The organism is Aeromonas sp. 604443 (assembly GCF_049170315.1).
GTDB lineage: Bacteria > Pseudomonadota > Gammaproteobacteria > Enterobacterales > Aeromonadaceae > Aeromonas > Aeromonas veronii_A.
The window spans coordinates 111,808-167,677 of record NZ_JAAKMI010000008.1 but is presented as its reverse complement, the minus strand read 5'-3'; the positions used below and the strand labels follow the sequence as shown (position 1 = coordinate 167,677).

52 protein-coding genes, 5 tRNA genes and 1 riboswitch (2 of these 58 running past the window's edge) are annotated in these 55,870 nt (G+C 60.4%); of the genes, 32 read left to right on the top strand and 25 right to left on the bottom strand.

The window, feature by feature from the left end:
* The 3 genes from clcA to erpA all read left to right on the top strand — a co-directional run.
* Positions 1–728, top strand: partial view of a H(+)/Cl(-) exchange transporter ClcA gene (gene clcA / locus G5380_RS13110; RefSeq protein ID WP_033136489.1) — the 3' portion only. 661 nt of this gene lie to the left of the window's left edge; 728 of the gene's 1,389 nt are visible here — the last part of the coding sequence; its start codon lies beyond the left edge, outside the window; the stop codon is at positions 726–728.
* Positions 729–819: 91 nt separating this feature from the next.
* On the top strand, positions 820–1,515 hold the full coding sequence (locus tag G5380_RS13105) for a DUF6776 family protein (RefSeq protein WP_213390412.1): 696 nt from the start codon (positions 820–822) through the stop codon (positions 1,513–1,515).
* A gap of 87 nt (positions 1,516–1,602) precedes the next feature.
* Positions 1,603–1,953: an iron-sulfur cluster insertion protein ErpA gene (gene erpA / locus G5380_RS13100; RefSeq protein WP_005340225.1), complete on the top strand. Its 351-nt coding sequence runs from the start codon at positions 1,603–1,605 to the stop codon at positions 1,951–1,953.
* 138 nt (positions 1,954–2,091) lie between these two features.
* Here erpA and nhaC read toward each other — a convergent pair whose 3' ends face one another.
* A complete protein-coding gene (nhaC, locus tag G5380_RS13095) occupies positions 2,092–3,501 on the bottom strand; it encodes a Na+/H+ antiporter NhaC (RefSeq protein ID WP_005357819.1) in 1,410 nt (469 codons plus the stop codon).
* A 301-nt stretch (positions 3,502–3,802) separates the two neighbouring features.
* Between nhaC and G5380_RS13090 the strand changes: the two genes are divergently transcribed.
* Positions 3,803–4,012, top strand: a complete 210-nt coding sequence (locus G5380_RS13090; protein WP_005357820.1) for a hypothetical protein — start codon at positions 3,803–3,805, stop codon at positions 4,010–4,012.
* Here the strand turns inward: G5380_RS13090 and G5380_RS13085 are convergent.
* From G5380_RS13085 to rsmC, 9 genes are all read right to left on the bottom strand, one after another.
* Positions 4,007–4,279: a late competence development ComFB family protein gene (locus tag G5380_RS13085; protein ID WP_421352796.1), complete on the bottom strand. Its 273-nt coding sequence runs from the start codon at positions 4,277–4,279 to the stop codon at positions 4,007–4,009. The two genes, G5380_RS13090 and G5380_RS13085, sit on opposite strands and share 6 nt — an antisense overlap.
* 109 nt (positions 4,280–4,388) lie before the next feature.
* Positions 4,389–4,474: transfer RNA gene (locus tag G5380_RS13080), tRNA-Leu, on the bottom strand.
* 71 nt (positions 4,475–4,545) lie between these two features.
* Positions 4,546–4,631, bottom strand: a tRNA-Leu gene (locus G5380_RS13075).
* A gap of 46 nt (positions 4,632–4,677) precedes the next feature.
* Positions 4,678–4,763, bottom strand: a tRNA-Leu gene (locus G5380_RS13070).
* Between the two features lie 44 nt (positions 4,764–4,807).
* Positions 4,808–4,893 (bottom strand) — tRNA-Leu (locus G5380_RS13065).
* A 53-nt stretch (positions 4,894–4,946) separates the two neighbouring features.
* Positions 4,947–5,032: transfer RNA gene (locus G5380_RS13060), tRNA-Leu, on the bottom strand.
* A gap of 128 nt (positions 5,033–5,160) precedes the next feature.
* On the bottom strand, positions 5,161–6,621 hold the full coding sequence (gene glgA / locus G5380_RS13055; protein ID WP_421255273.1) for a glycogen synthase GlgA: 1,461 nt from the start codon (positions 6,619–6,621) through the stop codon (positions 5,161–5,163).
* Positions 6,611–7,828, bottom strand: coding sequence for a glucose-1-phosphate adenylyltransferase (gene glgC / locus G5380_RS13050; RefSeq protein ID WP_005340236.1), 1,218 nt, complete (start codon positions 7,826–7,828; stop codon positions 6,611–6,613). Before glgC ends, glgA begins: the two co-directional genes overlap by 11 nt.
* Positions 7,829–7,979: 151 nt before the next feature.
* Complete coding sequence (gene rsmC, locus G5380_RS13045; RefSeq protein WP_421209293.1) at positions 7,980–9,008, bottom strand: 16S rRNA (guanine(1207)-N(2))-methyltransferase RsmC; 1,029 nt, start codon at positions 9,006–9,008, stop codon at positions 7,980–7,982.
* Positions 9,009–9,288: 280 nt separating this feature from the next.
* Between rsmC and dapA the strand changes: the two genes are divergently transcribed.
* Positions 9,289–10,161 (top strand): 4-hydroxy-tetrahydrodipicolinate synthase, encoded by an 873-nt coding sequence (gene dapA, locus G5380_RS13040; RefSeq protein WP_005357833.1) that lies wholly within the window; start codon positions 9,289–9,291, stop codon positions 10,159–10,161.
* A 78-nt stretch (positions 10,162–10,239) separates the two neighbouring features.
* On the opposite strand, the gene G5380_RS13035 is transcribed toward dapA, so the two are convergent.
* Entirely contained in the window at positions 10,240–11,208 is a 969-nt protein-coding gene (locus G5380_RS13035; protein ID WP_421346798.1) for an inorganic triphosphatase, read from the bottom strand.
* A gap of 169 nt (positions 11,209–11,377) precedes the next feature.
* Here G5380_RS13035 and G5380_RS13030 point away from each other — a divergent pair, with 169 nt between their 5' ends.
* Both G5380_RS13030 and G5380_RS13025 read left to right on the top strand, forming a co-directional pair.
* Positions 11,378–12,058, top strand: a complete 681-nt coding sequence (locus G5380_RS13030) for a TIGR00153 family protein (protein ID WP_100654622.1) — start codon at positions 11,378–11,380, stop codon at positions 12,056–12,058.
* Between the two features lie 25 nt (positions 12,059–12,083).
* Positions 12,084–13,349 carry an inorganic phosphate transporter gene (locus G5380_RS13025; protein WP_042053268.1) on the top strand — a complete coding sequence of 422 codons (1,266 nt, stop codon included), beginning with the start codon at positions 12,084–12,086 and terminating at the stop codon, positions 13,347–13,349.
* A 91-nt stretch (positions 13,350–13,440) separates the two neighbouring features.
* Here G5380_RS13025 and G5380_RS13020 read toward each other — a convergent pair whose 3' ends face one another.
* Positions 13,441–15,897 (bottom strand): bifunctional aspartate kinase/homoserine dehydrogenase II, encoded by a 2,457-nt coding sequence (locus tag G5380_RS13020; protein WP_421206144.1) that lies wholly within the window; start codon positions 15,895–15,897, stop codon positions 13,441–13,443.
* Positions 15,897–17,069 carry a cystathionine gamma-synthase gene (gene metB, locus G5380_RS13015; protein WP_216959569.1) on the bottom strand — a complete coding sequence of 391 codons (1,173 nt, stop codon included), beginning with the start codon at positions 17,067–17,069 and terminating at the stop codon, positions 15,897–15,899. Before metB ends, G5380_RS13020 begins: the two co-directional genes overlap by 1 nt.
* Positions 17,070–17,289: 220 nt before the next feature.
* On the opposite strand from metB, the gene metJ reads away from it, so the two are divergent.
* From metJ to G5380_RS13000, 3 genes are all read left to right on the top strand, one after another.
* Positions 17,290–17,613, top strand: a complete 324-nt coding sequence (metJ, locus tag G5380_RS13010) for a met regulon transcriptional regulator MetJ (protein ID WP_005343046.1) — start codon at positions 17,290–17,292, stop codon at positions 17,611–17,613.
* A 41-nt stretch (positions 17,614–17,654) separates the two neighbouring features.
* A complete protein-coding gene (locus G5380_RS13005; RefSeq protein ID WP_421352795.1) occupies positions 17,655–18,377 on the top strand; it encodes a helix-turn-helix domain-containing protein in 723 nt (240 codons plus the stop codon).
* A gap of 84 nt (positions 18,378–18,461) precedes the next feature.
* Positions 18,462–18,800 (top strand): tRNA-binding protein, encoded by a 339-nt coding sequence (locus G5380_RS13000; protein WP_216952140.1) that lies wholly within the window; start codon positions 18,462–18,464, stop codon positions 18,798–18,800.
* 69 nt (positions 18,801–18,869) lie between these two features.
* Here G5380_RS13000 and G5380_RS12995 read toward each other — a convergent pair whose 3' ends face one another.
* Positions 18,870–20,141, bottom strand: coding sequence for an aromatic amino acid transport family protein (locus tag G5380_RS12995; protein WP_216959562.1), 1,272 nt, complete (start codon positions 20,139–20,141; stop codon positions 18,870–18,872).
* Positions 20,142–20,264: 123 nt separating this feature from the next.
* Here G5380_RS12995 and G5380_RS12990 point away from each other — a divergent pair, with 123 nt between their 5' ends.
* Entirely contained in the window at positions 20,265–20,582 is a 318-nt protein-coding gene (locus tag G5380_RS12990; RefSeq protein ID WP_227341469.1) for a hypothetical protein, read from the top strand.
* Here the strand turns inward: G5380_RS12990 and cysQ are convergent.
* Together cysQ and nudE are read right to left on the bottom strand one after the other, a co-directional pair.
* Positions 20,579–21,391, bottom strand: a complete 813-nt coding sequence (gene cysQ, locus G5380_RS12985; protein WP_005357849.1) for a 3'(2'),5'-bisphosphate nucleotidase CysQ — start codon at positions 21,389–21,391, stop codon at positions 20,579–20,581. The genes G5380_RS12990 and cysQ overlap by 4 nt on opposite strands.
* A gap of 37 nt (positions 21,392–21,428) precedes the next feature.
* Positions 21,429–22,037 (bottom strand): ADP compounds hydrolase NudE, encoded by a 609-nt coding sequence (nudE, locus tag G5380_RS12980; RefSeq protein ID WP_216959555.1) that lies wholly within the window; start codon positions 22,035–22,037, stop codon positions 21,429–21,431.
* A 143-nt stretch (positions 22,038–22,180) separates the two neighbouring features.
* On the opposite strand from nudE, the gene yrfG reads away from it, so the two are divergent.
* A complete protein-coding gene (gene yrfG, locus G5380_RS12975; protein ID WP_203977625.1) occupies positions 22,181–22,861 on the top strand; it encodes a GMP/IMP nucleotidase in 681 nt (226 codons plus the stop codon).
* 85 nt (positions 22,862–22,946) lie between these two features.
* On the opposite strand, the gene G5380_RS12970 is transcribed toward yrfG, so the two are convergent.
* The 4 genes from G5380_RS12970 to G5380_RS12955 form a co-directional block, all read right to left on the bottom strand.
* Positions 22,947–23,159: a hypothetical protein gene (locus G5380_RS12970; protein ID WP_040067337.1), complete on the bottom strand. Its 213-nt coding sequence runs from the start codon at positions 23,157–23,159 to the stop codon at positions 22,947–22,949.
* Positions 23,160–23,273: 114 nt separating this feature from the next.
* On the bottom strand, positions 23,274–23,612 hold the full coding sequence (locus G5380_RS12965) for a DUF1294 domain-containing protein (protein ID WP_216959552.1): 339 nt from the start codon (positions 23,610–23,612) through the stop codon (positions 23,274–23,276).
* Positions 23,609–24,199 carry a sugar O-acetyltransferase gene (locus tag G5380_RS12960; protein WP_216952135.1) on the bottom strand — a complete coding sequence of 197 codons (591 nt, stop codon included), beginning with the start codon at positions 24,197–24,199 and terminating at the stop codon, positions 23,609–23,611. The genes G5380_RS12965 and G5380_RS12960 overlap by 4 nt, the downstream gene beginning before the upstream one ends.
* A gap of 86 nt (positions 24,200–24,285) precedes the next feature.
* Positions 24,286–25,548 (bottom strand): MgtC/SapB family protein, encoded by a 1,263-nt coding sequence (locus tag G5380_RS12955; RefSeq protein WP_216952134.1) that lies wholly within the window; start codon positions 25,546–25,548, stop codon positions 24,286–24,288.
* A gap of 217 nt (positions 25,549–25,765) precedes the next feature.
* Here G5380_RS12955 and G5380_RS12950 point away from each other — a divergent pair, with 217 nt between their 5' ends.
* From G5380_RS12950 to G5380_RS12900, 11 genes are all read left to right on the top strand, one after another.
* Positions 25,766–26,767 carry a sulfate ABC transporter substrate-binding protein gene (locus G5380_RS12950; protein WP_128814869.1) on the top strand — a complete coding sequence of 334 codons (1,002 nt, stop codon included), beginning with the start codon at positions 25,766–25,768 and terminating at the stop codon, positions 26,765–26,767.
* Positions 26,768–26,823: 56 nt separating this feature from the next.
* Positions 26,824–27,399: an RBBP9/YdeN family alpha/beta hydrolase gene (locus tag G5380_RS12945; protein WP_040067346.1), complete on the top strand. Its 576-nt coding sequence runs from the start codon at positions 26,824–26,826 to the stop codon at positions 27,397–27,399.
* 270 nt (positions 27,400–27,669) lie between these two features.
* Positions 27,670–28,509, top strand: coding sequence for a sulfate ABC transporter permease subunit CysT (gene cysT / locus G5380_RS12940; protein WP_040067348.1), 840 nt, complete (start codon positions 27,670–27,672; stop codon positions 28,507–28,509).
* The gene (gene cysW / locus G5380_RS12935) at positions 28,506–29,396 is read left to right on the top strand and encodes a sulfate ABC transporter permease subunit CysW (RefSeq protein ID WP_421352794.1); all 891 of its coding nucleotides are present in this window, start codon (positions 28,506–28,508) and stop codon (positions 29,394–29,396) included. Before cysT ends, cysW begins: the two co-directional genes overlap by 4 nt.
* A gap of 22 nt (positions 29,397–29,418) precedes the next feature.
* Complete coding sequence (locus tag G5380_RS12930; protein ID WP_113740060.1) at positions 29,419–30,486, top strand: sulfate/molybdate ABC transporter ATP-binding protein; 1,068 nt, start codon at positions 29,419–29,421, stop codon at positions 30,484–30,486.
* 122 nt (positions 30,487–30,608) lie between these two features.
* Positions 30,609–31,556 carry an HTH-type transcriptional regulator Cbl gene (cbl, locus tag G5380_RS12925; protein WP_216959546.1) on the top strand — a complete coding sequence of 316 codons (948 nt, stop codon included), beginning with the start codon at positions 30,609–30,611 and terminating at the stop codon, positions 31,554–31,556.
* A gap of 194 nt (positions 31,557–31,750) precedes the next feature.
* Positions 31,751–32,962, top strand: coding sequence for a threonine synthase (locus G5380_RS12920; RefSeq protein ID WP_216952130.1), 1,212 nt, complete (start codon positions 31,751–31,753; stop codon positions 32,960–32,962).
* Positions 32,959–33,624 carry an amino acid ABC transporter permease gene (locus G5380_RS12915; protein ID WP_216952129.1) on the top strand — a complete coding sequence of 222 codons (666 nt, stop codon included), beginning with the start codon at positions 32,959–32,961 and terminating at the stop codon, positions 33,622–33,624. Before G5380_RS12920 ends, G5380_RS12915 begins: the two co-directional genes overlap by 4 nt.
* A 90-nt stretch (positions 33,625–33,714) precedes the next feature.
* Positions 33,715–34,377 (top strand): amino acid ABC transporter permease, encoded by a 663-nt coding sequence (locus G5380_RS12910; protein ID WP_216952128.1) that lies wholly within the window; start codon positions 33,715–33,717, stop codon positions 34,375–34,377.
* The gene (locus tag G5380_RS12905; RefSeq protein ID WP_421352793.1) at positions 34,374–35,135 is read left to right on the top strand and encodes an amino acid ABC transporter ATP-binding protein; all 762 of its coding nucleotides are present in this window, start codon (positions 34,374–34,376) and stop codon (positions 35,133–35,135) included. Before G5380_RS12910 ends, G5380_RS12905 begins: the two co-directional genes overlap by 4 nt.
* A complete protein-coding gene (locus tag G5380_RS12900) occupies positions 35,132–35,986 on the top strand; it encodes a transporter substrate-binding domain-containing protein (protein ID WP_421352792.1) in 855 nt (284 codons plus the stop codon). Before G5380_RS12905 ends, G5380_RS12900 begins: the two co-directional genes overlap by 4 nt.
* A gap of 131 nt (positions 35,987–36,117) precedes the next feature.
* Here G5380_RS12900 and gbpA read toward each other — a convergent pair whose 3' ends face one another.
* Both gbpA and G5380_RS12890 read right to left on the bottom strand, forming a co-directional pair.
* Complete coding sequence (gene gbpA, locus G5380_RS12895) at positions 36,118–37,539, bottom strand: N-acetylglucosamine-binding protein GbpA (protein ID WP_216959534.1); 1,422 nt, start codon at positions 37,537–37,539, stop codon at positions 36,118–36,120.
* A gap of 65 nt (positions 37,540–37,604) precedes the next feature.
* Positions 37,605–37,690: riboswitch (cyclic di-GMP riboswitch) on the bottom strand.
* 264 nt (positions 37,691–37,954) lie between these two features.
* On the bottom strand, positions 37,955–39,637 hold the full coding sequence (locus G5380_RS12890; protein ID WP_323912491.1) for a methyl-accepting chemotaxis protein: 1,683 nt from the start codon (positions 39,635–39,637) through the stop codon (positions 37,955–37,957).
* Between the two features lie 272 nt (positions 39,638–39,909).
* Here G5380_RS12890 and G5380_RS12885 point away from each other — a divergent pair, with 272 nt between their 5' ends.
* From G5380_RS12885 to G5380_RS12870, 4 genes are all read left to right on the top strand, one after another.
* Entirely contained in the window at positions 39,910–41,754 is a 1,845-nt protein-coding gene (locus tag G5380_RS12885) for a M3 family metallopeptidase (RefSeq protein WP_323912493.1), read from the top strand.
* Between the two features lie 621 nt (positions 41,755–42,375).
* Entirely contained in the window at positions 42,376–43,719 is a 1,344-nt protein-coding gene (locus tag G5380_RS12880; RefSeq protein ID WP_227341458.1) for a diguanylate cyclase domain-containing protein, read from the top strand.
* Positions 43,712–45,052, top strand: coding sequence for a glycosyltransferase family 2 protein (locus G5380_RS12875; RefSeq protein ID WP_323912496.1), 1,341 nt, complete (start codon positions 43,712–43,714; stop codon positions 45,050–45,052). Before G5380_RS12880 ends, G5380_RS12875 begins: the two co-directional genes overlap by 8 nt.
* Positions 45,052–46,101, top strand: a complete 1,050-nt coding sequence (locus G5380_RS12870) for an HlyD family secretion protein (RefSeq protein ID WP_216952122.1) — start codon at positions 45,052–45,054, stop codon at positions 46,099–46,101. Before G5380_RS12875 ends, G5380_RS12870 begins: the two co-directional genes overlap by 1 nt.
* A gap of 99 nt (positions 46,102–46,200) precedes the next feature.
* Here G5380_RS12870 and G5380_RS12865 read toward each other — a convergent pair whose 3' ends face one another.
* Complete coding sequence (locus G5380_RS12865; RefSeq protein WP_319919530.1) at positions 46,201–46,434, bottom strand: hypothetical protein; 234 nt, start codon at positions 46,432–46,434, stop codon at positions 46,201–46,203.
* Positions 46,435–46,739: 305 nt separating this feature from the next.
* On the opposite strand from G5380_RS12865, the gene G5380_RS12860 reads away from it, so the two are divergent.
* Entirely contained in the window at positions 46,740–48,032 is a 1,293-nt protein-coding gene (locus G5380_RS12860; protein ID WP_257725042.1) for a ferredoxin reductase family protein, read from the top strand.
* A 15-nt stretch (positions 48,033–48,047) separates the two neighbouring features.
* On the opposite strand, the gene G5380_RS12855 is transcribed toward G5380_RS12860, so the two are convergent.
* Positions 48,048–51,227 (bottom strand): S41 family peptidase, encoded by a 3,180-nt coding sequence (locus G5380_RS12855; RefSeq protein ID WP_421352791.1) that lies wholly within the window; start codon positions 51,225–51,227, stop codon positions 48,048–48,050.
* Positions 51,228–51,508: 281 nt separating this feature from the next.
* Here G5380_RS12855 and G5380_RS12850 point away from each other — a divergent pair, with 281 nt between their 5' ends.
* The 4 genes from G5380_RS12850 (at position 51,509) to G5380_RS12835 (ending at position 55,022) form a co-directional block, all read left to right on the top strand.
* Positions 51,509–51,988: a L,D-transpeptidase family protein gene (locus G5380_RS12850; protein ID WP_227341454.1), complete on the top strand. Its 480-nt coding sequence runs from the start codon at positions 51,509–51,511 to the stop codon at positions 51,986–51,988.
* A 164-nt stretch (positions 51,989–52,152) separates the two neighbouring features.
* On the top strand, positions 52,153–53,679 hold the full coding sequence (locus tag G5380_RS12845; protein WP_323936353.1) for a YjjI family glycine radical enzyme: 1,527 nt from the start codon (positions 52,153–52,155) through the stop codon (positions 53,677–53,679).
* Between the two features lie 10 nt (positions 53,680–53,689).
* Positions 53,690–54,574, top strand: coding sequence for a YjjW family glycine radical enzyme activase (locus G5380_RS12840; protein ID WP_421209306.1), 885 nt, complete (start codon positions 53,690–53,692; stop codon positions 54,572–54,574).
* A 124-nt stretch (positions 54,575–54,698) separates the two neighbouring features.
* On the top strand, positions 54,699–55,022 hold the full coding sequence (locus G5380_RS12835; protein WP_216952118.1) for a DUF1820 family protein: 324 nt from the start codon (positions 54,699–54,701) through the stop codon (positions 55,020–55,022).
* A 63-nt stretch (positions 55,023–55,085) separates the two neighbouring features.
* Here G5380_RS12835 and G5380_RS12830 read toward each other — a convergent pair whose 3' ends face one another.
* A protein-coding gene (locus tag G5380_RS12830; protein WP_216952117.1) for a LysR family transcriptional regulator crosses the window boundary here: on the bottom strand, positions 55,086–55,870 show its 3' portion. The gene runs 148 nt beyond the window's last position; the window shows 785 of its 933 coding nt (coding positions 149–933); its start codon lies off the right edge, out of view; its stop codon occupies positions 55,086–55,088.

Genomic DNA, 55,870 nt, shown 5'->3' with positions numbered 1-55,870 from the left:
TGCTGCAGAACATGAAAGGTCAGGGGGCGGTGATCACTCTGCCGCACTACGATGCGCCAGCCCTCAAGGCGCTCTGGCTATTCCTCTTTATGGGGGCCACCTTCGGAGTGCTCGGTTTTGTCTTCAACAAGCTGGTGCTGGCCTGTCAGGATGGTTATCTGGCGTTGCATCAGAACAAGCGCCACCGTTTTGTAGCCATCGGCATGCTGGTCGCCGGAACGTTTGGCGTGCTGTCGCTGTTTGCTCCCGCGGTGACGGGGGGCGGCACCGAGCTTATTCCCCATCTGATGGGGGATGAGTATGCGATGGCGACCCTGTTCCTTATCTTCTCGGTGCGGCTGGTTGCGACCCTCATCTGCTTCTGCTCCGGTGCCCCGGGCGGGGTGTTTGCGCCAACCCTGGCGTTGGGCACCCTGTTTGGCGTGGTGTTCGGCCATCTGTTTCATGCGGCGTTTCCGGAGCTTGGCATCGAGCCCGGCGCCTTTGCCATCGCCGGAATGGGGGCGCTGTTTGCTGCCACCGTGCGCGCCCCCATCACCGGTATCGTGCTGGTCACCGAGATGACCGACAACTATCAGCTGATCCTGCCGATGATGATCACCACGGTCGGGGCGACTCTGGTTGCCCAGTGGCTGGGTGGCCGACCCATCTATTCCCAGATCCTGGAGCGAACTTTACGGCTCGCCGCGCGTCAAAAGCGGGGTGATGGCAGCGCCACGGCCAGTTAATTTTTCCCTTTATCGCCTGTGACCCCGGTCCGGGCGGTATAGTGAAGGGAGAGGCGCTGCCGTAAATGGCGTGATAACGGGATGAGGGGCTATGTCCAATCTATTGAAGTTATTGGTCGTGTTAGCCGTTGGCGGGCTCATTGGTTACTTTGTCGGTAACCGTCAGGAGCTGGCCCAGAGCAGTCTGTTGGTGGTACAGCAGGAGACGCTGGATCGTCAGGGCAAGGCCATCGGCCAGCTCAAGACCGAATTGGGGGTGAAAGATACCCAGCTGGCGACCCAGAAAGCGGCCTTCGAGCAGTTGCAGACCACCCTGAAGAGTCAGGAGGCGCAGGTGCAGGAGCTCAAGCGCCAGCTGGCTTTTTTCGAGCGGATCATGCGCCCTACCGGCGAACAGGTGGGGGTGGTGATCGATAACCTGACCTTGCAGGAGACCAGCATTCCCGGTCGCTACCACTATCGTCTCGCCCTGACCCAGCCCGCCAAAAAGCGGGAGCTGTTTCGTGGTCAGGTGCAGATCCGGGTTGAGGGGAGCCTGGCTGATAAGCCGAAGACGCTGACCGGTCGCGATCTCGGAATGAAGGTGAGCGAGTGGCGTTATGCCCTGCGTTATTTCCAGCTGCTGGAAGGGAATTGGCAGTTGCCGGAAGGCTTTGTGCCGGATCGGATCCGTGTCACCATCAACAAGGATGGCAGGCAACCAGCGCAAGAGCTGCTGGTTGAGTGGGGCGAGGTGATCAAGCCGCTGGTCGCCACACCGCCTGCTCCGGTTCCCGCGGCCGGTTAAACGTGGTGAATACTTGAACTGAATGGTCGGGTATTGGATAATTTCGCGGTTTCCATGTTTGTGGATCTAATGGTTGTGAGGTCAGTAATGAGTGCAGTTGCAGAAGCCCCGCTGCCCATCCAGATGACGGATGCGGCGGCCAACAAGGTGAAGAACCTGATCACCGAGGAAGAGAATCCCGAGCTGAAGCTGCGGGTATACATCACGGGTGGGGGCTGCTCCGGTTTCCAGTATGGCTTTACCTTTGATGAGAAGATCAACGACGGGGACACCGTAGTCGAGAAGAATGGCGTCACCATGGTGATCGATCCCATGAGCCTGCAATATCTGGTAGGCGGCAGTGTGGATTACACCGAGGGTCTGGAAGGTTCACGCTTTACCGTGACCAACCCCAATGCCACCACGACCTGTGGCTGTGGCTCCAGCTTCTCCATCTGATCGGCGTATCGGTCTGATGAAACGGCTCTCGGCAACGAGGGCTGTTTTTGTTTGTGGTGATCAGTGTGCTCCATCAAACAGCATTTCTCTGAAACAACAAAGGCGCCTTGATGGCGCCTTTGTTGTTTGCAGGATGGCTTAGCGGGAGCTTGCCGCCGCGACCAGCGGGATCCGGTTCACCGCCTTGCCCATGTAGGCGAGGGTGATGGTCACAATGATGCAGGTGAAGCTCAGCCACATGTAGGGGAGGTAGTCGAGGGTGGCCACTCCCAGTACCCCGGCCATGAAGATGCCATTGTCGCTCCAGGGCACCATGCCGCAGGTGAGGGTGCCGCCAAACTCGGCGTTGCGAGAGAGGTTCTTGCGCGCCAGTCCCAGTCGGTCGTAGTTCTTGGCCATGATCTTGGGGGTCAGGATCAGCGACACATACATGGCTGAGCCGAACACGTTGGCCAGAAACGCGGTGCCGATGGTGTGGCTGGTCAGGCTGCCGACGCTATTGATGCGCTTCTCGAAGGCGCTGGCGATCACTTCCAGAATGCCAACCTTCTCCAGCAGGCCGCCAAACCCGAGACCGAAGATGATGACCGCGACCGAGCCCAGCATGGACTCCATGCCGCCGCGACCGAGAATGTTGTCGATAAAATCGATGCCGGAGGTGATGGCAAACGGACTATAAGCTGAGTGCATCGCTTTGACCGGATCCATGCCCTGGAAGGCGATGGCCCAGATCAGGCCCAGCAGGGCGCCGAAGCTGATCACCGGGAAGGCGGGCTTGCGGTTGGCCAGCAGACCCAGCACCAGCACCACGGGGACTATGGCCAGCGGGGTGATGTTGAACTGGTTGTCGAGAGCCTCCATCACCAGATTGACCTGCTCCAGGCTGACATTACCCGAATACTGCATGCCCACCACGGTGAACAGCACGGCGGTGATGACATAGGAGAGCAGGCTGATAGGCAGCATCCCCTTGATATGCTCCACCACGTCGACGTTGGACATGGTCGAAGCCAGCACTACTGAGTCGGAGAGCGGAGAGAGCTTGTCACCAAAATAGACGCCGGAGAGCACGGCACCGGCTACCAGCGGCGCAGGCACGCCGAGGCTGTGGCCGATCCCCATCATGGCGATACCGGCGGTGGCGGCAGAGCCCCAGGAGGTGCCGGTGGCCAGCGAGGTCAGGGAGCAGATGATCAGGGTCGCCAGCAGGAAGATGGACGGGTGAATCACCTTGAGGCCGAAGTAGATGATGCTGGGGACTATGCCACCGGCAATCCAGGTGCCGACCAGAGCACCGACGGAGACCAGGATCAGGATGGCCCCCATTCCCTTGGCAACGCCGTCAACGGCTGCCTGTTCCAGGGATTTGTAATCGTGGCCGAGTTTGATGCCAAGCCCCATGATGACGAACCAGGCGATGAACAACGCCAACTGGATCGGCAGATCGAGCACGCTGGTGAACGAGAATGCCAGGGCCAGGAAAATGGCCAGACAGGCAAACACCTGTGCCATGCCCGGTAGTCGGATGTGGTTTTGTTGGTTTTGCATAGATACTTCCTAAACTCTTGCTCGCCAAGGTCACTCCCTCTCGTCCTGTGGATACATCGATCCCGAGGAGGCAACCCAAAAAGAGGCCGCAATCTACCACAAACCCGGCGGGTTAAAGCCCCATCAAATTGGCAAAAATGCACATTTGATTGAAAAAATCACAAATTAGTTGATCTCATAACCCGTTTTTGAGCGGCCTGTTGACACAAGGGGTCACATACGAATCCTTCTTGTGGCGCCACTTGCATCCCCAGTAGATGAAGGTGATAATTATTATCAATTGTTGATTGGGGAGAAAACAATGCGCTGGATATTGCGGGGTATGATGTTGCTGGTGGCGGTGGCTGTACTCGCATGGGGTCAGGATAAAGAGTACGGCACCTGGAGTGCCGGTTTTCTGCTGGCTGCCTGGGTGATGCTGGAGCCCGGATTGCGGCCCGCCTTGATCTTGCTGCCAGTGGCCGGGTTGACCGGTATCGTTACCCTGCTCTGGCAGCAGCCCTGGTTATGAGCTTTTGACGGGAGCCAGCTTGATCTTCTGCTGTGCCACCTTGAGCGATTCGACCACCAGCTTTTCCATTTCGGTGCGCTTGGCGTCGGTCAGGAAGTAGATCATGTCGACATTGTGTCGAATATAGTGGGCCGGAAGCTGGTTGAGGGTGAGGCAGCAGAGATCGGCCATCTGATCGCTGTTGAGTTTTTGCTGCAGCCCCTGTTTCTCAATCTCCTTGAGCACCAGATGTTCGTAAAAGTTGTGAATGTCGGTATCCAGTATCATATGCGTTCCTTGGCATGACGATGAGCGGGCAGTCGTCAAAAGCATAGCCATAACAAGGAGTAAAAACAAAAGGCCCATCACTTTCGTGATGGGCCTTTTGCGTAATGAATGGTGCGAAGAGAGGGACTCGAACCCTCACATCCGTGGGACACTAACACCTGAAGCTAGCGCGTCTACCAATTCCGCCACCTTCGCACACTGATTTTCTCCAGCTGGTTTTTAAATGCGGTTGGAGCGCATTGCTCTGTGTTTACATGTCAGAATCATGGTGCGAAGAGAGGGACTCGAACCCTCACACCCGGGGGGCACTAACACCTGAAGCTAGCGCGTCTACCAATTCCGCCACCTTCGCACATTCGGGTTTCCAGTCTGGATTTACATGCTGTCTGGATAAAGCATGGTGCGAAGAGAGGGACTCGAACCCTCACATCCGTGGGACACTAACACCTGAAGCTAGCGCGTCTACCAATTCCGCCACCTTCGCACATTGTCTTACCAGTTTTGATTTGCATGCTGTCTGGAGAAGCATGGTGCGAAGAGAGGGACTCGAACCCTCACACCCGGGGGGCACTAACACCTGAAGCTAGCGCGTCTACCAATTCCGCCACCTTCGCACATTCGGGTTTTCTAGTTGGATTTACATGCTGCTGAATCAGCATGGCAGTATTGGTGCGAAGAGAGGGACTCGAACCCTCACATCCGTGGGACACTAACACCTGAAGCTAGCGCGTCTACCAATTCCGCCACCTTCGCATCACTGCGGAGGGGGATTCTATAGAGTTTTGGGGGAGCGTCAACAGCCAAAGGGGACTTTTTTCGCTGTTGACGCCCAAAGTGGCGCCAAGGGTACAAAACTTCAGCAATCAGCTGACGTTTGGCATTCAGTAACGGCCCAATGCGCTCTGATACATCCGTTCATACTGGGTGACCGAGTCAGGCCAGTTGAAGCGGGTGCTCATGGCATTGCGCTGTACCTTGGCAAAACGCTCTTTGTCCTGCAGGAAATAGAGCAGGCTGCGGCGCATGGTATCGAGCAGGATGGCGGCAGTCGGATCGTTAAAGCAGAAGCCGGTGGCATGCTCGGTATCGGCATCCCAATCCACCACGGTATCTTTCAGACCACCCACGGCGCGCACCAGTGGCAGGGTGCCATAGGCGAGACTGTACATCTGGTTGAGGCCGCAAGGCTCGAACAGCGAGGGCATCAGGAAGAAGTCGGCACCGGCTTCGACCAGATGAGCCAGTCGATCGTCATAGGTGTTGATGAAGGCGAGCTTGCCCGGATAATCCCGGGCCATGGTTTGCAGTTGCGTGGCGAGCGCAGGATCGCCAGAGCCGACGATCACCACTTGTACCTGATGGTGGAGGAATTTCTCCAGCGCAGGGAGCAGCAGGGGAACGCCCTTCTGCTCGGTCAGGCGGCAAACCATGCCGTAGATGGGCAAGTCCGCCACGGCCAGCCCCGCCTCCTGTTGCAGGCTCTCTTTGCAGATCTGTTTGCCAGCCATGTTGTCGATGCTGTAGGTCGCAGGCAGGAATTCGTCGAACTCCGGATCCCAGTCCTTGTAATCGCAGCCGTTGAGGATGCCACAGAGATCCGCGGCCCGCTGCTGGAAGATATGCGCCATGCCGTGGGCGCCGAGGTGAGTCAGCAGCTCCTGGGCATAGTTGGGGCTGACCGCATTGATCTTGTCGGCGTAGAGCACCCCGCATTTGAGCAGATTGACGTGGCCGTAGTCGTAGTTGATGCGGCGTTCGTAGTCGGCGATCTCGGGCATGGCCCAGAACTGCTCGCGGCCAAACACCCCCTGAAACGCCGCATTGTGAATGCTGATCACGCTGCGGGTCTGCTGGAAGAAGGGGTTGTGAGCGTGGCGGGTTTTTAGCAGCAGTGGCAGCAGGCCGGTGTGCCAGTCATTGCAGTGGGCGATATCCGGGGCAAAGCCAAGCTGCTCGCAGGCATGGAGGGCCGCGGCAGAGAAGAAGGCAAAGCGCTCGCCATTATCCGGATAGGCCTGATTGTTCTCGGCGTAGAGCTGGGGACGATCGAAATATTGCGGGCAATCGAGCAGATAGACGCAGACGCCATCCAGCTCCATCTGGTAGATGCGATAACCGATATCCGGCAGTCCCGGATGGGTTGGCAACCAGCGAGAAGCGACCAGTCTGGCCTCATCCCGTCGCTTTATCGTCTTGTAGAAGGGGAGCATGATCCTGACATCATGCCCCTTCTGGGCCAGGTACATCGGCAGGGCTCTGGCGACATCGGCCAGGCCCCCGGTCTTGACCAGCCCCTCAACCTCCGAGGCAACAAACAGGATTTTCAGTGGGTTAATAGCCAACTCTTGCTCCCTTAGGTACCACCACGATACCGCCTTCGGATACGGTAAATCGCTCTCTATCGTGGTCGAGATTTTCACCGATAACGGTGCCGGGTGCAATTTCAACATTTTTATCAATGATCGCGCGCCGGATGGAGCAGCCTTCACCAATCTTCACATCCCCCAGCAGCACGGACTCACTGATATGGCTGCACGCGCCGATATTGCAGCGGAAACCGAGGATGGATCGCTGGATCTGGCTGCCCTGAATGAAGCAACCGGCGGAGATCAGCGAGTTGGCGATCTTCACCTTGCACTCGTCGCTGTCGATGAAGGTGGCCGGTGGCAGCGCTGGATAGTGGGTGTGTAGGGGCCACTTGCGGTTATAGAGGGAGAAGGGAGGATTGTCGGCCACCAGGTCCATGTGCGCTTGCCAATACGAGTCGAGGGTGCCCACATCCCGCCAGTAGACGTGCGGTTTCTCGCCGGGGATGACGTTGGTGCTGTAGTCATAGACATAGACGGGGGCACGCGGGTAGAGGCTCGGGATCACATCCTTGCCAAAGTCGTGGCTGGAGTTCTCCTCGGCGGCATCCCGCTTCAACTCGCGGCAGAGGGCATCGGTCTCGAAGATGTAGTTGCCCATGGAGACCAGCGCCTGGGTCGGATCGCCGGGAATGTGCTTGGGCTGCTTCGGCTTTTCCTGAAAGCCGATCATCCGCCCTTCGGTATCCACCTCGATCACCCCGAAGGCGCTCGCCTCTTCGATGGGCATGCGCAGGGCCGCGACCGTCATGGCGGCGTTCTTCTGCTTGTGGAAGGTGACCATCTGGCTCACATCCATCTTGTAGATGTGGTCGGAGCCGAAGATGCAGACGTGATCCGGTTCGGCCCGCTCGATAAAGCCGAGGTTCTGATAAATGGCGTCAGCGGTGCCGTCATACCAGCGTTTGCCCATCCGCATCTGGGCCGGGATGGGATCGATAAAGCGGTCGGTGATGCCGACGATATTCCACCCCTTCTTCATGTGCAGGTAAAGGGACTGGGATTTGAATTGGGTCAGTACATAGATGCGCAGAAAGTCGGCGTTGACGAAGTTGTTGAGGACAAAGTCGATTAGCCGGTAGCTGCCACCGAAGGGGACGGAAGGCTTGCTGCGGGTGGTGGTCAGAGGCTGCAGGCGAGTACCTTCGCCACCAGCCAGGATCATGGTCAAAATGCCTGCCATCGTATTTCTCTCCCTGAATTAACAACATGAAAAGGTTTTCAATGTTCGGTATAAAAACACCCCTAAAGGGGTGGTTTTTATCGTGTGCTTAATACCTTATCAGATGCCGGATGGCGCTCTCTAGCTGTTTTATTGTGCTGCTTACACTTATTTACATTTTGCTCAGATAGACCTTGAATTTGGCATCACTGCTGATCACTTCAGTCCGTTTGAAGTGTGTCTCCAGTATAGGCTGGTAGCGCAAGAAGGCGTTGGCAACAATGGTCAGCGAACCATTTGGCAGCAAAAATTCCGGCGCCTTGGCCAGGAACTGCTCGGTCGCCGCATAGAAGGTTTTGAGACCCGCATGGAATGGCGGGTTGGAGACGATGTGCTGGAAACGGGTGGAGACATCCGAATAGACATCGGAAGCGGTGACCTTGCCCTTCAGACCGTTGATCGCCAGGGTGCGGCGGCTCGATTCGAGCGCCAGCGCGCTGATATCCACCATGTTGACCTGCAGATCCGGATTGCGCTTGGCCAGCACGGACCCAATCACCCCGGCGCCGCAGCCAAAATCGAGCAGTTCGCCCTTCATCGGCGGTACGGCGGCCAGCAGCATCTGGGTGCCGAGATCCAGCTCGGCGGCGCTGAAGACGCCGGGCAGCGCCAGCACGGTCAGTTCGGTATCACCGGCCTTGCACTGATAGCGGCCAAACCAGCTATCCAGATCGAACGGGGCGACCGGTTTGCAGAGCTCACCATGATAGAGGGAGCAGCGGCGGGCCGAATCGCGCTTGATCGGCTTTTCGCCATAGGGGACCAGTAGCTTGTCGGCGCCATTGATGCCGCCGCGGTTTTCACCGGCGAGGAACAGGTCGGCACCCGCTTCCAGCAAGGGGGTCATCATGGCCAGCAGATATTGTGCCTCGGCCTTGGCCTTGGGCATCAGCAGTAACAGGGCATCGAAGCGCGGGGCGCCGCCGAGCTGGTGGTCGAACAGGATAGCCTCGCCGAGGGCGGCCTGCTGGCTGCGGTAGTAGCAGTAATCGGTGGTAAAGACGGTCAGGGTCCGGGCCAGGCTCACCAGCTGGCGGGGGTAGTCATCCTCCAGCGCGCCACAGACAAGTAGCCGCTTGCCGACAAAGAGGGCTTGGTTTCGTTCCAGCATCTGGCTGACGGCACTGATTGGGCTGCTCATCGGGTCTCTCCACGCAATTTTGGGCGGCCATTATACATAGCCCCTTTCGCCTTGACATTTATGCCGTGTTCCCGAAATATGCCCAGACACCATTTTTTGACCAGAGATGACGAAATGCGGTTCAACGGGTTGAAACGAAAGCACAAAAAAAGCCTGAAATTCGGGCCTGCCGACGTTCGCGCGTAACCTCTCATCCCTGAGAAGCTTCAAACCCCGGTTGCGCACATCGTACCGGGGTTTTTTATTGCCATATGCGCGTCATTTAGGAGAAGGAGATCCCATGTTTCAAGGTTCAATCGTTGCGTTGATCACCCCGTTTCGACAGGGAAAGCTGGATGAAGAGGCGCTGCTGCGTCTGGTTGAGTGGCATATCGAGCAGGGTACTCACGGCATTGTGCCGGTGGGCACCACGGGTGAAAGCCCGACCCTGACCCATGACGAGCACTGCCGGGTGGTGGAGCTGGTGGTCAAACAGGTCGCTGGTCGCATTCCGGTGATTGCCGGAGCGGGCTCCAACAATCCGGTCGAAGCCATCGAGTACACCCTCCATGCCGAGCGGGTGGGGGCTGATGCCACTCTGCATGTAGCCGGTTACTACAACCGTCCCAATCAGGAGGGGCTCTACCACCACTTCAAGGCGGTACACGATGCCACCGCCAAGCCGATCATCGTCTACAACATCCCGCCGCGCGCCATCGTTGACGTGCAACCCGCGACCCTGGCCCGTCTGGCGGAACTGCCGCGTATTGCCGGGGTGAAAGACGCCACTGGCGATCTGGCGCGCCCCTGGACCGAACGCCAGCTGATCAAAAAGCCTTTCGCCTGGCTATCCGGTGAAGATGCCACGGCTGTGGCCTACAACATCGGCGGTGGTCAGGGCTGTATCTCTGTGACCGCCAACGTGGCCCCCAAGCTGGTGGCCGAGGTGCAGAACCTCACGCTGGCCGGCAAGTGGCAAGAAGCGCGTGAACTGCAAGACCAGCTGATTCCGCTTCATCAGGCGATGTTTGCCGAGCCGAGCCCGGCCGGTGCCAAATATGCCGCTTCCCTGCTCGGTTTCTGCAGCGAGGAGTGTCGCCTGCCGGTGATGCCGCTGTCGGAGGCGACTCGCGAGCGCATTCGCAGCGCCATGCAGCAGCTCAACCTGCTGTAATGCAAAACGGGTGAGCCAAGGCTCACCCGTTTTGTTTTTGGCTTTTGTTTCTGGCCTTTATTTACGACATCGCACCACTCAGGCTGCGTGATGCAGCCAGGCGGCGATGGCCAGCTGCAACTCGACATACGCCGGATAGAGGAAGAGATCGGCCAGTTCGGCAGGCCACTCGTTTTGCTCGTCCGATTGGGCTTGCAGATGGGCGTGCAGGCTGGTCAGAGCTGGCAGCCAAGGTGCGGGTTGTGGCAGCGCGGCCGCAGTGCGGGCGACCAGATCGATCCCCTGGCACAGGGCCGCGAGTGCCTGCTGTTGAATGCCTTTATCCTGAGGATGCTCCAGCCAGAGCTGCTCGTGGTGCTGCCAGTGACCCAGCCCCTCGCTTACCCCCGTTATGCCATCCATACCTTCATGCTCGAGCAGCGCCTGCAGGGACAGCGGTTTGCCAAGACCAGCCAGTCGATAGCCGCGCTGAGCCTTGGATTGGGCGCCAAGGCGTAGCCCGCCGATCCTGGCGAGGCGTTGGGCCAGCGCAAACAGCGCCGCGGTAGCGCCTGATTTGAGCTCCAGTTCCAGTTCGTTGATGGTGGTGCTGCCTTGGCTGCCGACTATCTCGCCCTGATCCCAGGCCAGCTCAATCTCGGCCCCCTCGAAGACGATCAGCCAGTGGCGGCGCAGGAAGTCGGTGCGAAACTGGGCGACCAGCTGCTGCTGAATGTGGTCACGCTCGGTCAGGGTCGGCCAAATTTCATCGGGAAAGGCCGAGAGGGTCGGCAGATCGCCGCTCACGGGGGTGTTGTACTCGGGTCTGGCGTGCAGGCCGCCCACCACCTGGCCACGGCATTTGATGGTCTGTTCGGCGAAGGCGTTGCAGCGGCGGATCCGCAGTCCCATCTCCAGCTGGCGCAGAGCTAGGGTCGGCGTATCGAAATAGACGTTGCCGAGCTGCTGTTGTGACGATTCTTTAATCTCAAGAGAATTCAGCAGGTTGGATAACTTGGCTTGAATGTCGCGGGCGACAAAAAACTTTATCTCGATCTCAGTTTGCATAGTCATTCCGGGCTGGCAGGCAACTTTGGGGGGCAGGATTCGGGTCGCGGGGATATAATGCCCGCGAGACGACTAGATTAATTCGCGGTTTAATTGAGGGCGCAGTTCGGTTACCATGCGCGCCTCATAAAATCGTATCGAGTGTTTTTTCACCGACACAGGTTTGGCCATGCCAGTAAATACTATTTTGGGGCTTTTTGCCAAGTCCCCCATCAAGCCGCTGCAGAAGCATATCGTCAAGGTTCACCAGTGCTCACAGCAGTTGGTTCCTTTCTTTGACGCCGTTGCCGAAGACCGTTGGGAAGATGCCGAGAAGATCCGGCAGCAGATCGCCCAACTGGAAAAAGAGGCAGATACCCTCAAGCGTGAAATCCGTCTGAAACTGCCTCGCGGCCTGTTCCTGCCGGTTGCACGTACCGACCTGCTGGAGCTGTTGACCCAGCAAGACAAGATTGCCAACCGTGCCAAGGATATCTCCGGCCGCATGCTTGGCCGTCGCATGGAGTTCCCCGCTGAAATGCGGACGGATTTCATGGCTTACCTCAAACGTTGTATTGATGCGACCGCTCAGGCCGAGAAAGCGATCGGGGAGCTCGACGAGCTGCTCGAGACCGGCTTCAAAGGACGGGAAGTGGAAATGGTTGCCGAGATGATCCACCAGCTGGATCTGATCGAGGACGATACAGACACCATGCAGATTGGACTGCGCCAACAGCTGCAAGCGGTTGAGCAGAACTACAATCCGATTGATGTGATGTTCCTTTACAAGATCCTCGAATGGGTAGGTGACCTGGCAGATCAGGCCGAGCGCGTAGGCGCCCGTCTGGAACTGATGCTGGCTCGTTCGTAATCGACTGACTGGGTAAACACTATTAATGGACATTATCGCGAATTACGGCACCACTCTGGTGCTCGTGGCGGCCTTGTTCGGCTTTTTGATGGCTTGGGGCATTGGCGCGAATGACGTGGCCAACGCCATGGGAACATCGGTCGGCACCAAATCCCTGACCATCCGTCAGGCGATCATCATTGCCATGATCTTCGAATTTGCCGGTGCCTATCTGGCCGGTGGCGAAGTGACGGCCACCATCCGTAACGGCATCATCGACAGCAACGCCTTTGCCGATACACCGGATCTGCTGGTGCTCGGCATGATCGCCTCCCTGCTGGCGGCAGGCGCCTGGTTGATCCTCGCCTCCTACTTCGGCTGGCCCGTATCCACCACTCACTCCATCATCGGCGCCATCGTCGGTTTTGCGGTGGTGAGCATTGGCCCGGAAGCGGTGCAGTGGAGCAAGTTTGGCGGCATCGTCGGCTCTTGGGTCATCACCCCGGCCATCTCAGGTGTCATCGCCTACTTCATGTTCATCAGCGTGCAGAAGCTTATCTTCAACACTGATGATCCCCTGAACAACGCCAAGCGCTATGTGCCGTTCTACATGTTCCTGACTGCGCTGGTGATCTGTCTGGTGACCATCAAGAAGGGGCTGACCCACGTCGGTCTGCACCTGAGCGATGGCGAGGGCATTCTGCTCTCCATCGCCATCTCCATCGCAGTGGCGTTTGCCGGCTGGATCTACATTCGCGGTCAGAAGTACAACCCGCAGGATGACAGCAAGATGCACTTCGCCAACGTGGAGAAGGTGTTCGGCATCCTGATGGTGATCACCGCCTGTGCCATGGCCTTTGCCCACGGCTCCAACGATGTGGCCAACGCCATTGGCCCGCTCTCTGCGGTGGCCTCTATCGTGGCTTCCGGTGGCGAGATTTCCAGTCAGGCAGCCATTGCCTGGTGGATCCTGCCCCTCGGCGGTATCGGTATCGTGATCGGTCTGGCGACCATGGGCGAGAAGGTGATGGCGACGGTCGGTACCGGCATCACTCACCTGACCCCGAGCCGTGGTTTTGCCGCCCAGCTGGCGACTGCCGCGACCGTAGTGATTGCCTCCGGTACCGGTCTGCCCATCTCCACCACCCAGACCCTCGTCGGTGCTGTGATGGGTGTCGGTCTGGCGCGCGGCATTGCGGCGCTGAACTTGGGGGTACTGCGCAACATCGTGGTCTCCTGGATCATCACCCTGCCTGCAGGTGCCATTCTGGCTATCGCCATCTTCTACGTGCTGCAGGCCTGCTTCTCCTAATCGAAGCGGCATTCTGCAAAAAGCCCGAGTCATCGACTCGGGCTTTTTTATTGTGCGCGGGAGCTGAGTGCTGCTCCCTTTGCATATCACCTTAGAGGCTGGCGCAGATCTGCCACAGATCGTACTGGATAGCGGCGGCGGTCACTTCCCGACCCGCCCCCGGCCCCTGGATCACCAGCGGGTTGGTGCGATAGCTGTCGCTCTCGATGGCGAAGATGTTGTCGCACGGCAAGAGGTTGGCAAACGGGTGATGGGGCTCCAGCGCCTCCAGCCCGACTCGTGCTTTGCCGTCATGCTCAAAGCGGGCGACGTAGCGCAGGACCTTGCCGAGGCGCTTGGCCCCTTCGAAGGCGGTCTGGATCGGGTCATCCAGCTCTTTCAGTCTGTCCATGAACTGATCGGCGGTCACCTTGCGCAGCGTAACGGGCACCAGATTCTCCAGCTCGATATCGGCGGAGTCGAGCTCGAAGCCTGCTTCCCGCGCCAGAATAAGCAGCTTGCGCCGCACATCCTGACCGGAGAGATCTTCGCGGGGATCCGGCTCGGTCAGGCCGTGCTGCCACGCCTCGTCCACCAGCTCGGAGAAAGGGCGAGTGCCGTCATACTGTTGGAACAGCCAGGAGAGGGTGCCGGAGAAGATGCCGGAGACCCCCTGAATGCGGTCGCCGCTCTGACGCAGCATCTGGATGCTGGACTGGATTGGCAGCCCGGCGCCCACGGTGGCGTTGTAGCGCCACTGCACCTGATGGTCACGGCAGGTTTGCTTGATGCGCTGGTAGAACTCGCTGTCGGCGGCACCGGCAAACTTGTTGGCGGCGATGATATGAATGCCGAGCTGGGCAAAATCCGGATAGTAGCGGCTCACCGTTTCGCTGGCGGTCATGTCCAGCGCAACCAGTGCATCAAAGCCGTGCTGTTCAAGCTGGGAGAGCAACTCCGGCCAGATCAGCGGCTTGGGATTGAAGTTGTCCTGTACCTTCAGGGGGTTGAGCCCCTCTTCATCGAGCAGGCCCCCTTCCGAGCTGAATACCCCGTAGAGGGTGAGCGCCAGATTGAGTTCATGTTCCAGCCGTGCCTTTTCGCGGGCGTAGAGGCTCAGCCAGTGGCCGCCGATATTGCCCTTGCCGAACACCACCAGTCCAACCCGGGTCGGGCGGCTGAAGAGGGCGCTGTGCAGGGCGATGAGCAGCGGCTCCAGCACTACCTGACGCAGCACCGCCACCAGACTCAGGCCATCTCGGGCCACCTGTACGAACTCCAGCGGTTGATCCGCCAGCAGCTGATAGAAGCGGTGACACTGCTCCGCGTTGTCGGTGACCCCGGCTCCGACTAGCGCAACCAGACTGAACCCCTCTTTTTGGATGAGGCCGGTGAAGCTCCCTTGCAGCTGGAAGTCGCGCAGCAGCTCGAAGGCGCCCTGTGCTACCTCGAGGGTGTAGGCGAGGCGCAGGATCCGGCGATCCGGCTGGCGCTGCAGGGTGAGCGGGTTGAGGCGGTGACGGGCCAGATGGGCCTCGATGGTGGCCACCGTCTGCTCATAGTTGGTCTGCGGCAGCACCTTCAGCTCGATGAGGGCGATCTGATCCACCGAGGAGACGATGCGGGCGCCGCCGGAGCGGGGGGCGCGGCGCAGGATATGGGTACAGCCCTCGTCCGGGTTGTAGCTGCAGCGCAAAGTGAGGCGCTGGCGGCTGTCGGCCACAGGTTGCAAGGTGCGCGAGTGCAATACCGAGGAGCCAAGACGGGCCAGCTCGTTGGCTTCCGCGAGGCTCAGGCGCTCCAGCAGGCGTGCTTCTTTCACCCGACGCGGGTCGGCGCTGTAGACCCCGGCCACGTCGCTCCAGATGGTGGTGGATTCGCCGTTCGCCAGCAGCGCCAACAGGCTGGCGCTGTAGTCGGAACCGTTGCGGCCGAGCAGCAGGGATCGCCCCTCCATGTCGGCAGCGATAAAGCCGGTCACAACGATGCGACCGGCATGCTCCGCAAGTCGCGCCTTGAGCAGCTCGCTGGAGAGCGCAGTATCCACCTTGACCAGAGCGCCATCCTCGGCACGCAGGAAGCTGCGGGCATCGAGCCAGATAGCCTTGTCGCCGCGGCTGGTGAGCAGGGCAGCCAGCAGGCGCGCCGACCACACCTCGCCAAAGGCGAGCAGGCCGTTGCGGGCGAAGCGGTCAAACTGCCCCTCAAGCGTCTTGGCGATGAGCTGCATGTCGTCGGCCAGCTGCTTGCTCAGATCGAGCTGCAGTTCACCCTCCAGCAAGCCGTCGATCAGCCCCTGCTGATAGGCGTGAAGGGCGGAGATAGCTTCACCAGCGGCTTCATCACCTGCTTCGGCCAGCTCCACCAGCTGGATCAGGCGGTTGGTGGTCTTGCCGGCGGCGGAGACTACGATCAGTTCATCCCCACCCACCTGTTGTTCAATGATGCTGGCGACCCGGCGATAACAGACCGGATCCGCCAGACTGCTGCCACCGAATTTGTGGACGTGACGTCGCTTCAAGCCTGCTTCTGTTGCCACCGCGATCTCTCCTTGTTGCTGCTGTTCCATTACTTCGCTACCTGTTCTGCCTGCTGCGCCTGTGCAAAAGCCTGTGCCAGATCGGCCACCAGATCTTCACCGTGTTCAATACCGACCGACAACCGCAGCAGCTGGGCGCTGATACCTGCTGCCTGCTGCGCGACCGGGGTCATGGCCCTGTGAGTCATGCTGGCCGGATGGGCCACCAGACTCTCCACTCCGCCGAGAGACTCGGCCACCGAGAAGAGGGCGAGGGCCGCGAGGAAGGCGCGAATGCCCGCCTCGCTGCAATCGAGTTCAAAACTTAGCATGGCGCCGAAGCCGGACTGTTGACGGCGCGCAATATCGTGGCCCGGATGGCTCGGCAGGCTGGGGTGATAGATGCGTTTCACCAGCGGCTGTCGTTGCAGGAAGGCGAGGATGCGATCGGTGTTCTCCTGATGGGTGCGCAATCTGGGGGCCAGAGTGCGCAGGCCGCGCAGGGTGAGGTAGGAATCGAATGCCCCGGAGGTGAGCCCCAGACAGTTGGCCCACCACACCAGCGACTCGGCCAGTGCGGCCTCCTTGGCAATCGCCACCCCGCCCACCACGTCTGAGTGACCGTTGATGTACTTGGTGGTGGAGTGCACCACCACATCGGCACCAAGTGCGAGCGGCTGTTGCAGCAGGGGGGAGAGGAAGGTGTTGTCCACCACTACCTGTGCACCCACCTCGTGGGCGGCGCTGGCGATGGCGCTGATATCCACCACCCGCAGCAGCGGGTTGGAGGGTGTCTCGACCCATACCAGCGCAGGTTTTTGCGCCAGAGCTGCGGCCAGTGCGGCCTCATCCCCCTGATCGACAAACTGCACCCGGTAGTGGCCCTTGGCCGCCAGATACTCGAACAGGCGCCAGGTGCCGCCGTAACAGTCGTGAGGGGCAATCAGCAGATCCCCAGCCTTGAGCAGTGCTGTGGTGACCAGATGGACGGCGCCCATGCCGGTGCCGGTGACCACGGCGCCAGCGCCCCCTTCCAGCGCCGCCAGCGCGTTCGCCAGATTGGTGCGGGTCGGATTGCCGGAGCGGGCATAATCGTATTGACGGGGCTCGCCAAAGTCGGCAAAGGTGTAGTTGCTGGAGAGGTAGATGGGGGGCACCACGGCACCGTGTTGCTGGTCTGTCTCAATCCCGGTGCGAACCGCTAGGGTGGCCTTGTGGGTCATGTTTCTCTCCTTGATCTCTCTGGACGGTGGCCGCTCTTCCTGCCACGCTGCTTTTGCCACACGCAATCGTGCCAATGCTGGCATCATGATGAACCACACTACGCCAGCTTAAAAAGGCCGTCAACACTTCTAGACGTCTAAATGGCTTTGCTGTTGGATTGCCATTAATTTCCTTAAGGGTTAAAATCCGCGCTCACGGCTAAATGAGAACAGGTGAGTCATGGGAACAGAGTGGAACGGCGACTACGTCAGCCCCTACGCGGAACACGGTAAGAAGAGCGAACAGGTCAAGAAGATTACCGTCTCGATCCCGCTCAAGGTGTTGAAAGTGTTGACCGATGAGCGCACCCGCCGTCAGGTGAACAACCTGCGTCATGCGACCAACAGCGAGCTGCTCTGTGAAGCCTTCCTGCACGCTTTCACCGGCCAGCCGCTTCCTTGCGACGAAGATTTGCGCAAGGATCATCCGGACAGCGTCCCTGCCGAAGCGCGCGCCATCATGGAAGCGCTGGGCAAAGAGATCGAAGATTTCGACAAGGAATAACCCCCAATGACGCGGCCCTGGCCGCGTCATTGCTATCTGCCATGTCCCGCTTCAGCCTGCGCCACTATCACCACCATGTCTGCAGCCATAGTCACGACTTTGCCCAGCTGGTGATCCCCCTCGACGGCCCCCTCGAGATCGAGGTGCAGGGCCGGGGGCGTAGGCTTGCCCCCGGTTCTGCCTGCATCATCGCCCCCGGTGAGCGACACGACTACGCCGCCGATCCTGCGCTTTCGTTTCTGGTGCAGGAGAGCGACTGGCTGCCCGGCGATCTGGCAGCTCACCCCTTTATCGAGCTGGATGGGCCCCAGCGCCACTACCTCGCGTTTCTGCACCGCATGGTGGCCGAAGGGCGACAGGTGGCGGGCATGGAGCTGGTGTGGCTCTCCCTGCTGGCTGAAGGGCAGGGGATGCAGAGCGCAGCCACGCCGCGTCTTGCCGCCCGCATCCTCAAGGTGCAACGCCATATCGATGCCAACCTCGCCGCCCCGCTGACCAATCAGCAACTCGCCGCCATCGCCTGCCTTGGCCAGAGCCAGTTCAAGCTCGCTTTTCGCCAGCAGTTGGGGATGAGCGTCTCCCACTACATTCGCAGTCGGCGCATGGCGCTGGCGTGTACCCTGCTTGCCTGCACGCAGCTGCCCGTCGGCGAGATTGCCAGCCGTTGTGGTTACCAGAATCAGGGGGCCTTCAGCGAGCGCTTCCTGGCCGAGACCGGGCTCATTCCATCCCTCTGGCGCCAACAAAACGGCCGCCTGCCGTAACGAAGCGGCTGATCGCCGAAGACGGGATGCTCTCTTTGGGCCATGCTGCGGGTCATGCAAGGTGCACGATAAACTGGAGCCGAAATGGAGACGATTAGCTGGCAGGATTTCGAGATGGTGGAGCTGAGGGTGGGTACTCTGGTGCGGGTCGAGCCGTTCCCCGAGGCGCACAAACCGGCCTACAAGGTGTGGGCGGATTTTGGCCCCGAACTGGGGGTTCGCAAGAGCAGTGCCCAGATCACCACCCTCTACCAGCCAGAGCAGCTGGTGGGCCGCCAGATCATCGCCGTGGTCAACTTCCCGACCAAGCAGATAGGGCCGTTTCAGTCGGAGTTTCTGCTGACCGGTTTCTACCGGCCAGATGGCGCCGTGGTGATGGCCATTCCCGAGCAGGCGGTGGAGAACGGCGCCAAGCTGGGCTGAGTTCACGCCCGAACAGAGACAAGAGAGGCGACCCCGGGGTCGCCTCTCTTTGTTATCTGCTGCGAGTCGTTACTTCAACAGGCTGAAGATCAGCGCCGATACCGCCAGCGACCCGGTCAGCAGGATAAAACCGTTGGTCCAGCCGTGACGGAAGCGGGCCAGCGCATCCACCTTGTAGATGGCAATCACCGGCATGATGAACAGGATCATGGCGATGACCGGGCCGGAAAGGGTCTCCATCAGCCCCAGAATGCCCGGGTTGATGACGGCGGCACTCCAGATAGAGAAGAACATCAGGGCGATACCCAGTTTGTCCGCCTTGGCCAGCGGCAGGCCGGTGGGCTTGGCGATCAGGCTTTTGAGGCTTTCGCGGGCACCGAGGAAGTGGCCGAGGAAGGAGGAGCTGATGGCGATAAAGGCAATGAGCGGCCCCAGAGTCACGATCACCGGGTTGTCGGTGATGTTGGCGAGATAGGAGAGCACAGAGACGTTCTGGGCCTTGGCTTCGGCCAGTTGGGCTGGTGAGAGGCTCAGCACGCAGGAGAAGACGAAGAACAGCACGAAGCCCACCAGCATCACTGTGGTGTTGCGCAGGATCAGGCCGCTCTTGGCTTCGGCCTGCTCGCCATATTCACGGCGCTGTACGTTGGCAAAGCCGGAGATGGCGGCGGCATGGCTGAAGGCGAACACGGTCACCGGCAGCGCCAGCCAGACGGTGTTGAGGAAGCTGACCCCCTCAAATGCGGTCACTTCCGGCCATTGCCACTGAGGAATCAGGTAGCAGGAGAGGGCCGCCAGAATGGCTGCCAGCGGATAGACCATAAAGGCGAAGGCGCGCAGCATCGCTTTCTCCCCCGCCAGCATCACGGCGATCATGGCGAACACCAGCACGCCGGAGAGCATCACCCGATCCGGGGTCGCCATGCCGAGCTGGTTGACCATGAAGCTCTCCACCGTGTTGGTCAGCCCGACCCCGTAAATGAGCAGGATCGGGAAGATGGAGAGGAAGTAGAGCGCCGAGATGAGGCGACCAGCCATCTTGCCGAAATGCTCCTCCGCCACTTCGGTGAAGTCGGCGTGGGGGCGTGACGAGGAGAGCACGAAGCGCGCCAGCCCGCGGTGGGCGAGGAAGGTCATGGGGCCTGCCAGTACCGCGACGATGACGAGAGGCCAGATGCCGCCCAGACCCAGATTGATGGGCAGGAACAGGATGCCGGCGCCAACGGCGGTGCCAAACAGGCTGATGACCCAGTGGGTGTCGTGACGGCGCCAGCGGGTGGTGCTGGCAGTGGTGGAGCAGGAACCGGATAGCTCCTTGGTAGCCTCTACAGATAAACTCATTACTAATTCACTTTTTGTCAGTGTTTTAATCTGAGTTAATTGTGGTTTATCGGGATTTAATTCTCAAAAAGCGGGGCTGAAACATATCACTGCCATTGCGGGGTTTAGCCAGCGAGATTGGGAATGGAATCTTGGTCACAGAATGCAACAAAACTGACAATGGTGATTTTTGTGAAATATAAAACCAAATTTTTATCTGCGATCATTTTTTTATTTTGGCTAATAAGGTGTTTTCAGAATTACGTGAAAAATCGCACCATTTCTCGCCGACCAATTGTGATGTTTCACTATCATTTCGCTTCTTTGCCAGCGTATCACGCTGTTCAAGAGCGCCTTGACCAGCGGATCACACCGGCCATCACCCGGGGCAACTTCCCTGAAAAAGCAGGCGGCCATCGGGCCGCCTGCTTGTCTGGTGTGATGACATCGCTATCCGCCTAGTGGGCCAGAATGTTGCCCCAGGCGAGATCCGGATCCCCCATCACGATAAAGTCAGGGTTCTCCAGCGACTCGGTTTCGTTGTAACTGAGTGGCTGCAACGCCAGGCTGAGGATACGGCCACCGGCTGCCTCGACGATGCACTGGGCGGCGGCGGTGTCCCACTCGCCGGTGGGGCCTAGTCGTACGTAGCAATCGGCAGCCCCTTCCGCCACCAGACAGGATTTGAGGGAGCTGGAGCCAAGCGGGATCAGCTCGTAGTTGATGGCCGGGTTGAGGCGGCGGGTGAGGTTCTCCAGCTTCTGGCGGCGGCTGATGGCTACTACCAGCGAGTCGGGCTGGTCATGCTCGTGATGCATAGCGCTGATGGGCAGTACCTCGCCATTCACCTCCTTGAAGGCGCCGTAGCCGCGCACCGCCCAGTAGAGCACGTTGGACTCGGGGGCGTAGATGACCCCGAGCACCGGCACATTGTCCCGCACCAGGGCGATCAGGGTGGCGAAGTCGCCGCTGCCCGCAATAAATTCGCCAGTGCCGTCGAGGGGATCCACCAGCCAGTACTGCCGCCAGTTGGATCGTTGGCTGAAGGGGATGTCGGCCGCCTCTTCGGTCAGCACCGGCACATGGGGAGTGAGCGCCGACAGCGCCTGTTTGAGGTAGGCATCGGCAGCAAGATCGGCACTGGTGACCGGAGTGGCATCCTCCTTCAGCTGACGCTCGAACTGACCGCCATGATAGATGTCGTGAAGGATCCTTCCGGCTTCGCGGGCAATCTCCTTGACCCCCGGCACCCAGGCCAACAACTCCTGCATCTCGTTATCCTCTGTCTGTTAACTGCCCGTCTGCGGGCTACTCTGCCTGCTCCGCCAGCCACTTTTGGGCCAGGAGCAGGGCACTGATGCTGCGCGACTCGGTGAAGTCGGGTCGCGCTAGCAATTCGTCGATCCGGTTCAGCGGCCAGGGGATCACTTCCAGCGGTTCGGGCTCGTCGCCGATCCGCTGCTCGGGGAAGAGATCCCGCGCCAGCAAAATGTCCATCCGGCTGGAGAAGTAACCGGGCGCCAGCGACACCTGTTTGAGCAGGGTCAGGCTGTTGGCGCCAAAGCCCGCCTCCTCCATCAGTTCCCGGTTGCCCGCCTCGAAGGCATCTTCGCCCGGGTCGATCAGCCCCTTGGGAAAGCCCAGCTCGTAGGAGTGGGTGCCGGCGGCATATTCGCGCACCAGCAGCAGGGTGTGGGCATCGAACAGCGGCACCACCATGACGGCGCCACGATTGCCGCCGCGCATCCGCTCGTAGACCCGCTCTTCGCCGTTGGAGAACTTGAGGTGTAGCGATTCCACCTTGAACAGTCGGCTCTCGGCCACGATATCGGCCTTGAGGATCTCCGGCTTGCTCTTGGGATGATCCAGTTGGTCGATCGAAATCTGTTCGGGGGGGCTTTTGTGGTGCTCACTCATCAGGGGTGACGGCTCGTTAAAAAATCGTGCTTCAAGAGTAAACGACTCTCACACCGAACACCACGGGCCAGGGATGGCAAAGGGGGAGGAAAAATCCGTTATACTGCCGCCCCGTTTTCCGAGATCCGCGCTCAAGAGGCCCGATGCCACACTCCCGCTCCACCACCTTGCCTTGGCACCAGATTGATACCGTCTTGCTCGATATGGATGGTACCCTGATCGATCTGCATTTTGACAACCACCTCTGGCAGCAGCTGGTGCCGGAGCGTTACGCCGAGCGGCTCGGCCTGCCGCTGGATGAAGCCAAAGCGCAGATCGACGTCCACTATCACGCCGTCAACGGCACCCTGAACTGGTACTGCGTGGATTACTGGAGCGAGACCCTGGGGCTCGACATTCGGGCCCTCAAGCAGGAGCTGCTGGCGAAGATCCAGTGGCGTCCCCACGCCATCCCCTTTCTGGCCGCGCTGCGCGCCGCGGGCAAACAGCTGGTGCTTTTCACCAATGCCCACCCCGCCAGCCTGTCGGTGAAGGATGCGCAGCTGGGGCTGAGCGACCATCTGGATCTGATGGTGAGTACCCACGAACTGGGCTGGTCGAAGGAGAGCCAGCACTGCTGGCAGGCACTGGCCGAGCGGCTGGCGTTCGATCCGGCCCGCACCCTGTTTGTGGATGATAGCGAGCGGATCCTGCGGGCTGCCGCCGACTATGGTATCGGCTATCAGCTGGCGATCCAGAATCCGGATAGCTGCAAGCCGGAGCAGAGCATTACCGCTTTTCCGGCGATCCGCGACTATGCCGAGTTGCTGCCGTTGGCAATCTGAAGCAGTTCAAACAAGAGAGGGCTGCATCATGCAGCCCTCTTTCTTTGATTTGAATTTTGGTTATCTGACGCCTGATGGCGAAAAATCACAGCTCCCGAAACGGGCGCCGCTTCTCCTCTTCGATGACGATCGCCTCCAGATTGGCGATCCGCTCCTGCAATTCTCTGATGATCATATCCTGCTTGCCGAGGCGGTCGGTGATGCGTGCATCCCCCATCTGGTAGCGGGCTCGCTTGCCGAGGTATCCGAACAATAGGCTGATAAATACGATCAGGACTATGCCTGTCCACATGGTCATGTCACGACTCCTTGTCGTCTATAAACGGCGAAAACGCTGATGGGATCTGTTCTGTTTTCTCACAGCCGCCAATTGGCCGCAATGGGCCCCGTTTCGCCTTTGTGATGCAGTTGGCTATTGCTGCCAGAGTGGCCGCCCGACCCAGAGCGCCCACAGGGTGAGGTGCAGCAGCACGATAAACCAGAAGACCAGCCGGTAGCTGCGCTTCTGGGTCTTGTGACGCAGCCACTGGCGGGCCACCAGTGCCCCCGGCCAGCCGCCGCACAGCTCCAGCAGGTGCAGGCGAGATTCGGGAATGCGCCATTCACCGCGCACCGCCTGCCGCTTGTCCCAGGCGTAGGCGACTACCGTGAGCAGGCTCATGAAGAGCAACACGGCCAGCGGCCACCACTGCTGCTCGCCGAGGCCGAGCCAGAGGGCGGCGCCCAGTGGCAGCAGTGCCAGCGCCATCACTGGGCCAGCTCCCAGCAGCGCTCCTCATCCTGCTTGAGTTTGCGGATCACCTTGGCCGGATTGCCCACCGCCACCGAGTCGGCCGGGATGTCGCGGGTCACCACGGCGCCCGCGCCAATAATGGATCGCGGCCCTATGGTGACGCCGGGGCAGATGATGGCGCCGCCGCCAATCCAGCAGTCGTCACCGATCCGCACCGGCTTGTTGTAGGCAGTCCAGTTCCGTCGTTCCAGATAGTTCATGGTGTGGGTGGCGGTGTAGATCTGCACGTTGGGGGCCAGCAGCACATGGCTGCCGATATGCACTTCGCCCACGTCGAGAATGGTGACGTTGAAGTTGAAGAAGGTCTTCTCGCCGATATGGATGTTGCGGCCGAATTCGCAGGTAAACGGCGTGCTGATCCAGCAGGAGTCGGGGCAGTGGCCAAAGAGCTCGCGGCAGATCTGCTGGCGCAGAGGGGCATCGCCTGCAGGTGAACCATTGAGCCGGGCCAGCTGCGCCTGACCGCGGATCCGGTCGTTGGCTATCTCCTCGCTCTGGCTATCCAGTGCCCCGCCAGCCAGTACCTTGTCCCAGTCGCTCGCCATTGCTACCTCCTCATGCTGCAAGAGCAGGCAGTATACGTGACTGTCAGGGGCGCCGTCAGTCTGTCACTTGTTGCAGGTGATCCCCGTCAACCTGCGGGCCAGACGAGGGGCAGGATCAGCAGGGCCGAGATGAAGTAAGGGAGCAGCACCCGCAGCCCCAGACTGCGACCGCCGATACCGAGGGCCAGCAGCCCCTTCACCAGCGAGTTGACCAGCCCGGCGAGCAGGATGCCGCGGGCGGCCACCTCCAGCGCCAGCTCCTTGTGGGAGAGCTGGGAGAGCGACAGCGTGATGGCGTCCACATCGGTGATCCCCGACACCAGCGCCAGCAGGTAGACCCCGGAGTTGCCCACCTTGTCTTGCAGCAGGGTGGCCATAAAGCCGATCAGCGCCAGCAGCAGGCCGAACTTGATGGCGGTGGCAAGATCGAGCGGGTTGCTGGTTTCCGGCTGCACCGGGCCGTCAGTCAGCTCCTCGCGCTGACGCCAGAACCAGAAGGCAAAGCCGTAGACTGTGGTGGCCAGCAGCAACAGGGGGGCGATGAGGCGCATCGCCAGTTCGCTGTGAATGAGCAGCACCAGTACCAGCAGCCGCAGCCACATGGTGGCCCCTGCCAGCAGGATGCCGGTAGCCAGCAGTCGCTCCAGCCCGCCCTGCTCCTTGTTGAGACGGGCGAACTGCAGGGTGAGAGCGGTGGAGGAGGCCAATCCCGCCAGTATGCTGGTGAGCACCAGCCCAGCGCGGGTGCCGAGCAGCCGCACCGCGAAGTGGCCACAAAACGAGATGCCGGCGATCACCACCACCATCAGCCAGATCTTGAAGGGGTTGAAGGCATCGAGGGGCCCCATCTCCTCGTTGGGCAGCACCGGCAGCAGCACCAGCGAGATAAGCAGAAAACGCAAGGTGGCGTGGAACTCGGTTTCGCTCAGAAACAGCATCCCCTGCTGGATCTTGCCCTTGAGCCCCATCAAGAGGGCAGCCAGCACGGCGCAGGCGACCGCCTCGCTCGGGCTCAGCAGCACCGACATCAGCCCCAGCAAATAGGTGAGCAGCATGGCGACCGAGCTGGTGAGGCCGAACTCCCCCTGCCAGCGTTGGGCCAGCCAGACCGAGAGGCCACAACCGATCACCACCGCCAGCAGGCCGAGCAGCGGCAGCCAGGGGCCCAGGGTGGGCAGCAGCAAACCGCACACCCCGCCGAGCAGGCCGATAAGGCCGTAGGTACGCATCCCGGCGATGCGCTGGTTATCCCCCAGCTGGCGCACCTGCCAACCCCGCTCCAGCCCGATGATAAGGCCGATGGCCAACGAGACCAGGGCTCCGTTGACCGGTTCTGCATTGATCCACATAACGACTTCCTTTTCGTCATCTGCCTGCCTTGTTCCCATGATGGCACAGCGAGCAAGGGGCCAGAGGGGCATGGCTCACAGAGTCTGCGTCCGGCTCCCGGTGCGGGTGGCTGAGTTGATATGAGCAAAAGAGATAAGCAAAGAGTTATTTCTTTCTTCTGGGCATAACAACTCCACGGCATGCTGTTCTCAACCCAACAAGATATGGAGAATCACCATGAAACTGCGAATGACCGCCCTGACCCTGCTCTCTCTGCTGGCATTTGGTCAGGCCAATGCCGCCGAGATCCGCCTGCTCAACGTCTCTTACGATCCGACCCGCGAGCTGTTTCAGGAGTACAACGCCGCCTTTGCCAAGGAGTGGAAGGCCAAAACCGGCGACGACGTGGTGGTGAGCCAGTCTCACGGTGGCTCCGGCAAGCAGGCCCGTGCTGTGGTGGATGGACTGGAGGCCGACGTGGTATCGCTGGCGCTGGCCTACGATGTCAACGCCATCGCCAAGGCGGGGCTGACCGCTGCCGACTGGCAGAGCCGCCTCGGCAACAACGCCTCGCCCTATACCTCCACCATTGTCTTCCTGGTGCGCAAGGGCAATCCCAAGCAGATCAAGGATTGGGATGATCTGGTGCGCAAGGATGTCGCCATCGTGACTCCCAACCCCAAGACCTCCGGCGGGGCACGCTGGAACTATCTGGCCGCCTGGGGCTATGCCCTGAAGAAGAGCGGCAGTGAAGAGGGGGCCAAGCAGTTTGTCGGCGATCTATTCAAGAACGTGAAGGTGCTGGACTCAGGCGCCCGCGGTGCCACCACCAGCTTTACCGAGCGCGGTCTCGGTGACGTGCTGCTGGCGTGGGAGAACGAAGCCCTGCTGGTGCTTGGTCAGGCGGGTGCCAGCGACAAGTTCGAGCTGGTGGTGCCTTCGGTCTCCATTCTGGCGGAGCCGCCGGTCGCGGTGGTGGACAAGGTGGCCAAGAAGCACGGTACCGAAGCGGTGGCCAAGGCCTATCTCGATTATCTCTACTCTGACGAGGGGCAGCATATCGTCGCCAAACATCACTATCGCCCCAGCAACCCGGCGATCCTGAAGGAGACGGCAGCCCAGTTCCCGCAGCTTGCCCTCTTTACCGTCAAGGATCTGGAAGGGGATTGGGAGAAAGCCCAGAAGAAACACTTCGCCCAGGGCGGTCTGTTTGACCAGATCTATCAGCCGGGTCGTTGATAGCTTCGTTATCCATCACTGAACTGGCCCCTGTGCCAGCCGATAGGAGCACCAAGATGAACAAGATCCTCCTGGTTCCCGGTCTGCACAACAGTGGGCCGGATCACTGGCAGAGCCGCTGGCACGATCATTTTCCCCAATGGCAGCGGATGACCGGGCTGCCGTGGGACAAGCCGGACCTCAGGGTCTGGAGTGCCAAGCTGGCGAGCAAGCTGAAACGTCGCCGCAGCCGGGTCCATCTGGTGGCCCACTCTTTCGGCGCCCTGACCGCCATCGCGGCGGCCCGCTTGCAGCCGGAGAAGGTGGCCTCGATCTTTCTGGTGGCGCCCGCCGATCCTGCCCGTTTTGGCATTGCGGATGAGGCCTTGGCCGGGCCGCTGCAGGTGTCGGCCCAGCTGGTGGCCAGCCGCAATGATCCCTGGATGAGCTTTGAACGGGCCGAATACTGGAGTCGCCAGTGGCAGGTGCCGCTGTTCGATGCCGGTGAGGCTGGCCATATCAATGCCCAGTCCGGTCATGGGGACTGGCATCAGGGGCTGCATTTGCTGGGGGCACTCTACCGCCGTGGTGAGCTGGTAGTGGCACCGGTCAAGGCCGCATCGCCCCGGCCGGTCGTATTGGGCTTTCGCTAGGTATCTGTGAAGTGGTTGGAGGGTTGGCGAGCGCGCTGTTCGCTGGCTACTCCATGCCCCCGTTCTTTGAATGCTCCGCTCCTTATTGCTCCATTTCTTAGGTCTTTTATTTATATAAAAGACCTTTTTTATTTGGAGTGCGCCAAGAGCCTTGTGACTCTGCGGTTAGACAAAAAAGTGATTAGCAAAGTCGCAATTGATGTTTGTTGCCGATGAGGGGAGTGAGCAGAATCACCATATCGAAAATTCTTCATAACAGATGGATGTGTTATGCGATTTGGTTCTTATTCTGTCCTGCCCGGTTTTGGCCCCACCCTGGGGTTCAGTCTGCTCTATCTGGGCCTGCTGGTGCTGTTGCCGCTCTCGGCCCTGGTACTGTTTGCGATCAACAACCTGACCGCCGCCGAGTTCTGGCAGGTGATCGGTTCACCCCGGGTGCTCGCTTCCTTTCGCCTGAGCTTCGGTGCGGCCTTTGTCGCGGCGCTGCTCAACAGCCTGTTTGGCCTGATCCTGGCCTGGATCCTGGTGCGCTACACCTTCCCCGGTCGTCGTCTGGTGGATGCCCTCATCGACCTACCGTTTGCCATGCCCACCGCTGTCTCCGGCATCGCCCTGTGCGCCATCTTCGCCCCCAACGGCTGGATCGGCCAGCTGCTGGCGCCGCTCGGCATCCAGCTCGCCTACAACCCTATCGGGGTGGTCATCGCACTCACCTTTATCGGATTGCCGTTTGTGGTGCGTACCCTGCAGCCGGTGCTGCGGGAGGCTGAAACCGAGCAAGAGGAGGCCGCCGCCAGCCTCGGCGCCGATCGCTGGCAGACCTTTCTGCGGGTGCTCTGGCCGACCCTGGTGCCTGCCCTGCTCACCGGTTTTGCGCTGGCGTTTGCCCGTGGGGTGGGGGAGTACGGCTCCGTCATCTTCATCGCCGGCAACCTGCCGATGGTCTCGGAAATCGCGCCGCTGATGATCATGAGCCACCTGGAAGAGTATGACTACGCAGGTGCCTCCGCCATCGCCGTGGTGATGCTGCTGATTTCGTTCATTTTGTTACTGCTAATCAACAAGTTGCAGGCCTGGAGCTGGTCTCGCATCGGAGGGAGCCGGATATGAGTTCATCTGCTATCGCCATTGAGGCGGCCTCTGTGGAGGCGACCCCCGCTCGCAAGGCACCGGTCGTGATCCGTGAACCCCAGTGGGTCAAGTGGCTGCTCATCACGGTCAGTTTGGGTTGGTTTGCCGCCCTGTTGCTGCTGCCGTTGGCCACCGTCTTTATTCAGGCGCTGACGCCGGGGCTCGCCTTCTTCTGGCACGCCATCAGCGAGCCGGATGCCTTGAGCGCCCTCGGTCTCACCGCGTTGGTGACCCTCTGTGCGGTTCCACTCAATTTGTTGTTCGGGATTGCGGCGGCCTGGGCTATCGCCCGTTTCCGCTTCCCCGGTCGGCAGCTGCTCATCACCATCATCGATCTGCCCTTCTCGGTGTCGCCGGTGATCGCCGGTCTGATGCTGGTGTTGATGTTCGGCAGCCGCGGCTGGTTTGGTGACTGGTTGAGCGAACATGACATCAAGATCATCTTCGCCACCCCGGGGATCATCCTAGCTACCACCTTCATTACCGTGCCTTTCGTGGTGCGCGAGCTGCTGCCCCAGATGGAGGCGCGCGGCCCGGAAGAGGAAGAAGCCGCCATCATGCTGGGGGCGAGCGGTCTGCAGATGTTCTGGCGCGTCACCCTGCCCGGCATTCGCTGGAGCCTGATGTACGGCCTGCTGCTCTGTACCGCCCGCGCAGTGGGGGAGTTTGGCGCTGTGTCGGTAGTTTCCGGCCATATTCGCGGCCAGACCAATACCCTGCCGCTGCATATCGAAATCCTCTACAACGAGTACCAGACCGGCGCCGCCTTTGCAGTGGCAAGCCTCTTGGCTCTGTTCGGGATCTTCACCCTGCTGGGGGAAACCCTGTTGGCCCGGCTGCGTGCCCAGCCCACCAAATCTCACTGATCACCGTTTTAAAGAGGCAGCCATGAGCATTCAGGTTCAACAACTCAACAAGCATTTCAATCAGTACGCGGCGCTGGCAGACATTAACCTCGACTTTCACGACGGTGAGCTGGTGGCGCTGCTCGGCCCCTCCGGTTGCGGCAAGACCACCCTGCTGCGGATCATCGCCGGGCTGGAGCAGGCCGACTCTGGCCACGTCATCATCCGTGGCGAGGACGCATCGGATCTCCATGTGCGCGAGCGCAACGTCGGCTTCGTGTTCCAGCACTACGCCCTGTTTCGCCACATGACGGTGTTCGAAAACGTAGCGTTTGGCCTGCGGGTCAAACCGCGCAGCGAGCGCCCGGCCGAGGCGGCCATTCGTGCCCGGGTCAAGGAGCTGCTGGATCTGGTGCAGCTCAGCCACGTGGCTGAGCGCTACCCGACCCAGCTCTCCGGCGGCCAGCGTCAGCGGGTCGCGCTGGCCCGCGCGCTGGCGGTGCAGCCCAAGGTACTGCTCTTGGACGAGCCCTTCGGCGCCCTCGATGCGCAGGTGCGCAAGGAGCTGCGTCGCTGGCTGCGCGAGCTGCACGACGAGCTGCACGTCACCAGTCTGTTCGTGACTCACGATCAGGAAGAGGCGCTGGAGGTAGCGGATCGGGTGGTGCTGATGAATGCCGGACGGGTCGAGCAGATCGGCACCCCGGCCGAGGTCTACGACCAGCCCGCCAGCTCCTTCGTCCACAGCTTCCTCGGCAGTGTGAACCAGTTCCGCGGTCGGGTGGCGGAGCAGGGATTCGGTGTCGGCGAGCAGCTGCTCGGCGGGCCGTCGGCTTCCCATCTGGCTCACGGCAGTGCCGCCATCGCCTATGTCCGCCCCCATGAACTGGAGATCTTGCCAGCCGATGCGCCGGGCGGGATCCGCGCCACCATTACCCGTCTGCTGCCCATGGGGCCACGCATTCGGGTGGAGCTGCGTGGTGACGGTGAGACCAAAGGGGCTCACTATGAGGCGGAGCTGAGCAAGGAGGCGGCCAAGCTGTTTGCCCCGGGTCAGGGGGTGAAGCTGGTGGCCAGACAGGCGCAGTTCTATCCCGACTATCAGATTTGATGCTGTGTTGCGGGCGGTGTGGCCGCCCGGTTCAGGCTGTCAGCCGGGCATGATCCGGCCAAATAACAAAAATGAGAGGGGCGAGCAGATTGTGTCGCCCACTCTTCGCAGGAGGCGACAAGGTGAATTTCCAGCAGTTACGTATTATCCGGGAGGCAGCGCGGCGGGATTACAACCTGACCGAGGTGGCCAATGCCCTTTTTACCTCGCAATCCGGGGTGAGTCGCCATATCCGCGAGCTGGAAGAGGAGCTCGGTATCGAGCTCTTTATCCGCTACGGTAAGCGGCTGCTCGGTATGACCGAGCCTGGCAAGGAGCTGCTGGTGATTGCCGAGCGCATTCTCAATGACGCCAACAACATCCGCAAACTGGCCAGTACCTTTGCCAACCGCGACTCGGGCCGCTTGCTGGTGGCGACCACCCATACCCAGGCCCGCTATGCCCTGCCGCGGGTGGTGAAGGCGTTTCGCGAGCAGTTTCCGCTGGTACAGCTGGAGCTTCGTCAGGGCAGCCCGGAGGAGATTGTGCGGCTGGTGCAGACCGGCGAGGTGGATATCGGCATCAGCAGCGAGCAGCTCGACAAGAGCGAAGGGGTGGTGGCATTTCCCTACTACCGCTGGCACCACAATATCGTGGTGCCCGAGCAACATCCGCTGGCAGGTGAGCGGGAGCTGACGCTGGCGGCGCTGGCCAACTGGCCCATCGTCACCTATCAAGCCGGGTTGACCGGGCGGGTGCGGGTGGATGAAGCCTTTGCTGCGGCTGGCATTGAACCGCAGATCCTGCTGACGGCGCAGGACTCCGATGTCATCAAGACCTATGTCGAGCTGGAGATGGGGGTCGGCATACTGGCCGACATGGCGTTCGACGCACAGCGCGATCAGGGGCTGGTACAGCTTGATGGCAGCCATCTGTTTGCCCCCCATACCGCCTGGATTGGCCTCAAGCAGGGGCAGTTCCAGCACAACTTTGCCTGGCAGTTTATCCAGCTCTGCAACCCCGAGCTGGCGCTGGCGGATATTCAAGCCCGCGCCATGGGCAGCGAGCCTGCCCTCGACTTCCAGATTTGAATAGGAAGAGATGACAAAAGGGGAGCCAATGGCTCCCCTTTTTTGTTGCTGGCAGATGAGATTGCCAGCAAAAACAGACGGCTTCATATGAATTTTTTCACTTAGGTTTGCCAGTTAATTTTGTTTGTTATCCGGTACTTGGGTTGCAGGATGGAATAAGTGACTGACCAAAGTCGATCCATTCAGGATAAAGCATGCCGTATAGCTACCTATCACATCTGCGTTGCAGCAAGAGTGGCGAGATCCATGAGGCTGACCAGCCCTGGCAACTGAGCCGGGCTGGTGCGCCACTGCTGGCCAGCTACGATCTCGATGCGCTGAAGCGAGCATGGCACCCGGCGGCATTGCTGGGGCGCCCGGCCAGCCTGTGGCGTTATCACGAGTTGCTGCCGGTGCGAGATCCCGCCCACGTTGTGACGCTGGGGGAGGGATTCACCCCACTGCTACGGCTGCCTACGCTGGGCAAGCAGATCGGTATTCCGGATCTCTGGATGAAGGATGAGAGCGTCATCCCCACCGGCTCCTTCAAGGCTCGTGGTGCAGCGGTGGGCATCTCCCGCGCGCGTGAACTCGGCGTCACTCACTTCGCCATGCCGACCAACGGCAACGCAGGCGCTGCATGGGCGCTCTACGGTGCCCGTGCCGGACTGCGCAGCACCATCGTTATGCCGCAGGCAGCCCCCGCCATCACTCGACTGGAGACCTCTCTCGCCGGTTCCCGCCTCTATCTGGTGGATGGCCTGATCAGCGATGCCGGTCGTCAGGTGGCGCAGGCGGTGGCGGAGCAATCCCTGTTTGACGCCTCAACCCTGAAGGAGCCCTACCGGATTGAGGGCAAGAAGACCATGGGGCTGGAGATTGCCGAACAGCTGGGCTGGACCCTGCCGGATGTGATCATCTATCCGACCGGTGGCGGGGTCGGCCTCATCGGTATCTACAAGGCGCTGCGCGAGCTGCAGGAGCTGGGCTGGGTCAAGGGCGCGTTGCCCAGACTGGTCGCGGTACAGGCGAGTGGCTGCGCGCCCATTGTGCAGGCGTGGCAACAGAGAGCCACCGAATCGAGCTTCTGGCCCGACTCCCAAACGCTGGCTTTCGGCATCAATGTACCCAAGGCACTGGGAGATTTTCTGGTGCTGGACGCCCTCTATCGCACCGAGGGTTGCGCCATCGCGGTGGATGACAAGGCCATCCAGAGCGAGATCCGCCAGCTTGCCTCTCGCGAAGGGAGCTTTGTCTGCCCTGAGGGGGCCGCCGCGTTTGCTGCTGCTCGTCAACTACGCGAGGCTGGCTGGATCCGTGGGGGAGAGCAGGTCGTGGTGCTCAATACCGGTGCCGGCATCAAGTACCCGGATGCGATCACTGTGCTGCCCCAGCGTCTGCAGCGTGACGGGAGGATCCCGGCATGAATCTGGATCTGCCTTTCATCCTCACGACGCTGCCCGCCTTCGGCAAGGCGGTCTGGGTCACCTTGCAACTGGGAGCCATAGTGATCCTCACTTCGCTGGCGGTCGCCCTGCTCAACGTCGCCCTGTTGAGCCTGCACAAGCGGCAGCTCAGCGCACTGATCCGCGGATATGTCGAGCTGGCTCGCAACACGCCGCTGCTTATCCAGCTCTTCTTCCTCTATTTCGGGCTGCCTGCGCTCGGCTTGTCGCTGTCGGGCTTTACCACTGCGGTGATTGCCATGACCTTCCTCGGCGGTGGTTATCTGACCGAGGCGCTGCGTGCAGGCATTCAGGCGGTGCCCGCCAGTCAGCTGGAGGCTGGCAGGGCCATCGGCCTCTCCCGCTGGCAACTGCTGCGCCACGTGCAGTTGCCCCAGGCCTGGCTCGCCAGCCTGCCGGCGCTGTTTGCCAACTTCATCTTTCTGCTCAAGGAGACGACTGTGGCTTCAGCGGTGGCGGTGCCAGAGCTGCTCTACACCACCAAGAATTACATCGCCCTCTACTACAAGACCTACGAGATGCTGGCGGTGCTGACCTTGATGTGCGTGCTGATCTTCCTGCCGCTCTCGCTCGCTCTGCGCGTCGTTGAAAGGAGGCTGCAACATGGTCAGTTCGGTCACTGAATCGCTGATGCAGGCGAGGATCCCGATGTGGGCACTTATCTTCCAGCTGCCGCAGATTCGCCACCGAGGCGCAGGAAAGGAGGGCTCAATATGGTCAATTCCGTTACTGAGCAGCTGACGCAGGCGCTGCCACTGCTGGCGGTGGGCGCGGGTCAGACCCTCGCCATCTCGCTACTGGCCATCCTGCTTGCCACCCTCGGCGGTGTCGCTTACGGCGTGTTGGCACAACAGGGCGGCCGGTTGGTGCGGGGCCTGCTGCGGCTTTATCTCGAGCTGTTTCGGGTAGTGCCGGTGCTGGTGTGGCTCTATCTCTTTTTCTTCGGGTTGCCGATCTTTTTCGGCCTCGATATTCCGGCCTTCTGGTGCGCCGTGCTGGTACTCGCCCTCTGGGGCGCCAGCGAGGTGGGAGAGGTGGTGCGCGGTGGCCTCAACTCCCTCGCCCGTGGTCAGCAGGAGGCCGGGTTGGCGCTCGGGCTCTCGACCTGGCAGCTCTATCGCCATGTGTTGCTGCCGCAGGCGTTGCAGCGGCTGACGCCGCCGACCATCAACATCTACACCCGCATCATCAAGACCAGTTCGCTGGCGGTGCTGATCGGGGTGGTGGAGGTGATCAAGGTGGGCCAGCAGGTCATCGAGCGCACCTATGGCTCGCTGCTTATTTACGGTCTGCTGTTTCTGTTCTTTTTTCTGGTCTGCTATCCGCTCTCGCTCGCCTCGCGCCGGCTGGAGCAACAATGGGGTAATGCGGTATGACACCTCTGCTTGAACTCAGTTCTGTCAGTAAACAGTTCGGCCCGAATCTGGTGCTGGATCGGATCAGCCTCAGCGTGCGAGCCGGGGAGGTGATCGTCATCCTGGGGCCTAGCGGCTGTGGCAAGAGCACACTGCTGCGCACTCTCAACGGGCTCGAACCCATTCAGGGGGGCGAGATCCGCTTCGATGGTGTGTTGCTGGATGGTGCCACCGACTGGCAGCGGGTGCGCCAGCGGATCGGCATGGTGTTCCAGAGCTATCACCTCTTCCCCAACCTGACGGTGCTGGAAAATGTGCTGCTCGGCCCCCTGCAGGTGCAAAAGCGGGAGCGGGCAGAGGCACTGCTGCAAGCCGAGCAGCTGCTGACCCGCATCGGCCTGTGGGAGCGGCGCCATGACTATCCGCGCCAGCTTTCCGGCGGCCAGCAGCAGCGCATCGCCATCGTGCGGGCGCTGTGCATGAACCCGCAGGTGATGCTGTTTGACGAGGTGACCGCTGCGCTGGATCCCGAGATGGTGCAGGAGGTGCTGGAGGTGATCCGCGATCTCGCCGGCAGCGGCATGACCCTGCTTATCGTCACCCACGAGCTGGCCTTCGCCCGGGCGGTGGCGGATCGCATCGTCTTCATGGATGGCGGCCACATTCTGGAGCAGGCAGCACCTCACCAATTTTTCGACAATCCCAGGAGCCAGCGTGCGCGCCAGTTCCTCGCCAAGTTTTCTTATACAAATGTCATCAAACGAAAGGAGTCAGCATGAAAAAAATCACCTCGGTTCTGCTTAGTGCCTTATTGGGACTGGGTATTGCCAGTGGCGCCGCCCATGCGGCGGACGGTTCCCTCGACAAGATCAAGGCGCGGGACAAGCTCATCGTCGGCGTCTTCACCGACAAGCCGCCGTTTGGCTACGTGGACGAGAAGGGGAACTACGTCGGTTTTGACACCGATCTCGGCCGCCGCTTCGCCAAGGATCTGCTGGGGGACGAGAACAAGATCGAGTTCGTGGCGGTGGAGCCAGCCAGCCGCATCCCCTTCCTGCAGAGCGACAAGGTGGATCTGATCCTCGCCAATATGACGGTGACCCCGGAGCGGCGCGAGGTGGTGGATTTCACCAACCCGAACCTGCGAGTGGCGGTACAGGTGCTGGTGCCGGAAGGGAGTCCGGCCAAGAAGCTCGATGATCTGGCCAGCAAGACCCTGATCGTGACCACCGGCACCACGGCCGACATCTGGCTGACCCGTAACCACCCAGAGTGGAAGGTTCTCAAGTTCGAGAAGAACACCGAATCTTTGCAGGCACTGGCCCAAGGGCGCGGTGACGCCTACGCCCAGGACAATCTGGTGCTGTTCAGCTGGGCCAAGGAGAATCCGGGCTACCGGGTATTGCCCGAAAAATTGGGCTCGGAAGACCCGATCGCCCCGGCGGTGAAGAAGGGCAATATCGAGCTGCGTGACTGGGTCAACGACCGTCTCGCCAAGCTGGGGGAGGAGAAGTACCTGCTGAAACTCTATGACCAGTATGTGCGTGACAAGCTGAGCCCTGATACCGATCCGAATGATGTGATTGTCGAAGGAGGAAAATGGCAGGGTGAATGGACAAATCCTGTTTGAAGAGTGTGTTGAGTGTGTGAAGTAAGTGAAGAGTGAGGTCTTGGTTCCGTTGGTATGCAAACCGCAAGGTTTGATTTTTCCGGGCGTCCCCTGCTAGAGAGGACGCCCTTTTTTATGTGGCCAAGCGTGGGTTAGTGCACTTCATCCCACGCCATTTGCCAGTGGGAGCCGAAACCCGGCTCGTACTGGGTGGCAGTGGTGGTCCACTGCTGGCAGTAGCCGCTGTAGGGGAAGGGCTTGCACTGATAGATCTTGCCATTTTTCGGCTGCTGCACCTTGGTGCCGGCGGCATAGGATTTGAGCGAGTTCGGGAAGATGAAGTCGTATTCGCCGCTGCTCTGCTCCTTGAACATCAGATCCATGGTCTGCTGGATGGTCTCGCCGCCCGCTTTCGGGGTGGCCTTGATCACCAGCTGGTGGTGACCCGCCTTGAGACCTTCCAGCGCCATGGTGAAGGTGTGGCTGCTGTCCTTGATGTCGGCACTGCTTTCACCCTTGGCGACGCCGCCGTGGTCATAGAGGGTGTTGGTGACGGCCAGATCGCCCTGTGCGGTGACGGTGAAATCGAGGGTTGCCTTGCCGTTGTCCAGCACATAGTCGCTGGCCAGACCGCTGACGCTGATGCTGTCCACTACCGGCGGCTGCAGCTGTTGCATATCAATCTCGACTCGATCCAGTTTGCTGTCTCGATGCAGATAGACGGGGTTCATACCGTAGACCGGATTGAACTGACCATCGGCTCCTTGCTGACCGGCGCGGATCAGGCTCTGTTCGGCGTTGATCTTGCTGGCGAGGGCATGGGCCCAGCTGTTCTTCTGGCCCTGCTCGGCGGTGGTGATGGTCAGTACGGTCTGCAGATCGGGGCGCTCGCCGTTGGCATCGAATACCCGGGTCATCGCCTTGTCACCCACTGCGAGGTCGATGGAGGGGTAGATGGTGCCTGCCTGGCTCCACTCCAGCGGCGGCTGGCTACCATCTTTGAACTTGGCATCGATGATGTTGTAGAAGCTGTTGCTGGTGTCGCCCACTTCCCACACGCCGAGGATCACCTGATAACCGGTGCGCTCCGGCAGGATACAGTTGTGGGTCACCTGCTTGGGCGGCTGCACCATGTTGCCGTCGATGATGCAGAAGGGGGTCAGGTCGAACGAGGCGCGGGTGAGCGGCTGGTTGGGGTTCCAGTCCTGCTTGGTTAGGTAGTAGCGCCAGTTGCGGGTGACGTGGTTGGCAGTGAAGGTCCAGCTGATGGCGAAGGGGCCGGGCTGTACTTCACGCTTGGTCCAGCGGTCGCTGGTCTGGATGTTCAGCTCGCTCCAGCGCGGGCTGCCCGCCGAGGCGATTTGACCATCCTGCGGGCCGCTCTGCGGGAAGCCTGATGGGCCCTCCACGCTCTGGGGTTCCCACTGCACGCCGCCACACTGGCTGTTGCCGCCGGTTTTGCACAGATAGTTGCGACTCTCGGGCTGGCTGATGTAGCCGTGGGCCAGTGCGCTGCCGCTGGCCAGCAGGGCCAGCATCGCCGCGATGTGATTGAGTTGGATTTTTGCTGCCATACATTCCTCTGTTCGATAGATGTGGGCAGTCAGTTGGCCGGGGAGTTCCCCGATGCACACTTGCGTGTGGCAACCCCGCTATCCTGGACAAAACGTCTGTAGACCGGAGGCTTTGCGTCCCGACCTTTCGGTCAGTTTGCCAAATGACTAGATGGTTAGTGATGGGCCAAATGTTCGGCCGTCTGCATTGTGCACCGCATTGATTAATTATTTGAAGTTAAATGTTTAAATGCATAATCCGGTGGCACAAAAAACGTTCTAACTGGCTGTTTTTAAATTGTTCTCTAATTTGTGAATGGCGTCGAATACCGTTGAATATGCCGATAAGGTGCATGCTGATTGCGTGTTGTCGGCGTAAAAAAACCTGCCAGCCGAGCTGGCAGGTCGAGTGACAAGGCGACACGGATTGACGCCATCAATGGCGGGCGCGCTGCTCGCTATTGGAGTGATGTAGAGTTGGCATCATAGGAGTCTTGCTGGACTCCTTGCCCAGTTTGAACACCGCAAGCCGCTCATCCAGGCTGCGGGAGAGACCGGCCAGCAGTTCGCTCTCCTGCGCCAGTTGCGAGGCGGACTGGGACATCTCGAGCGCCGAGTCGTTGATGCCGCTGACGTTGCGATTCATATCCTCGGCCACCATGCTCTGCTGTTCGGCGGCGGTAGCGATCTGGGTCGCCATGTCGCTCACATGCTGGATATGGTTGACGATCAGGGTGAGATCCTGCCCCGCCTGCTGGGACTGGTTGACGCTGCTCTCCGCCAGTTTGCGGCTGGTATCCATGGCGTTGGCGGCGGTGACGGCCCGTTGCTGCAGCTGGGCGATGGTGCTCTGGATCTCTTCGGTGGACTGGCGGGTACGACTGGCCAGCTGGCGCACTTCGTCGGCGACCACGGCAAAGCCACGTCCCTGCTCCCCTGCACGGGCTGCTTCTATGGCGGCGTTGAGCGCCAGCAGATTGGTCTGATCCGAGATTGAGCTGATAACGGCGGTCACTTCACTGATCTGCATCACCCCCTCTTTGAGCTGGTTGACCTGCAGAGTGGCCTGCTCCACTTCGGTTGCCAACGCCTTGATGCCATGCACACTGGCGTGAACATCACGGTTGCCTAGCCCGGCTTCACCTGTCGCTTCCTGGGTATCCCGCGCGGTATTTTCGGCGTGCCCGGCCACATCAGAGATGGTGGCGCTCATCTCGTTCATGGCGGTGGCGAGCTGGGCCAGTTGATCCCGCTGGCTGGTGACCGCCTGATTGGTCTGCTCGGCAGAAGCGGCGATGCGCAAGGCGGCATCCGCCACATTGCGAGCCCCCTGGCTTGCCTCCAGCAGGGCGTGGCGAATGGCATCGAGACTCTGATTGGTACAGCGGGCGACCATGCCCAGCTCATCCTTGCCATGTACCGGGATGCTCACCACCAAATCCCCCTTGGCGACCCGTTGCATGGCGTGGTTGATCTGGCTGAGGGGGGAGACGATGGAGCGGGTGATGCGCCAGCCCAGCAGCCCCATCAGCAGGATCACGATGGCGGTGGCGGTACCCATCTTCATGTACTGGGCCCAGATGGTCTGCTGAATATCTTGCAGCAGCATGCCGGAGCCGAGGATCCAGCCCCAGGGTTGATAGCCGGAGACCATGGAGAGTTTGTCAGCGGTTTCGCCCGACGGGCCAGTCCAGACATATTGCAGGGTCCCATGCTTGCCCCCCTTGGCGATATCCACCATCTGATACCAGAACTGCCCGGCGGTGGCAGCGCCCCCTTCGCCCATTTTCTGACCGATCAGTTCGGGGCGGATGGGGTGAACTACCATAGTGCGGTTCTCGTCGATGACAAACAGGTAGTTGTTGCCATCAAAGCGGGTGTTGGTCAGCAGTTTACGCGCCTCCTGCTGGGCCTGTTCCATGGGCAGGGTGCTGGCCAGAAACTGGATCTGGCTCATAGCCTGGTCCAGCACGGCATTGAGCCGTGCCTCTCGCTCGCTCATCAGATTTCGCTGGAGCGCATTGGCCGAGATGAGCAGCAGCGAGACAAAACCGACAAACGCCAACGTGAGCAGCAAGATCAATTTGCGGCTCACGGTGATATCACCGAGCTTGAACATGATTAAACCCTCGTTATCCCGTTTTATGGTGGCTCTGTACCGCTGCAGCCAGTTCGTCAAAGTTAACAACTCATTTACTTTCAGCCGTTTGCCGACCGTTTCTGATGAGCGCTTGAACAACAGTATAGCCAGCAGACAGCGCTCCCCATTTTTTGGTAGCGTGTTCATGCGCATCCCTGCGCAATTTTTGCCAAAGAGTGTGAATCATTTGGCATTTCACTAAAAAAAGGAGTGGGCCCCGCTGCGGGTGACCCCATCACAAGAGGGAATTTATGAGTTCCATTGCCAGGAATTACTTCAACCAACTCAACGCCGATTATCTGCAGGTACACAGGTGCAAAGAGGATCTTTTCTGGTCCACTTATATGGGCACCAGCGACGATCAGGCCGGTTTTACCGCGGCCGAGCAAGCCTACAAGGCTTTTTGTGCCAATCCTGCCCGCCTGCCCGCGTTGCGGGAGATGCTGGCGCAGGCCGAAGAGGATGATCTCAAACGCGGCCTGTGGGGCTGGATCGCCTTCTTCGAGTGCAATGTGATTGAAGATCCCGCCGCTGCCGCCCTGATGGATGAGCTGGTGGCTGCCGAGGCGGCGCTGTTCGCCCGCCGCAAGGGGCTGAAACTGACCCTGCTGGATGAGCATGGCCAGCAGGTGGCTGGTAGCCTACCCGCCGCCAGTACCTCCCTTGCCGCCAGCCCGAGCGAGGCGGTGCGCCAGAGCGCGCTCGCCATGTTCCACACCCTGGAGCAGTGGGTGGTCGGCAATGGTTTTCTCGAGGTGGTGGCGCTGCGCAACCGCTTTGCCAGAGCCATGGGCTATCGCGACTACTTCGATTACAAGGTGCGCAAGAACGAGCAGATGAGCCCGGAGCAGTTGTTCTCCATTCTCGACGACTTCATTTCCCGCACCGACGCCCGGCTGCAGCAAAGCCTTGCCGAGCTGAAAGCGGCCAAGGGGGAGGCGGCCCTGATGCCCCATAACCTGCGCTACGCCATCAGTGGTGATGTAACCCGCCAGCTCGATCCTTATGTGCCCTTCTCGCGGGCGCTGAAGGATTGGGTCGAGAGCTTCCGTCGTCTCGGCATCCAGTATCGCGGGGCGACCCTCACCCTGGACTTGCTGACCCGGGAGGGGAAATACGAGAACGGCTTCTGCCACGGCCCGGTGCCGAGCTTCTTCCAGCAGGGGGAGTGGATACCTGCGGTGGTCAATTTCACCAGCCTGGCCGATCCGGCGCAGGTGGGCAGCGGCTGGAGCGGGCTCAACACCCTGTTCCACGAGGGGGGCCACGCCGCGCATTTTGCCAATGTCACCGGCAACGCCCCCTGCTTCTCACAGGAGTTTCCGCCCACCTCTATGGCTTATGCCGAGACCCAGTCGATGTTCTGCGACAGCCTGCTGGACGATGCCGACTGGCTCAAACGCTACGCCAGAAATGCGGCAGGAGAGGCGATCCCCGATGCGCTTATCAAGGAGATGATCGCCGCCCGTCAGCCGTTTCGCGCTTTTAACGAACGTCAGATCGCGCTGGTGGCCTACTTCGAGCGGGATCTCTACGCCATGGATGAGGCTGAACGTACTCCCGAGGCTGTGCTGGCGCTGGCCCGCAAGTGGGAGCGCAAGATCCTCGGTGTCGAGAGCCCGCGCCCGCTGCTGGCCATTCCGCACCTCCTTAATCAGGAGTCGGCCTGCGCCTATCACGGCTACCTGCTGGCGCTGATGGCGGTGGAGCAGACCCGCGCTTACTTCCTCAAGCGCGATGGCTACCTCACCGACAACCCGCGCATCGGGCCGGATCTGGCCGCCCACTACTGGGGGCCGGGCAACGGCATGACTCATGATGAGACCCTGCGCAGCCTGACTGGTGAAGGCTTCAGTGCCGTGCCGCTGGCCGAGGCGTGCAACCTGAGCGCCGCTGAGGCGTGGCAACAGGCGCAAGCCTGCATGGCCGCAGCCCAGCAGCGCCCCGCGGCTGGCGAGGAAAGCCCGCTCGATGCCCATATCCGGGTGGTCCACGGCGCCGAGCTTATCGCCGACAACAACGAGTCGGAAACCCGCATGCTGGCCGACTTCGAGGCGTGGATCGTCAACCATTACAAACCGGTTTCAGCCGAATAATCCGCACAGCTCCCGGTGATCAGGCCGGGAGCTGTGCTTTTCATGGTTATTCGTTGTCGTAACCGTGGCAGACGCTGCCATATTATTGGCAGGTGCGCGACATAGTTTGTCGCCTTGCCGATTGGGTCCGCATTTTGCCATCAGATATGTATTCATATGAACATGAATAGGAATTGCAGGCTGCAAGATAGTAGATTCACTGAGTTACGCTCTTTTGTCTTTTCTGTTAATAGTGCTTTTTGTAGTCATCTTTGTGCATAAAGATTGATCCATTCAACTATCTGCTAGTTATTCTCATCTTTCCGGGTTGACTAAATTGTCCACAACTGCAAAATCGCCCACCTTGCCACCCCCGATGTGAGTCGGGCTCGGAAAGCTTCAGATCTCTTCCCCCCGAGATGGCTGAGCCGCACATGAAAATGGCGTCAGCTCTCAACTCTTTCTGCGCGTTCGCCTGCTTCATGCTATCCGTCGATAACGTTGACACTGCTGTTGTGCTGTCCGTGCAGGGCAATGCGCATCTCGCGACATTGCCTGAGTCTGCCGATGCATGGCAACAGGCGGGTCCGTTTTATTGGCTTGGTATCTATTTGTCAGTGAATGGAAAGAGGTTATTTCCCCATGATGAGCACGAGTGAACACCCCGGTCAGATTGCGCTGCTGGGAGGCTCGGTGGATCGTGTTGCCTTGCCACTTCTCGATCTGTCCTGCTGGGATCCATTGCAGCAGCCGGTATTACTGCTCAACCTGCCTGCAGATGAGCAGGACAGGGTATTGCAGGCTGTGCGGCGTGACCCGATACGTTATTTGCAGCCGGTATTTTGTGTTGTGAAGAGTCCGCTCTCTCCCATGTTGGCCGACGGTCTCCTGACACAGCTGGATGAACGGGCCTCTGACATGCTTGAACGGTTGGCGTTGTTGACCCCTCGAGAGCATCCGGATGACATGGAAAAGCTGGCTTGGTACAGCTGGCCTCGCTCCCATTTTCGCTTGTTGCCACGTTGGCAGGCTGGTTGCCGTCAGGGGTACAGCTATCCCCTGCTGGATTGCCTGCTGGGCAGCGAAGCAGGGGATGCCCTCCCGCAGCTGGTTGCAGAGCGTTTATTGCAGAGTGAGCAGCTGGTGGACCGGGTACGTCTTTGTCACAGTTGCAACTCGGCACATCTCAATTTTGTCGATGTGTGTCCCGAATGCGCTCATATCGCCATCCAGGCCAAGCCAGCTGTGCACTGCTTCACCTGCGGGCACGTGGATGATCAGGATGCATTCATGCGACAGGGTGTGCTGCGTTGTCCCAAGTGCGTCACGACTCTGCGTCACATCGGTGTTGACTATGACAGGCCCCTTGAGAAATTCCGTTGTTTGTCATGCCATGCCCGTTTTATGGAGGCTGCCGTCCAGGCGCGTTGCCATGAATGTGGCCAGGCGCACAAACCCGATGATCTGGTGGTTGCGCCCATCTATGAATATCGCATCGGCAAGCTGGCCCGCCACATCGCACGGGAAGGAACTCAACAACTGCATCTGCCGTTGACCTGGGGTACCCCTATGGCCATGGAGCACTTCCCCTGGTTGCTGCAATGGAACAACAGCTTGCTGCAACGCCATGGTGGCTGCCATACCTTGCTGGCTATTCGGGTTGAGCATCTGGCTGAGTTGCGGGCCGAGTTGGGCATGCTAAAGACTCAGCAGCGACTGGCCGCTCTGCTCAGCCGTTTGCAAGCTCTATTCCGTGATACCGATGTCGTTTGCCAGTATGCCGATGACCGATTGTTATTGCTGTTGCCGCATACTGATGCCGACGACTGGCGCATTCTGCAGGAGCGCATTCAGGCATTGAATCTCATCGAAGGACTGGATGCTCTGACGCTGGCGGTGAAAGTACAACCTTTGCCCGCCCTGTTGGGCGACGATACAGCGGTATGGCTCGGCCAGTGGCTGGATGGAGATAGCCCGGATGCATGAGTGGATGAATACGGTGCACTACATCCTGATAGAGATACTGGGTAGCCTCCAGTTTTCTCCCCGGATGATTCTGTTGCTGTTGCCCATGTTGCTGTTGATGGAGGTGCCACTGATGGCGCTGACGTTGACCGGGATCCTGAAATGGTATGCGCGCCAGCTTCCCATGGCATCTGAACTGCCGCGATCTCGGCGCTGTCCCAAAGTGTCTTGCATCATCACCTGTTATGGGGAAGGGGAGGCGATCCGCTCCACCATATTGACGCTCAAGGAACAGCTTTATCGCGGTCAAATGGAAATCATTGCTGTGATTGATGGCGCCAAGGCCAACGCGCATACCTATCAGGCTGCGCTCAATTGTGTTCGTGAATTCGAGGGGTGCGAGAACAGAAGTTTGGTCCTGCTACCGAAATGGCAGAGGGGAGGCCGGGTCTCCACTCTCAATGCCGGTCTCTCCGCTGCGACTGGCGAGATAGTGATGAACGCGGATGGAGATACCTCCTTTGACAACAACATGATCGATGAGATCGTGGCTTGTTTCGATGATCCTGATGTGCCTGCTGTGGGAGGGGCATTAAGGGTGCGAAATCTGAACGATGGCGTACTGACCCGGATGCAGAGCATTGAGTACATGATCTCCATGCAGGGGGGCAAGACGGGACTGAGCGAGTGGAACCTCATCAACAATATCTCGGGAGCCTTCGGTGCGTTTCGTCGTGATTTTTTGCGCCAGATTGGTGGGTGGGATACCCATACCGCAGAAGATCTGGATCTGACGGTCCGTATTAAGCATTACCTCAAACGCCATCCGGCTTTAAAGATAGGGTTCGCCCCTCGTGCCATCGGTCACACCGATGCGCCCGCAGACGTGATCACGCTTGCCAAGCAGCGTTTACGCTGGGATGGAGATCTGCTGTTTCTCTATCTGCGCAAGCACAAGCTCTCCCTGACGCCGCGTATTCTGGGCTGGAAGACCTTTTTGTTTACCTTGATCTACGGGGTGGCGCAAAACGTGGTGCTGCCCCTGCTGGTCATGGGTTATAGCTGGTGGTTGGTGCTTAGCTATCCGGGGCAGTTTGTCGCTGCGTTGATGATCTGTCTCTATCTGGTTTACCTGTTTCTTACCCTGGTTAATTTCGCCGTGTTTTTGCTGGCTATATCTGAACGCCCGGAGGCAGATCTACGTCTGCTGCCATGGTTGTGTCTTTACCCGGTGTACACCTTGCTGATGCGCTTGTGGTGCGCCATCGCACTGTTGAATGAGATGTTCCGGCGCGGTCATGAAGAGAGCAGCATGGCCCCCTGGTGGGTATTAAAACGAGGAAATAAATTCTGATGAAAGTCACATTCAATCCCCCCAAGAAGCAGGATGCCACGTCGGATGAAGGGATCCGGGTATTGTATGCCCCCGCCAAGCGTGTCGCCTTCAAGGCTCGCTGGTATCTCATCCTGTTACTGGCATTCAGTCCCGTTATTATTCTGCTGTGGTATCTGGGGCGCGAGTGGTGGCTGACCCAGGCGCCAGCCATCATTACCACCGAGCCGCAACTGGTTGTTGCCAATGGGGATGGCTTTATTCGACACATCTACACGGCTCCCGGCCAGGGGGTGTCACAAGGCGATGCCCTGATGCAGTTCGAATCTCCAACCCTCAAGGCCAACATGGCGGAACGAAAAGCGCGCAGAGCGGCCATCGAATTGAGCAAGGCTGAGGCTGAACAGGCTATCTTGCGCAATCTGGACGAACAGATTGGTATTGCCGAACGGGGGAGCCGGGAGCAGGAGGTCATCTATCAGGAGTATGCCGGTTATAAAAAAGAGAAGCTGGTATCCAGTGCAGAGTACGCAACGGCCCTGCTGAATTGGACTCAGTCACGCATAGCTCTGCAGAAGGCAAGGGCAGAGAAGATAGCGCAGGAACTGCAAATCAGTGAGGACCAACTGACCGGACCGCTAGCCAGTGCTCGTCACTTGCTCGATCAGGAGCTGACCGAGATGGAAGCGATGGCGTACCATCAACAGCCAAGAGCTCCGGCGACTGGCAAGGTTTCAGATGTGCTGGTACAGGAGGGGGACTGGGTATTCTCGGGGGCTCCTCTGGCACTTATCTCGAAGCGAGAAGACCCGCTGGTGATAGCCTATGTGCAGCCCAAATATCTCTCTTCAATGGCTCCTGGACACAAGGCTGTCGTCAAGCTGCCCAGCGGGGAGCGTCTGGCTGCCAGGGTCGCCAGACAGGTCGAGCTGGCGGACAAGTTGCCGGCTCAGTTAGCCGCACCGTTTGAAGGGGAGAAAGCAACCCTCAAGGTCGCACTCTCGCTGGATGAAAAATTACCCCCGAACCTGCAAGTGGAAGGGTTGCCGGTGACCGTGTTGTTTGATTGACGTCTATGGCGTTGTGATCCTGAATCGCAACGCCTTCTTTTGGGTTTCGGCCATAAAAGGTGGCTGGTGTATTGAAGCCCGCAATTGCCCCTCCCTTTTTCATTCATCAATGACTTTATTTCCGCAATGCTCGCAGATGGCATGTCGTTCAAAGCGATCCATGTTGGCCAGAAAGGGGCCGGCGGCCCAGCCGGTAATGAAGTCCTTGATAAACGCTTTGCGCTTTTGCGCCGGTGTCAGCTGCTGGCCAAAGGATTTGTCGACCAGCACCACGACATGGTTGGTCTCGCGCTGACAACTCGGGCAGTAGCGTTGTTCGGTGGATGAAAGCAAGGGGGGCTCCTGGTCCGGGGGAGTGGGCGGCAGGTTTTCCGCCGCAGATATGTGTCGTCCCCATTTGATTCCTTTTGCAGGCAGGTCGTCAATCACGGCAGAGGTGGATTTTGCTCTATTCCCCATGAAGAGAGGGCCAGTCAGCAAGGGTGACCAGAGGGGCCAGCGGGCCCCTCTGCTGTTGCCGTTTGTCACACATTGCCACACAAGCTTCCCCCTCTGGCAAAGTCCTGTGACCAGACGGGTGTGCAATGGTGCCATGAGCAGGGGCGAGGCCCTGCTGCGATGGAACCAGGGAGCATGTTATGACGAGTAAACGGGTGTGGTGGCTGTTGCCACTGCTGGCGGTCGGGGTCTGGTGGCTCGGTTATGCGGGGGATGCCAACGGGGTGTGGCCCTGGCGCCATGAGATGTTGTTACTGACCGGCCTGCTGGGGATGACCTATATGGCGATTTCGCTGTTGCTGGCCTTGCGTCTGCCGCAGTTGGAGGTGTGGTGTGGCGGTCTGGATCGGATGTTGCGATTGCACCGTCAGATGGCCATCGGCGGTGCATTGGCGCTCACTGCGCATTGGCTGGTGGTGGAGGTGCCCAAGTGGGCGGTCTCGGCGGGTTGGCTGAGTCGTCCTGCGCGGCGTGGGGCCAGTACAGCTGGCGCTGGTGCAGGTAATGGCATCTCGCTCCATGCCCTTGGCAATACCCTGGGTGAGTGGAGTTTCTATCTACTGATCGCGTTGGTGGTAGTGAGCTTGCTGGCGCTGGTGAGTTATGGCCGTTTTCGGCTGATCCACCGGCTAGCGCCGCTCATCTATCTGGCGGGGTGGGGGCACGGGCTCTGCCTGTTGCCTCAGGTGGGAGCCATGACGCCGGTTGGGGTATCGATCTGGTTGATCGGCGGAATCGGCGCTATCGGGGCCCTCTACTCCCTGCTGGGGCAAGTGGGGGCGCGGAAGCGCCATCCCGGCCGGGTCGTTGCGGTGCGGACGCTGGCGGATCAGACCTGCGAGCTGACCATGGAGCTGGAGAGGCCGCTCGCCCATTACCGCCCGGGCCAGTTTGCCTTCTTCGAGTTTGACGCCAAGGAGGGGCCGCACCCCTTTACCCTGGTGCGGGTGTCAGCGGATCGGCGCCAGCTGGTGATCGCGGTGCGGGCGCTCGGGGATCATACCCGTCAGCTGGTGGCAGAGGCGCGCATCGGGGATGGGGTGGTGGTGACCGGGCCCTATGGCGCCTTTGTCGCCCCGCAAGGGGGAGGTAGAGCCCTCTGGCTGGGGGCCGGGATAGGTATCACGCCGTTCGTCGCCTGGCTGGAGGGGCTGGCTGCCCGTGGGGAGCGGGGCGAGGGGATCACCCTGATCCAGTGCGCGCCGGATCTGGCGGGAGCTGTCTACCACCGACGGTTGGCCGAGCTCTGTCATCGCACCGGTGTGCGTTATCAGCTGCATCTGGACAAGGCGGCCGGGCGGCTGGATCTGGCTCGCATCGCGCAGGATGCGCCCGAGCAGGTGTGGTTTTGCGGGCCGGAGGGGATGGCAGATGCCCTGACCCGGCTGTTGCCGGACGGGCATCTGCATCGCGAGCTGTTTCGCTTTCGTTGAGCTCGATGGGCGCCGTTATTTGGCGCTGGCTGGCAACTGCTTGAGGGCGGCTTGTACTGCCGCCTCCAGTTGCGGGTCGCGCCCGGCCACCATGTCGGCGGGGGTGAGGGGCGCCTGCAGGTCCGGGATCAGCTCCTGATTCTCGTAGAAGGTGCCGTCCGGTTTGCGCAGCCCCAGGGTCGGAATGCCGTAGGAGAGGCCCGGGATCAGCCGGGAGTCGTGGCTGTAGACCATGGTGCCGGTGCCGGGCACCGGATCGCCGACGATGGGGCCGACCTTGAGGGTGCGGTAGTACTCGGGGAAGGCGGAGCCTTCCGAGTAGCTGCCAGCGTTGACCAGCACCACCGAAGGCTTGGTCCACTGGCGAGTGGCGGCGTCGGTTTCACCCTTGCCCTGACGGGGCCAACTGCTGGCCATCCCCTTGGTGCTGCCGCTGCCGGTCAGAAACTCCACCAGGGTATTGGCGAGATAGCCGCCGCTGTTGAAGCGGACATCGACGATCAGCGCCTCGCGATTGCGCTGCCTGCCGAGGGCATCCGCCACCACCGCATCGTAGACCTCGCTATTCATTGCCGGCAGATAGACGTAGCCGACCCGTCCTCCGCTCAGGCTGGCCACCAGCTCCCGCCGTTTCTCAATCCAGCGATCCTGTTGCAGCTGGTACTCCTGCTGCTTGTCGATGGCGGTGAGCACTACCTCGTCAGTTTGCTTGTTGCCCTCCTGCTGGAAGGTGAGGGCGAGCCGGGCACCGGCCTGATGGTTGAGGGCCTGATCCAGCTCGGCCAGATTGGCAATCGGGACGCCGTTGATGGCGAGCAGGCGGGCGCCCGGGGCGATATCGCTCTCCTGATCCAGCGGGCCGCCAGAGAGCAGGGCGGTGAGCATCACCCCTTGCTCGCCATCCTGCCAGTAGGCGCCCAGGCTGGCGGTCTCGTCCGCCATGCGCGGGAAGGGGGCGGGGCCGCTGCCCCAGGTGTGGGAGACATTGAGCTCGCCAGCCAGCTCCGCCAGCAGGTTGCCAAAGTCCCGCGGGTTGCCGATGCCCGGCAGCAGGCGGCGGTAAGCGGCGACATAGCTCTCCCAATCTACCCCGTTCATATCGTCCAGATAGAACTCGTCCCGGGTGAGCCGGGCGATCTGATCGAAGGCGGCGGTCATGCGTTCCTGCCAGCGGCTGGTGGGCTGCAAGGCGAAGGGGGCGCTGGTGGCTTCGCCGGAGTCGAGGTGGATCCGGGTGATCTCACCATCCCGCACCAGGGTAGCCAGGGTGCCCTGCTGGTTGAGGCTTGCCAGCGCAGGGCCGGGCTGCTCGCCAAACAGTTCGCTGGTTTTGCCCTTGCGCAGATCCTGGCTGTAGCCCTTGATCTCGCTCTCGCTGTTGACCCCCATCTCCTCCACCAGATAGATCAGCTGGTCGCCGATGATGCGGCTGGCGAGCAGGGTGCCGGTGGGTTGCAGCAGCAGTGCTTCGCGATGGTTGAGACGATCGCTCTCAAAGCCGTATCCCCCTTTCGGCGGCTCCAGTTCGGCAATGGCATCGGCTCTGGCGGCGCGGCTGCTGTAAATGCCGAGCAGGTTGGTGACGAGGGGTTCGCCATCGGGCCCCAGTGCGCCAAACCGGGTCGATTGCCAGTAGAGAATGGCGCCATCCTGACTCCAGCCCGGTTGTCCATCCTGATAGCCGTTGAGGCTGACATTGACCGGTTTGGCCTTGGGATTGGCCGTATCGATCACCGCGATCTCCTGCTCTGCCGCATCGGGGCGGAAAGTGAGCGCCAGATGGCGTGAGTCGGGGGCAAAGGCGAGATGTACCTCGTGGCGCGACGGGTTGAAGCTGGCAGGCACCAGCTCCCGCTGCTTGTTGCTCGCCAGATCCAGCAGGTGGATGGCCTGGCCATCCACCACGAATGCGAGCTGTTTGCCATCGGGGGAGAGCACCGGACGGCTGATCCCCTTGTCGGGAATCGCCAGCAGCAGACTCTCGGTCAAAGTGCCGGGATCGCTGAACAGCAGATCAGGGTCCCCCTTGCGCAGGCGATAGAGGGCGGCGTGCCCCTGCTGCTCCGACAGATAGATGAGGGCGCGGCCCTGCTCGGCGAAGAGAGGGCTGGATTGCTCGCTCGGATCTCGGGTCAGCTGACGCACCCGCTCCCGCTCGGGGTCGACGGCAAACAGGTTGCCCCCGCTCACCAGGATCAGCTCATCCGCCTCTTCGCTGACCAGCGCTTCGTCTGCCAGGGTCAGGGCCTCGCTCGCCTCATCCGGCGTGCTTGCCACTTGCGGGGTGAGGGTCAGCTTGCGTGGCTCGCTGCTACCGGCATCGAGGCGATAGAGTTCACCGAGCCATGACCAGACCAGATCGCCATTGCGAGAGGCGCTGAGCCCCCGCACCGGATGGCCCTGATAGTGGGTCAGCTGTTGCTCCTTGCCGCTGGCGAGATCCCGGCGCCAGACGTTGAAATCGCCGCTGCGCTCGCTCAGGTAAAGGAGGGTATCTCCCTTGTCGCTCCAGACCGGATCGGTGGCCGCCACCCGATCTTCGGTCAGCTGCTTGTGCTGCTTGCCATCAAACAGCCAGAGACGGGGTACCGCGAACGAGTGCTGATGCTTGCGAAAGGGTTGATCCGCCGCGGGCATCTGATAGGCGATCCGCTCCCCGTGGGGGCGGGCGAGGGTCGCAGGCAGCGGCAGATCGGCCTGCAAGGTGCCGCCGGTGATCGGGGTCCAGTAGAGCTCGCCCCATTGGTAGCCTTCCGCGACAAAATGGTCGGCATCGGGCGCGCCCAGGCGCTGGCTGCTCAGCAGCAGTCGTTTGCCATCGGTGCTGAAGGCTTGCGGCAGATCGGTGCGCGAATCGCGAGTGAGGCGCACCATCTCGCCGCCGTTGGCGGGTACCACGAACACATCTTCGTTGCCGTAGAGATTGGTGGCAAAGGCGAGTTGTTTGCCATCCGGCGACCAGATTGGCCGCTGGCTCAGGTAGTCGCTGCCGGTGAGCGCCGTGGCGGGGCCACCCTCGGCACTGGCGACAAAAATGCGCCCCTGCCAGGTGAAGGCAAGCTGCTTGCCATCGGGGGAGAGGGCTGGCTCGCGCAGCCAGAGTGCATCGGCGGCGACACTGGCGGGTAGCCAGAGCAGTGCGCTGACCAGCAGCAGGCGGGTCAGCGAAGAGTTCGGCAAGAAGTGCAGAGGCATGATGTCATCCTGAATCAGGTTCAATTGTTACATATTTACCGATCTGCGGCATCATGGCTAGCCAGAAAATGTAAGCTATGTTTTTGTTTTTATTGTCAATTAGTCATGTTTGTGCAGGTCGTTCATGGACCATTCACCGTTCGCAGCCAAGATATGTTTTATTGGGTCTATTGAGTATTGATGGCGATCCAATATCATGGCGCTCGCTCGCCAACGGGCGAGCCTATTCAGATGATGTGACAACCATAAAAAGCCCTGCCAGAGGCTTGTCGAGGGATGGAATGAGAGCCGTATTGTTGTGTGTGCTGGGGCTGTGGCCCGCGCTGAGTTTTGCCTTTACCGAAAAAGCCGATTTGGTGGTGGTCAAGAAGTCTACCTACAGCCTCACCCTGATGAAGGATGGCAAGGAACTGAAGCGCTACTGGGTTGCACTGGGCCCGGCGCCCAAGGGGCACAAGCAGCGGGAAGGGGATCAACGTACCCCGGAGGGGCGCTACACCCTGGATTACAAGAAGAGCAACTCCGGCTTTTATAAAGCGATACATATCAACTACCCGAATCTGGACGACATCAAGCGCGCCAATGAGTTGGGGGTGAACCCGGGTGGCATGATCATGATCCATGGTCAGCTTAACCGGATGGGTAACCGTCGGGTACAGCCCTCCAACTGGACCAACGGTTGTATTGCGGTACTTAACCACGAGATGGATGAGCTCTGGAATGCCATTGACCCGGGTACGCCCATCATCATCGAGCCCTGATCCGCACAACGGGGGCCTTGTCGGCAGACAAGGCCCCCGTTCTGTTCTGGTTGTGATCCCCTTTAACGGATGTCTTTTTGAGACATTCGCATTGTTGTGAATGTCACTTCAAAAAAAGCCTGCAAATGGTGAGGATATGTGCTCTGTCCGTGAAGGAGTGTCCCATGTCTTTGACCGAAACCTGTCAGCGTATCGTGCGCGATCCCCATCTCTCCGCTGCTCAGAAGAGCCACGCACTGGCGCTGGCCGCCGAGAATGCGTTGCCCTACCCCGACCTGCCTGCCGCAGTCGCCGAGGCGATGGAGCAGGGATTTATCTGCGACATGTTCGAAGGGCACGCCCCCTACAAGCCGCGTTATGTGCTGCCGGACTATGAAAAATTTCTGACTCAGGGCTCTGCCTGGCTGGAGCTGGCGGCGCCGCAGGATTTCGACGAGGCGCTCAATGCCCTGCGCATCCTCTATCACCATGTCCCCTCCGTCACCGGCATGCCGGTCTGGCTGGGGCGGCTCGACCATCTGCTGTTGCCGTTTGTCGGCGAACTGGATGACGAGACCCTCTATCGCAAGCTGAAGGGGTTCTGGGTCTATCTGGACAGGGTGCTGCCGGACGCCTTCATGCACGTCAACATCGGGCCTGATGACAACCGCATCTGCCGCCTGATCCTGCGCATCGACAACGAGCTCAAGCAGGTGGCGCCGAACCTCACCTTCTTCCACGATCCGGAGCAGACCCCGGACAGCCTGCTGCTGCAGGCGGTGAAGAACATCGCCGAGTGCAGCAAGCCGCACATCGCCAACTACCCGATCCATCGCGATACCTTTGACCAGCGTGGTTTTGGCATCGTCAGCTGTTACAACGCCTTGCCGCAGGCCGGTGGCGCCAATACCCTGGTGCGCATCTCCCTCAAGCGGGTCGCCGAGCAGTGCCAGGGGATCGATGACTTCCTAGGCTGCCTGCTGCCCCACTACTGCCGTCTGGCCTCCCAGTTGATCGAAGCGCGGGCCGCTTTCTTGCATCAGGAGTCCGGCTTCTTCAACAGCTTCCTGGTGAAAGAGGGGCTGCTGGATGAGGATCGCTTCGTCCCCATGTTCGGCATCTACGGCATGGCGGAAGCGGTCAATATCCTGATGGATAAAGAGAATCTGCCGGATCGCTATGGTCACGGCGAGGAGGCGAACCAGCTTGGCTATCGCATCTCGGCCCAGCTCTCGGAATATGTCACTGCGACGCCGCAAACCCATGCCTGGGGTGGTCGCGCCCTGCTGCACTCGCAAGGTGGCCTCAGCATCGATGTGGCAGTCACCCCCGGGGTGCGCATCCCCTACGGGCAGGAGCCGGATCCGGCCAGCCATGTGCTGGCGCTGGCGCCGCACCACACTTATTACCATTCGGGGATCAGCGAGATCCTCACGCTGGATCCCACCATCCGCCAGAACCCGCAGGCACTGCTGCAGCTCTGCAAGGGAGCGCTTGCCATCGGCATGCGCGAGTTCACCGCCAACGTGGCCGACAGCGATCTGGTGCGGGTGACCGGCTACATGATCCGCAAGAGCGACGTGGCTCGCTTCGCAGAGGAGGGATCGCGCTTGCAGACCACCTGTCTCGGTGCCGAGGCGAGTGAAGTGACCGCCATTCGTCAGCGGGCTCCGCGGGTAGTCGCCCACGAATCGACCATCGGCGAGTATTGAGTTCGTCCTGATGGCTGATGTCTTGCCAACTCGCAGCGCTCTGGTGAGCAGGGTGCTGCCGTTCTCCTGTGTCGACGGGCCGGGCAACCGGCTGGTGTTGTTTCTGCAGGGGTGCAACTTTCGCTGCCCCGGCTGCCATAACCCGCACACCATAGGGCTGTGCGACGATTGCGGTGACTGCCTTGCGGTCTGTCCGAGTGGCGCCCTCTCCATGAGCGAAGGTAAGGTTAATTGGCAGGAGGCGCTCTGCACCGATTGCGATGCCTGTCTGGATGTCTGCCCGCGCAGTGCCAATCCCAAGACCGCCAGCATGACGGTGGCCGAGGTGCTGGCCCTGCTGCGCCGCTACGGCCCCTTGCTGAGCGGGATTACTGTCTCAGGCGGTGAGGCGACTACTCAGCTCCCCTTCGTGGTTGCGCTCTTTACCGCCATCAAGGCCGCGCCGGATCTGGCCCATCTCACTTGCCTGCTCGACAGCAACGGCTCGCTGGCCGAAACCGGCTGGCAGCGGCTATTGCCGATGCTCGATGGTGCCATGCTCGATCTCAAGGGGTGGCGTGACTCGGTACACCTCTCGCTGACCGGTTACAGCCGCGAACGGGTGCTGGCATCGCTGCAACTGCTGGCAAGTCACGGCAAGCTGACCGAACTGCGGCTGCTCCACGTGCCGGGCAAGAGCGATTTTCTGGATGCGAATGGTGAGCTGGACGCGGATCTCGCCGCCTTCTTGCAGCGGCTGGGGCCTGTGCCCATTCGCCTCAATGGCTTTCGCCACCACGGGGTACGGGGGGAGGCTGCGCAATGGCCAGAGGCGACCCGCAGCGAGCTGGAGTGGCTGGCGAGTCGGTTGCGTGCTGCGGGAGTGGGGGCGGTGACCTTGCCACCGCTGATCTAAAGAGGTCTGATCGATTCCCTTGCTGTGTAGTAAAAGCACACAACTGTGACTTCTGTCTATTGGAGGGGGCCTTGGGGCTCGTTATGATATTGCCCATCCGTCCCTCCTCCATCACAGATAAATCATGAGTGAAAGCAAGGCGTTATATCGGGTTCAGTTTATTTGCCACAACGAGCGCTATGAGGTTTATGTGCGCCAGGTGAATCAGGGCCAACTGTTTGGATTTATCGAGATCGCCGATTTTGTCTGGGACAACCACACGGCGCTTATCGTCGATCCCAGCCATGAAAAGCTCAAGAGCGAATTTGCCGATGTGCGTCACACCCTTATCCCCATGCATCAGGTGTTACGCATCGATCAGGTGAAAAAGCAGGGGGCTGCCCGCATTACGGATCTGGGTAGCAACGTCGCCTCCTTCCCCAGTCCCATTTATACCAAGCGTCCCTGATCCCTCATTGCCGTGGATGTTTCGCCGTGGCGAAACATCCATCTCTTCTCGCTGTCACCTGGCTCAGGGCTCGACCAGCTCGCGACCCAGTTGCAGGATCCGCTGGCGGAACCAGTGGCGGGCCGAGCCATCACCGGCCGGGCCATACCAGACCAGACTGTGACTCACCTTGCCGTAATCGAACGGTGCCGGACGCAGCTCCAGATCCGGCTGGCTGGCGATGCATGCCGCCCAGCCACCGATGGCGGTGAGGATCAGATCGGTCTGGGGCAGCAGGGCCGCCGCGCTGGCAAAATCGGGCAGGGTGGCGCCAATCTGGCGACGCACCTGTTGCTGGGCAAGGCTCTGCTCGAAGAAGGGGTTGGCCAGCTCCTGATCCCGGATGGCGATATGGCGCCAGCTCAGGTAGGCATCGAGATCCCAGGGCTTGGCCAGCGCCGGGTGGTCTTTGCGCAGCAGACAGACCAGTTTCTCTTCCCGCAGGGTCTCCCACACCAGCCCGGGCTGGCGCGGTAACGGCTGGCTCTGGTCATGGGGCAGGATCACGAAGTCGAGTTTGCCCGCTGCCAGCGCCTCCAGCCCCTGCTCATCCTTGTTCCAGATCTCCGGCACCATGCCCGGCACTTCTTTCATCAGCTGACCCAGAATGGGGCCCACCGGCCAGGTCATCACGCTCTCGCGCAATCCCAGCCGCAAGCAGCCCTGCCACTGCTGGGGGTTGAAGGCATTCTGGCGAGTGAGGCCGTTCAGCTCCCCCAACAACCGGTGCAGGGTGGGAGCCAGTCGCTCGGCCATGGGGGTGAGCAGCAGCTGGTTGCCCTGGCGGTAGAGCAGTTGATCCCCCAGCA

Excerpts from the sequence above, each read along its gene's own strand:
- G5380_RS12840 (WP_421209306.1), top strand. The coding sequence starts at position 53,690 with ATGGCTGATGTCTTGCCAACTCGCAGCGCTCTGGTGAGCAGGGTGCTG.
- dapA (WP_005357833.1), top strand. The coding sequence starts at position 9,289 with ATGTTTCAAGGTTCAATCGTTGCGTTGATCACCCCGTTTCGACAGGGA.
- G5380_RS12845 (WP_323936353.1), top strand. The coding sequence starts at position 52,153 with ATGTCTTTGACCGAAACCTGTCAGCGTATCGTGCGCGATCCCCATCTC.
- G5380_RS13090 (WP_005357820.1), top strand. The coding sequence starts at position 3,803 with ATGCGCTGGATATTGCGGGGTATGATGTTGCTGGTGGCGGTGGCTGTA.
- G5380_RS12950 (WP_128814869.1), top strand. The coding sequence starts at position 25,766 with ATGAAACTGCGAATGACCGCCCTGACCCTGCTCTCTCTGCTGGCATTT.
- rsmC (WP_421209293.1), bottom strand. The coding sequence starts at position 9,008 with ATGAGCAGCCCAATCAGTGCCGTCAGCCAGATGCTGGAACGAAACCAA.
- G5380_RS12900 (WP_421352792.1), top strand. The coding sequence starts at position 35,132 with ATGAAAAAAATCACCTCGGTTCTGCTTAGTGCCTTATTGGGACTGGGT.
- G5380_RS13030 (WP_100654622.1), top strand. The coding sequence starts at position 11,378 with ATGCCAGTAAATACTATTTTGGGGCTTTTTGCCAAGTCCCCCATCAAG.
- G5380_RS12880 (WP_227341458.1), top strand. The coding sequence starts at position 42,376 with ATGATGAGCACGAGTGAACACCCCGGTCAGATTGCGCTGCTGGGAGGC.
- G5380_RS13085 (WP_421352796.1), bottom strand. The coding sequence starts at position 4,279 with ATGATACTGGATACCGACATTCACAACTTTTACGAACATCTGGTGCTC.
- G5380_RS12835 (WP_216952118.1), top strand. The coding sequence starts at position 54,699 with ATGAGTGAAAGCAAGGCGTTATATCGGGTTCAGTTTATTTGCCACAAC.
- G5380_RS12915 (WP_216952129.1), top strand. The coding sequence starts at position 32,959 with ATGAATCTGGATCTGCCTTTCATCCTCACGACGCTGCCCGCCTTCGGC.
- G5380_RS12905 (WP_421352793.1), top strand. The coding sequence starts at position 34,374 with ATGACACCTCTGCTTGAACTCAGTTCTGTCAGTAAACAGTTCGGCCCG.
- G5380_RS12955 (WP_216952134.1), bottom strand. The coding sequence starts at position 25,548 with ATGTGGATCAATGCAGAACCGGTCAACGGAGCCCTGGTCTCGTTGGCC.
- gbpA (WP_216959534.1), bottom strand. The coding sequence starts at position 37,539 with ATGGCAGCAAAAATCCAACTCAATCACATCGCGGCGATGCTGGCCCTG.
- cysW (WP_421352794.1), top strand. The coding sequence starts at position 28,506 with ATGAGTTCATCTGCTATCGCCATTGAGGCGGCCTCTGTGGAGGCGACC.
- G5380_RS12910 (WP_216952128.1), top strand. The coding sequence starts at position 33,715 with ATGGTCAATTCCGTTACTGAGCAGCTGACGCAGGCGCTGCCACTGCTG.
- G5380_RS12945 (WP_040067346.1), top strand. The coding sequence starts at position 26,824 with ATGAACAAGATCCTCCTGGTTCCCGGTCTGCACAACAGTGGGCCGGAT.
- G5380_RS12930 (WP_113740060.1), top strand. The coding sequence starts at position 29,419 with ATGAGCATTCAGGTTCAACAACTCAACAAGCATTTCAATCAGTACGCG.
- G5380_RS12995 (WP_216959562.1), bottom strand. The coding sequence starts at position 20,141 with ATGAGTTTATCTGTAGAGGCTACCAAGGAGCTATCCGGTTCCTGCTCC.
- G5380_RS12920 (WP_216952130.1), top strand. The coding sequence starts at position 31,751 with ATGCCGTATAGCTACCTATCACATCTGCGTTGCAGCAAGAGTGGCGAG.
- G5380_RS13005 (WP_421352795.1), top strand. The coding sequence starts at position 17,655 with ATGTCCCGCTTCAGCCTGCGCCACTATCACCACCATGTCTGCAGCCAT.
- metJ (WP_005343046.1), top strand. The coding sequence starts at position 17,290 with ATGGGAACAGAGTGGAACGGCGACTACGTCAGCCCCTACGCGGAACAC.
- G5380_RS12875 (WP_323912496.1), top strand. The coding sequence starts at position 43,712 with ATGCATGAGTGGATGAATACGGTGCACTACATCCTGATAGAGATACTG.
- G5380_RS12990 (WP_227341469.1), top strand. The coding sequence starts at position 20,265 with ATGGAATCTTGGTCACAGAATGCAACAAAACTGACAATGGTGATTTTT.
- erpA (WP_005340225.1), top strand. The coding sequence starts at position 1,603 with ATGAGTGCAGTTGCAGAAGCCCCGCTGCCCATCCAGATGACGGATGCG.
- G5380_RS13025 (WP_042053268.1), top strand. The coding sequence starts at position 12,084 with ATGGACATTATCGCGAATTACGGCACCACTCTGGTGCTCGTGGCGGCC.
- G5380_RS12890 (WP_323912491.1), bottom strand. The coding sequence starts at position 39,637 with ATGTTCAAGCTCGGTGATATCACCGTGAGCCGCAAATTGATCTTGCTG.
- cysQ (WP_005357849.1), bottom strand. The coding sequence starts at position 21,391 with ATGCAGGAGTTGTTGGCCTGGGTGCCGGGGGTCAAGGAGATTGCCCGC.
- yrfG (WP_203977625.1), top strand. The coding sequence starts at position 22,181 with ATGCCACACTCCCGCTCCACCACCTTGCCTTGGCACCAGATTGATACC.
- metB (WP_216959569.1), bottom strand. The coding sequence starts at position 17,069 with ATGACCCACAAGGCCACCCTAGCGGTTCGCACCGGGATTGAGACAGAC.
- G5380_RS12870 (WP_216952122.1), top strand. The coding sequence starts at position 45,052 with ATGAAAGTCACATTCAATCCCCCCAAGAAGCAGGATGCCACGTCGGAT.
- G5380_RS12860 (WP_257725042.1), top strand. The coding sequence starts at position 46,740 with ATGACGAGTAAACGGGTGTGGTGGCTGTTGCCACTGCTGGCGGTCGGG.
- cysT (WP_040067348.1), top strand. The coding sequence starts at position 27,670 with ATGCGATTTGGTTCTTATTCTGTCCTGCCCGGTTTTGGCCCCACCCTG.
- G5380_RS12885 (WP_323912493.1), top strand. The coding sequence starts at position 39,910 with ATGAGTTCCATTGCCAGGAATTACTTCAACCAACTCAACGCCGATTAT.
- glgC (WP_005340236.1), bottom strand. The coding sequence starts at position 7,828 with ATGGCAGGCATTTTGACCATGATCCTGGCTGGTGGCGAAGGTACTCGC.
- G5380_RS13000 (WP_216952140.1), top strand. The coding sequence starts at position 18,462 with ATGGAGACGATTAGCTGGCAGGATTTCGAGATGGTGGAGCTGAGGGTG.
- G5380_RS13020 (WP_421206144.1), bottom strand. The coding sequence starts at position 15,897 with ATGGAACAGCAGCAACAAGGAGAGATCGCGGTGGCAACAGAAGCAGGC.
- G5380_RS12855 (WP_421352791.1), bottom strand. The coding sequence starts at position 51,227 with ATGCCTCTGCACTTCTTGCCGAACTCTTCGCTGACCCGCCTGCTGCTG.
- nudE (WP_216959555.1), bottom strand. The coding sequence starts at position 22,037 with ATGAGTGAGCACCACAAAAGCCCCCCCGAACAGATTTCGATCGACCAA.
- G5380_RS13035 (WP_421346798.1), bottom strand. The coding sequence starts at position 11,208 with ATGCAAACTGAGATCGAGATAAAGTTTTTTGTCGCCCGCGACATTCAA.
- G5380_RS12960 (WP_216952135.1), bottom strand. The coding sequence starts at position 24,199 with ATGGCGAGCGACTGGGACAAGGTACTGGCTGGCGGGGCACTGGATAGC.
- G5380_RS12850 (WP_227341454.1), top strand. The coding sequence starts at position 51,509 with ATGAGAGCCGTATTGTTGTGTGTGCTGGGGCTGTGGCCCGCGCTGAGT.
- G5380_RS12970 (WP_040067337.1), bottom strand. The coding sequence starts at position 23,159 with ATGACCATGTGGACAGGCATAGTCCTGATCGTATTTATCAGCCTATTG.
- G5380_RS13105 (WP_213390412.1), top strand. The coding sequence starts at position 820 with ATGTCCAATCTATTGAAGTTATTGGTCGTGTTAGCCGTTGGCGGGCTC.
- nhaC (WP_005357819.1), bottom strand. The coding sequence starts at position 3,501 with ATGCAAAACCAACAAAACCACATCCGACTACCGGGCATGGCACAGGTG.